The organism is Bartonella sp. AP72JLCBS (assembly GCF_042195705.1).
Lineage (GTDB): Bacteria > Pseudomonadota > Alphaproteobacteria > Rhizobiales > Rhizobiaceae > Bartonella.
This window is the reverse complement of the sequence record NZ_JBHIOU010000009.1, coordinates 1-57,671: the sequence shown is the minus strand read 5'-3', so window position 1 is coordinate 57,671 and position 57,671 is coordinate 1. Positions and strand designations below refer to the sequence as shown.

The window sequence follows — 57,671 nt, the reverse complement described above, 5'->3', positions numbered from 1 at the left end:
GGTTAAAGATGTGCGCAACACTTTTGGGCAGCCCATCATCTACACACGAAAAGACAACGAGCAATCTTTTCGTATCACAGCGATTTACGGCATTAAGCATTCAGAATCGGACGCCGGTGGCAGAATCTCCACCACAATTGCAAGAAAGGAACTTGATCTTTGTATCAATGACATTGGAGGATTACCACCAAAACCTCAAGATAGTATTGTGATCATCTCTCCTGAAAACAACAAAGCCCCCTCTTCTCAAGAGCATTTCATTGTGATAGATGTACAAGCTTCAGAATCCGGTATGTATAAGCTTATCTTGCGGGAGCTAAAACAATGAGTAACCTTTGTCTTGTGTGTTTCAAAATCAATAAGGCTGCCCAAGAACTCGGATTACTGCTGCAAACCTTGGATTTGGAATAGCACTAAATCGGTAATTCCATGGTGCGCCGGTACGGTGACTGATGTGACATCCTTGGTATGTTATAGTTACTGATGCAATTCTTGCCCAAGTAGTCCTTTCATTATCTTCAGGGCTTTCAAATACAATAGCTTGATTTGTTACTAAAAGACGTCCTAAAATCGGAGTCTTTTCGCCAATATCGAAGGTAACGCGTTCTTGAACTCCCAACAGTTTTTCATTTTGTACTAAACGATAATCATATTCACTTGCGTCAAGTTCTTGAAACATTTCACATGCTTCCTCAAAATTAGAGGGAGGAATATCTGATTGCCACAGAGCAACTTCTTGCTCAAAGCTTTTTTCCTTTTTTGTCTCACGATAAGCAATAATAACAAAAATTAAAACAATAAGAATGGGTACTAATAACCATGGCGTAATAGTTACTGTTACCACAATGCCTCCAATCAGTAGAGCACAAAGGAGAACGATCTGTACCCTCTTTTCTAACCGTTTTTTTTCAAGTTCCGGCGACATTTTATTAACAACTGATAAATCAGAAGAAGGATGGATATGCGGGGGAGGCATTAAAACCTGCTCTGAAACTTTTTCTTTAAAACGTTTGTTGCGTTTATCTTGCCAATGAACAAAAATAGACAATGCAATAAATGCAAAGAAAATTAACCTGAACCATCCCCAAAAACCTAGACCATCATTTTCGTCTGACTTTTTATCTTGAACATGGATACTTTGCTTATCAGTATTCTCAGGTAGTGCCTTTGTCACGCTTTCATTTTGAGTAGCAACATCTATTAATAAAGTCGAGGAGGAGGAAAAAATTTCATTATTGTACGCAACTTGATCTGGTTTGATTTTGTGAAAAAAAAACGCACCTAATATTGCAGAGCCGAGAAATAATAAGACTCCAATGCCAAGGGTTTTCAATCCATTTTTGCACCATTTTTTTATACACACTAAAACAAGTCCGACAACCATCACCGGTAACGACAACAAACATACGATCATCGCAATTGTATCAAGTATGTCGAGCATTATTGTCCCCTCCACTATAAATAAAAAACTAAGCTGGAAAATCTAAAGTGAGTCGACAAATAAAGTAAATATGTGCTTATGATTTTTAGAAAAAAGTGATATTATTATAGGAGTATGAATAATCGAAACAGGAACCTAACGAACACCTTAAATACTAAGCAGATAAGCTACCGAGATAGTTTATTTTCGCACATTAAAGGCTTTGACTCATTGTATGTTACTCGCATATAGTGATTTTGTGGGGTGTGGTTATGCTATAACACACCTTCATAGGAAAGCATAATGACGGACTTACTACCGTGTTTTTCAGTGCTCGGCACTTTCTAATTAAAGAGTCAATGAAAAACGTCTAAGTAGTAAGGAGTTCACCATGAATACTCTATAGAAATTAAAGAACAAACTATTGGCCAAGTAAACAGTTCAAACTGTTAACGCACGTGAATTATATTGCGTTTTTGGAAATAAAGTCTGAATTTAGAAAACGGTGGAAAAGAAAAAGAATACCACATTACATTAGACATGGCTAAACATCTTTCGATTATAGAGCGTAATGACAAAGGGCATGAGGCACGTCAATACTTTAACAAATGTGAACGGCTTTTGAAACAAGTAACAACACCACAAGTTGACTACTCTAAACCCGAGGCATTGCTTGGTGTTTTGAATCATCTACAAAGCCAAATCGAGCAAAAGGATAACACCATTGCTGAATTAGCACCAAAAGCAGAGGCTTTGGAAGGTCTAAAACGCTCTGATGGTTTATTCGGTCTTATTGAAGCAGCAAAGATGTTGGAAGTACGACCAAAGGATTTGACCGATTATTTGCGTAAACATGATTGGGTGTATCGACGGGCTCCAGGGGCGCCTTTGTTACCTTATCAGGATAAGATCAAGAAAGGATTCATGGATTGTCCCGCTATTACCATTCAAAGACCGGATGGTACAGAAAAGGTGCTCCCTTCAACGAAAATCACATCTAGAGGATTGGCATGTTTGAGAGAACAAATCTTTGGGGGTGTGCAATGAAAATAGATACCAACTTCTTATGCGATTTGTGGATGGCATTATCTCAATTTTCTAATGATGAAAATGTGAGCGACAAAGATTGTAGTGCTCTGGTTCAAACTATGAATGCAATAGAAAATGTTCTAGTTTTAAAGCTTCAAGATGACGTGCCCAATATTACAAAAATCTTGGCAATTTTGACAGATTTTGGAGCTTCAGAACTTCCACATCGTATGGATTCTTTGTTGCGAACTTATGAACTAAATTTAGACAACCCCATTAAAAAGGTTGCTTAATTAAAAACACAACTCCCCTCCCTATCGTTAAAGGTGGGGAGTGGTTAAACCCTACATTCAAATTTATTGATTTTGGCAAATTCGTCTGCTTTTTCAGTTTGTAATATACTAACGTCATAAGCAGCTTGCATGTTAAGCCAAAATTCAGCAGTAGTATCAAAAAAATAGGCTAATCTGAGAGCTGTATCGGGAGTCACTGGACTATTTTCAGCAACAATACGTTCTATTCTCGTGCGTGGAACATTTAATGCTTTTGCAAGAGCATAAGCAGAGAGAGCATATTCTTTTAAATATTCCTCTCGTAAAATTTCTCCGGGATGAATAGCAATATAATTTTTCATCTCGACCTCCTACAGATCAATGATAATCTACGATTTCAACTTCATAGGCGCCATTAGAGCGCCATTCAAAACAAATACGAAACTGGTCATTAATACGGATAGAATATTGACCTTTACGCTCTCCTTTCAATGCTTCTAGACGATTTCCCGGAGGACTGCGCAAATCTTTGAGATCAACTGCTTTATCGAGCATAAACAATTTTCTTTGGGCTATACGCACTAGAGTGGTGGGAAAGCCTCTGGGCGGATTGCCTTCTAAAAGATCTTTACACCGCTTATCCGCAAAAGATTCAATCACCAAATCACCTTTATTCGTTCTTTTACGTATCATAACACGATACCAATATAAAGAAAAGGATAAATGTTAAATAACAGGAGCTCCCATGCATCCGAGAGAAACGATAAGGGAAAGCTTTGTTGCTTTGATAAAGGCAGCAAAGACGGTAGCTGGTGACAATGTTTTCAATATGCGTGACTTCAATTTATTTATTGAAGCAATGCCAGCTATTAATATCTCAACACAAAGTGAAACAATTGAAGATGGACATGATTTTGGCTTAAGGCGGCGTGTTTTAACGCTAGATGTTGAATGCTATGCGACATGTGAAGATGGCGCACGTTTTGTTGATCAATTAGCATGGGAAGTTGAGGAGGTTTTCTACGCTAATCCCAATCTCAACAACACAGTTGAAACATGCCGCCTGCAAAATATTGCTTTTGCCTTTGGCGATAATGGCGCCCTAGCGCTCCATGGTGCGATTTTAACCTTTGAAGTCATTTATGTGACCAACATCCCCAACATGGATGAAGAAGAAGGCAGTGTAACAGCAAGAATCGTTGAACCTTTCTTAAGCTTTAAACCCGAAACAGGCGTGAGAAATAAAGATAAATACCATAAAATTGAAGGTGGACATGTTAGAGCGGCGCGATAAAGAGATCACAGATCTAAAGAGACGTGTGGCCAATATGGTTGTGGTGGGGAAGATTAGCCATGTCGACCATAAAAACGCACGCTATCGGATAACAAGTGGCAATCTTGTCAGTGACTGGATTCCAGACACACAAGCCCGCGCCGGTAAAACACGCTCGTATGAAGGGCGTGATATCGGAGAGCAAGTGATTGTTATCTCGTCATCAGGGGATTTATCACAAGGGGTGATTGTTGGTTCACTTCATACCGATGCTAATCAAGCAGCCGATAAAGGCAGCATTCACCGAACGATATACCCTGATGGAACCAGCCTTGAATATGATGATGAACAAAACACTTATGGAATTCACATCAAATCAGGGGGAAAATTTATCCTGACAATCGCTGATGGTGTGTCACTAAAAGGTGATGGTGGCAAGCTAGAGCTTACGGCACCGGAAGGCATAAAGATTGTTTCAGAAAGCGATATAAATTTAAACGCAAAAGGCGGCATCTCTTTGAAGGCAGGTGGTGGCGTTTCACTGAATTCGAATGATAGTCTCTCTCTTCATTCTGGAAATAATGTTTCCATTCATTCAAGTGGACTAAAGCATAACGGCACCAATGTAGGAGCAACACATGTTCATGGTGGTGTTTATTCTAGTGGCGCAATGACAGGAGGTCCCAATTGAACAGTGGAATGGACCGTACAACAGGAAAGTCATTGACCGGCATTGATCATTTACGCCAATCAATCCTTGATATTTTGTCAACACGGATTGGTTCGCGTGTAATGCGTCGTGATTATGGTTCACGTGTTGCGGAACTCATTGATGCACCGGTTAATAATGCTTTTGCTGTTGCCCTTTATGCCGCTGTTGCTGAGGCTTTAGACAAGTGGGAACCGCGTTTTAAATTGAAAAAAATTGATTTTAAATGGAGTGAGGCTGGACAAGTTTCTTTGTCCTTTGAAGGCATTTATTTGCCATCCGGCAAGCCCATTACCATGGAAGGATTATTGATAAAATGAATGGATTGCTTGCAAAACCCGAAATCATCACAGAACTTTCTTTTGAGGAAATACGCGCTGCTGCTCTTGCCCATTTAAAAGAGCTTTTGCCGGAATATACCATTCTTGAAAGTGATCCGGCTGTAAAAGTCATTGAGGCTTTTAGCTATCGAGAGTTGCTTTTAAGACAGCGTATTAACGAGGCGGCACGCAACAACATTCTTGATTTTGCAACCGGTGAATCTCTTGACGCTTTGGGAAACTGGCATGGTCTTGCCCGCATGGAGGGTGAAAGTGACGAGAGATATCGTGAACGCATACAGCTTCATGCCCGTGGTGGTAATGGGAGCGGGACAGAACCCTATTACAAGCTTATCGCCTTAACAGCCGATAGCTGTGTGAAGGATGCGATTATTTATCGTAAAGGCAAAGACCCAACCATCTATGTTGCTCTTTTTGGTAATAATGAAGAAGGAACGGCATCTGAAGATCTCATACAAACAGTTTCAGAAGCTCTTCACAAAAAAAATATCATCATGACCAATGATACAATCATTGTTCACGCTGCTGTTAAAAAAGTGCTGGATTTAGAAGCAGATGTTTGGCTGTTACCAGAAACATCTTTGAAAATTCTCACAACAATGAAAACAAATTTAAGAACAGCATGGCAACAAGAACAAGCCATTGGTCGTGAATTAAGCCTCTCGTGGTGGATTTCAAAACTAATGATTTCTGGTGTCCAAAAAGTCATTGCCATTACCCCAACACAAGACAGTATGGTTTGTGATGAAGAAATTTTATCGATTGGAAAAATCACCTTAAACTTCAAAGGGCGTGCGCGCTAATGGTTGCTTCCCTCCTTCCCACAAACGCGACGGAATTTGAAAAGCGCCTTGCCGATGCTTGCGATTTTCATCAAGATATTGATGGTTCTGTTTTGGGGATTTCACGCGCAAAACTGATCACACGCCCTCCCCGTTTCTTGCCGTGGTTGATTGAAGAATACGGGCTTGGAGAGCTTACACCTTATGTTCCAAATCTCTATGATCTGATTGATCAAGGGATTCAATGGCAGCGCTTGCGTGGTTCCCTTGCAGCAATAGAGTTGGGGCTTGAATGGCTTCAGATTACAGCACGCTTTCAACCCGCCTGGACGGGGCGCGCATGGTGGAACTCCTTTCAACTTGATTTTGATCAGTTGCCTGAACGGAAAAGCCTTGAAGCTATTGAAGCGATTACCGACCTTTCCAAAAGTTTGCGCTCTGATTTTCGCCGTGGGACCTATGGTTATGATGTGCAAGCTGTTGAATGCAATATGTCACGCCTTGATGACAGCATGTTGGAGTATGAGAGCGGTGTTCGTTTAACAGCTGGGGACACTTTGTTTTCCTTTGGACGCACAACAGAGATCAATCACACGCTCACAAGAGAAGAAGGCAGGCTTATTGGTAATTGGATAGATGACTTTGACGAGGAGTTAAGCTGGAACCAAATTGATTATCCTTGGGATTTGGCAAATTTTCCGTGGTGTTCGGTCAAAAAACATGAACGCGATATACTCATGGCAGAGTGGTTTAGCAACCGCACGCTTTATCTCGTGTTAAGAGACAGCCAAAATAGCGTGATTGGGTATCGCAGATGCTATGCTGTAGCGCCTGTCGAACAGGCTTTGGATGGTGTGTACAACCATTGTGGCAACAGATTTAACCCTTCCCCAACCGGCACTCTGTTGTTTCTTGCAGCACGCACAGATTTTCACGATGTTGATGGCAAACAAGCAGCATTTGTTTCTATTCTCGTTCACGGCATTCCCAAACAAGATATCCCCCTTGGAAAGCTTTGGTGTGACGTCAATGAACTGAATGGTGGTGTCGAGATACTCAAAACACCCATCAATATTCCTTTGCGCGCCGATGTTCGCGAACAATTCAAGATTTTATTGAGGTTTTAATATGAAGCATGAAAGTGGTTTACCCTTTGCAATTGACAGATCTCGCGGCAAAGAGGAACAACAAAGCGTTGTCTTTTATGGCACGCGTCCCTTTATTCAAAGTGGTGAACTCAATGAGGTTCAAACCATCATCAGGGGGCGGCATGACCGCTTGGGGCGCCTTGTTGCAAAAGAAGGAGACCGCGTTGAACGGGCTGATGCTTTTGTCAACAAAGACACAAGGACCGTCACTTTAACGGATGGCAAGATTTATATTGCCGGTGATATTTTTCCCGTTGCACCAGCTGTACTCAACAATGTTGCCATGATTGGGCGCTTGGAAATTGGTGTGAAGCTGCAAAAAAAATGGATAACACACGAAGATGATCCAGAGCTCTTGGGGCAAGTCCCTGGCACCTTAGCAGAAGGAGAACCTGGTGCCGCACGAGAAACAGCAAAACTTGTTTGGGCACTGAAAGAGGATGCACAGAGAGGCACTTTCTTTCCGGTTTATATTTTGCAAGATGGTGTTCTGATTGACCAAAAATCACCCTCACTGCTTGAACCAGCCATGCAAGCCATTGCTACTTACGACCGTGCGCATGGGCATTATATCGTGAGTGGATGCCGTGTGAGCGCATTGGGAGCAAATAACGGTTGCCAAGTGTTTAGCATTCAAGAAGGAGAAGCCAATATCAATGGCTTTAAACGCAAACGCCTTGCTGCTTTGCGCCATGAAGAGGTGCAAGATTTTTCGACAAGCGTTGTTCCAAGCGAAACGCATATTTTTGCGCCTCCAAAAGGGAAAACAAGTTTCACCTTTAAACCCTATTATTTTCCGATTGCTGATATTCAGTCTCTTTTGTTGACAAAAGAAAAGACCGTTACCGTCACCCGTGGTGCCGTTGCTGCTGGGCGTGATGGTGTTCCTGATAAAAGCATCACCGCGTTTATTAAAGTTGTGCAAGGCAACAAGGAATTTAAAGAAGGCACAGATTTTAAAAAAACAGGAGACACCATTGATTGGGCACCCGTGGGAGACGAACCTTTAGTGGGAAGCAGCTATCAGGTGACTTATCGCTACCGCGCAAAAATCACTGCTGATAAAGTAACAGCGCAGGAAATCACTGTCTCAGGTGGGGCGCAAGGTGGTGATATTATCGTCAGTTACACTTACAAATTACCCCGCATTGACCGTATTGGTCTCAACACGGGGGGCAATGTGGTTTACATCAAAGGTATCTCAGTAGACCAACCCATGGCACCCAGTGTCCCTGATGATGTGTTGTCCCTTGCAACGATCACCAACAACTGGCTTGAAACGCCGGTTGTGGTCAATGATGGCACACGTGTTGCCCCCTATGATGAGATGTGGCGCTATTTTCAACGGGTGCTCTCGCTTGACCGTCTCATGCAATTAGAGCGCATTAAAAGCAATGTTGACTCTAAAGAACCCGTTGCCAAAAAGGGCATGTTTGCTGATCCCTTTCTTGATGATAGTTACAGAGATGAAGGCTTTCAACAAACGGGGGCTGTAGGCAACGGCATTTTGCAGCTTGCCATTGATCCAACCTTTTACACTGCTCCTTTAAAAGCGCCTGTTACGCTTGACTGGACAAATGAAGTGATCATTGCGCAAGAGTTGACAACTGCTTGCGAAAAAATCAATCCTTATCAAAATTTTGCACCCCTGCCTGGTACAGTAACCCTTGAACCCGCGACAGACTTTTGGCATGAACAGCGTACCGATTGGCTCTCAAGCGTGACCAATCAACTGAACATGGGATGGAACCGTGGGAGAAGCGTTCGTAAAACAGAAATCAGTGATGATTTGGTGAGTGCAACCCAAGAGAAAATCAATTTTTTAAGACAAATTACCCTTTCCTTTAAAATTGAAGGTTTTGGCAGTAGCGAAATCTTGGAAAGTCTTACCTTTGATGGTGTGAATGTTTTACCAAAAACAAAGCTTGTTGCTAACACCAAAGGCACCCTTGAAGGCACTTTCACGATTCCACAAAATATTACGGCTGGTACAAAAAATGTTGTGGCACGGGGAAAAGGTGGAACCATTGCTACGGGGCTTTTTACAGGGCAAGGCGTGATTGATGTGAAAGTGATGCGGCGCACCACCACGGTGAAGATCTGGACGCAAGTGGACCCACAAGCGCAAGTCTTTACCCCTGATGCAACACGGCAAATCACCGGAATTGACTTTCATCTTTGTAAAATCGGCAATCAGAACCATGATCTGGTGATTGATTTGGTCACCACAGAAAATGGCTATCCTACCGCTGATATTCAAGCGCAAAGCTTTTATTCTATGAAGGGCGCAAAGCTAGGTTGGGCAGAAGCACGCTATGATGTACCACTCCTTGTGATGGATGACCGCTTAACGGCTTTCGTTATCAAGACAGATGATGCTGATCATTCTGTCTCACTGGCAAAGCTTGGAGATTTTGATGCAGAACACCAGAGATACGTCTCGAGCCACCCTTACGTGACCGGACCACGCTTTTCTTCTGTCAATGCTAGGAGCTGGACCGCTCATCAAGATGAGGCTTTAGCCTTTCGGGTGTTGGCGGCACGCTACACACAAACAGAAAAGATTGTCGATTTAGGCACCTTTGACCTTGTAGACTGCTCTGATTTGCAAATACGCGCAGCCATTGAATTGCCTTCAAGTGAGTGTTCTGTCATCTTTGAAATTGAACGAAACAATGGCACGGTTTATCAACTTCTTCCCTTTCAATTGCTAAGCCTTACTGAATATATCAGTGAAAAGGTAAAGCTTCGCGCTATTCTTAAAGGCACCGAAAAGCTCTCACCCGTCTTGTTTGCGCCTGTTCAATTGATTGCGGGGAAGATCCATAAAGAAGCCACTTATGTCACGCGTGCTTTTGCCTTTGGGGAAAAGGCAAGGTTGACCAGTTATATCAAAACATTTTTACCAGGCGGTGCAACATTTACACTCGAGATGCAACTGGATGATGGTGCTTTTGTTCCTCTCACATTAGAGGAAACAGAGCAGTTATCCGAACCACTTTGGACAGAACGAAAATTTGTAAGCCACGACAAAACAGCCAAACAAGCACGTTTGAAACTCACGCTTACCGGTGGACCGGCGGCACGGTCAATGGTGAGTGATTTTGGTGCCGGTATATTGTGATGGGAGAACAGAGATGACCAAAACCAAAAAACTCGACATGGAATTGCCTAAAGAAGGTCGCTTTATCAGTTCTGAATTCCCAATCTTGCGGGAAAACTTGACCAAAATTGATCAAGCTCTTTTGGCTGTTGAGGAAAAGATAAACGAAAAAGCACCTTTACAACACACGCATACCATAAGCGAAATCACAAATCTAGAAAGCGCTCTCAATGGCAAAATGGCAGCGGATAAAACTTTCTCATTTGCTGATTTAAGCGATATCGAAGGCGCAAAAGATGCTGCCAACAATTATGTTCTCTATAAATCAAGCAATAATAACTTCACTTTTGGCAGTGCTGTCTCTCTATTAGGCGCACACCAACATAAAACCGAAGATATTGTGGGGCTTGACGATTTTAGAGCTAAGATCAACGAAGATCTCACAAGCTATGGACGCTTAGCCAGCCCAAATGAATGGCAGAATTATAATAAATTTACCAGCAAAGTCACTATGAGTGGTGGCTTAGAACTGTTGGGTAATTCGTCGTTTAATCTCACCCACAATAATAAAGTTGTGACAAGTCTAAGTGCAAGTGGAAGCATGCTTAAAGGTCCAGCAACTGTTGATGGTAAGGCACTTTACACAAAAGATGAGGCTACCACTGTTCTTCAAAAAATACGCAATGAGATTGCAAAACTGAAAGAAGTTACCGCGCTTAATCCCCTTGAAATCCTCATGACAGAAAGTGGTACCATTCCATTTCCTGATAGTGTTAATAGCTACACCGATATTGAAATATGGGCGTGGGGTGGCGGTGGAGGCGGCAGTAATATAAAAGGCGGTGGTGGAGGTGGCGGCGGTTGCGTACGTATTAAAATCAAAGGATACCAGCTGGGAAACTCAAAAAATGCTCAAATTGGACGTGGTGGGAAAGGCGGTAATAACGAAAGGGGAGGCATAGGTGGTCAAACAATAATTCAGGGACTTCTTACCGCAGGCGGTGGCGGAGGTGGTGGATATTATGGATACGGAACTAGTGGCAGTGAAGGAAGTGCCAACAGCAGTGGTCGCGGCGGTAGCGGTGGCAGCTACTACTCTAGTAACAGTAATGTTAATGGTAGCAGTTCTACTTTCGGTGGCGGGAGTGGTGGTGGCTACGCATACTATAGAAGTAACGACGGCCCCTTTATTGTCTACAAAACAAACATTGGACATGGTGGAAGCTCTATTTATGGGGGGGCTGGTGGTGGTTGCAGTGATGGTATCGCAAAAGGGGGTTACAGTGGGAAAGGCGGCAATGGTGGTGATGGAAATGGTTTTACCAGCGGCGGTGGCGGTGGCTACTTTCCAGGAAAATCTGGTGGAGATGGCGGCAATGGTGGTGACGGAGCAATCTTGTTGAGATTTTTTATCTAGGAGTTTTTTATGAAATATGCAGTTGTTGAAAATGGTGTGGTAACAAATATTATTGTAGCCTCAGAAGACTATGTCCATGCCTTTGATGGTGAAGCTATCCCCTCAAGCGAAGCGCAGATCGGCTGAACTTATAAGGATGGAGTGTTCTCTCCTCCTATTGTTGATGAAAACACAAAACAGCTCTCATCTACTGAAATGGCAGAAATAGACACACCCGTAGAGCTCATAGAAGAACCACAAGAGAAAGATAATCAAATCTAGGCGATAAGGCTTGTATGATTTTCTTTCTTTAAAGCCCTTTTTTACTGACAGTGTCAGGCTTATGAGAGAGTGTAGATGATTGTTATGGTCTCTTCATTAATTTGGAGAGCAAAATGACAATAGAATTTAAACTTCGTATTCACTTTATTAAGAATGGCAAGGGATCTAAGTTTTTAGCAATATTTGATCAGACAGCCGTCGGTATGGTCGTAAAATCCTTGATGTTAACGTGCAAATTTATCCCCTCCATGCACTTATTCTTCTCTTTACGCATGAGGTGGAGAAAAGAAAAACAAGTCTAGACGATAAGGGTTTCTAATGGGATGTTACTGTTTTTCCCATTTTAGCACTTATAATGTAAGCTATTTGTTGACATTAACAGTATTTTACGCTATATAAAAGAATGATTAAAACGTTTAAAAGCAAAACATTGGCAGAATTATTCAAAACGGGAAATTCATCCAAGATTGATAAGAAACTTGTAAAACGTATCATGGTTCGTCTTGATCGTTTAGATATTTCTGAAAGACCAGAAGATATGAATCTTCCAGGATTCAACTTTCATTCTTTGATTGGATATTCACCCACTCGTTACACTGTCCACGTTAACGGACCATGGTGTATTACCTTTGAATTTGACTCATGTAATGCTTACCGTGTTGATCTTGAACAATATCACTAAGGATACAGTTATGAATGACATTCCTGCACAAAGAGATAAAAACCGTTGTCCTACTCATCCAGGAGAAGTTTTAGCAGAAATTATTCCTGAAACAGGCAAAACAAAATCAGAAATTGCGCAGATGCTTGGTATATCACGCCAACATCTCTACGATATTCTGAACGCAAAAAAACCTGTTTCTCCTGCTATTTCCGCTTGTCTTGGCAAAATGTTTGGTGATGGAGCTGCTATATGGTTACGTATGCAAGCTAATTATGACGCTTGGCATGCTGAACGTGAAACAAATGTTAGCAAAGTTCCAACACTTCACGCTGTTTGATCTCTTCCTCACTCTCAAGGGATAATGTTTTATGGAATACTGGATAAATAATAATATTGAACAACATCCCCTGCTTTAAACATGTTCATCACTATTCAAAATGTCATCTAAACCACGATCTAAATCATCTAATATATTTTGAGGTGCATCTACATAAACAAAAGATTGTGCACCAGAACGCGCTTTTATTAATTCATGATATAAATCAACAGGAAGCATAATGATTTTTTCACGCCCTCGCTTTGTCAAAGCTACAGGTGTAGACATAGCCTCGTCTAAAATATCGCCTGCCCCGCGGTTTACATCTGTAAAACTATATTTTTTCATATGCACATTCTATCTTTAATGTATAATACGTATTATACGTATAATGTGTATTATGTGAAGATATTTTATACTGTTAACCACCTCCCCGCCTAAAAGACGAGGAGATAAAATCATGTTTTTAAAGTTAAGCAGCTTTCTTAACAGAATTTTTCAAACTCGGATCGTAAGCTTTCAACAAAGGCTCCATAATAGAAGGAGGTTTTAAAGATCCAAAATTTGTAATCATTGCCAGAACTCTGAGTGCGTTTGGTGATTCATCTTGAAGTTTTAAAATCAAAGCTTTTTCTATTGCATCCATGGTCTCAATGAGAGCATTAAAAGCTTTATCTTCGACATCATCACGATCAGAAAACTGAAACAATGCCATCCATAAATCGCACAAAAAATCGATACTGCTATTCATTGCACACCTCCATGGATTTGCTCTCTTAAACATGCTAATCCTCTGGAGGTAATTTTTGTTGAAGGGAGTACCTTTTCTGTACCATCCGGTCTTTGAATAGTGATAGCAGGGCAGTCCATGAATCCTTTCTTGATCTTATCCTGATAAGGTAACAGAGGCGCCCCTGGAGCACGCCGATACACCCAATCATGTTTACGCAAATAATCCGTTAAGTCCTTTGGTCGTACCTCTAACATCTTTGCTGCTTCGATAAGACCAAACAGACCATCAGAACGCTTTAAGCCTTCTAAAGCTTCTGCTTTTGGAGTCAATTCAGCAATAGTGTTATCCTTTTGCTCGATTTGACTTTGTAAGTGATTCAAAACACCAAGTAATGCTTCGGGTTTGGAATAATCAACTTGTGGAGCGGCTATCTGTGGTGTCACTACTTGTTTCAAAAGCCGTTCACATTTGATAAAGTATAAACGAGCTTCTCTACCTTTCTTATTATTTTCAAGCATAGAGAGCTCTTTGGCTACGCTTAAGGTAAGGTGATAATCTTTAGAGGGACGACCACCTTGAAGGTTTTCCCCAAAATTGGTGAAAACTAAATAATCCTGATTTTCTAATAAATTATATTTGTTTATGCGATATTTAATCCAAGTAGAGAAATCTTTACCTACTTCTAAAAACGCATGCAAATCACGCGCGTTTACCGTTTGAACAGTTTCCTGATCAATTATTTGTTCCAATATTGGAATAAGAGTGTTCATGAGAACTCCTTATCGTTAAATGTTTTTGATTGACACTCTACGAAGAGTGCCGGGTGCTCAAAAACACGGCGATAAGTCCGTCGTTATGCTTTCCCCCAAAGGGTATTGTATAGCGTAACCACACCCGACAAGCCATTTATATGCTATACGCATATAATGAGTCAAAGCTTTTAATCTGCGGAAAAAAGACTGTTTCGGCAATCCACCCGCTTATCGTCAAGGTGTTTTTGAGGCACCTGATTCGAAAATACACATTGCATAAATAATGTCAAGCTATTTTCGATAATTTTTTATCATTATGCCAGTCTAACAAATACAGCAATCACCCCCTCATTTTTTTCCCATTCATTTCATTAGCCAATATTTCAAAGGAGCATAAAATATGGCAACAGGTTTTTTACACGGTGTTGAAGTTGTCGAGGTTGACGATGGTACACGTCCTCTTCGCGCAGTACAATCCGCTGTTATCGGAGTTATTGGCACAGCACCATATGCCGACGAAAAAGCATTCCCCCTTAACACGCCGGTTTTGGTTACCGGTTCACTTTCACAAGCAGCTAAACTGGATACAACAGGGAGGGGTGAAGGCACATTACCCAATGCCGTTGATCTTATTTTTAAGCAAGTGGGCGCCATCGTTGTTGTTGTGCGAGTAGAAGAAGGTAAAGATGAAAACGAAACATTAACCAATGTTTTGGGCGGTGTAAACGCAGATGGTGCTTATGAAGGGGTTCATGCTTTTATTGGAGCACAATCACTTCTTGGACAAACACCACGCATTCTGATTGCTCCAGGCTTTACACATAAACGTCCTACCGTTGTTAGTCGTATTGATGTAATAAATCAAGGCAGCGATTATACCCAAGCAAGCGTTAAAATTGAAGGTAATGCAAAAGCAGAAGCTTCCATGCATGGTGGGAAAGTAAATTATATTCACATGACTGACAATGGCACTGATTATCACACCGCCCCAAATGTGACGATTGAAGGAGATGGCACTGGTGCGACAGCTAAAGCCGAGATCAGCACAACCTCTAATCCAGTAGCGGCAGAACTCATTGGCATTGCAGAGCGTCTGCGTGCTATTATGGTGCTTGATGCACCCAACACAACAGATGAAGCCGCTCTTAGCACAGCAAAGGATTTTGATTCAAAGCGCGCCATCATAGTTGACCCTTTTGTAAAAGTGAATCGTGATGGAAAGATCATAGAACAGCCAGCAAGTGCAGCGGTTGCTGGTGTCATTGCTAAAACTGATTTTACACACGGTTTTTGGCATTCCCCTTCAAACAAAGTGATCAATGGCATTGTTGGTATTACGCGCCCCATTGATTTTTCCATTGGTGATCGATCAAGCCGCGCTAACCTTCTTAACGAACAAAACATCACAACAATTATCCGCGAAAATGGTTATCGTCTTTGGGGTAATCGCACCCTTTCAAGTGATACAAAATTTGCTTTCTTATCGGTGGTGAGAACCGCAGATATGATCAATGACGCCATTTTGCGCGGACATCTATGGGCTGTCGACCGCAATATCAAAAAGACCTACATGAATGATGTCAGTGAAAGCGTCAATGCCTATTTGCGTGATTTAAAAGCACAAGGCGCCATTCTTGGTGGGCGCTGTACGCCTGATCTAGAGCTTAATACAGCAAGCGCTATTGAAAGTGGAAAAGTCTATTTCAATGTGGAATTTACCCCCACAACACCCGCAGAACACATCACGTTCCGTTCACAAATCATCAATGATTACCTAGAGGAGATCTTTTAATGACCGTACCCGTATTACCAAGAGTTTTGAAGTATTTTAACATTTTTGTCGACGGTATTCCCTATCAAGCAAAATGTGAAAGTGTCACCCTACCGAATTTGAGTTTGGTCGTTGAAAGTTATCGCGGTGGTGGCATGGATAGCTCTATTGAAGTTGACCTTGGTCTTGAAACCCTCACACTTAGCATGACCATTTCTGATTGCTCTCCAGAATTGATGGCACTGTTGGGGCGCACAGATGTCGACATTTCATTACGAAGTTCAATGCAAGCGCAAGGCACACCCGCAGAAGGTGTTGTCATTACCATGAGAGGACTTTGCAAAGGCTTTGAAATGGCAGAATGGCAACCGGGCAGCAAAGCAACTTCTACGGCTACATTCACATTGCAGTATTTCAAATATGTCCAGAAGGACGTTGAAATCGTTGAGATAGACGTCCTCAACTTGGTGAGAAAATTCAATGGCGTCAATCAACTCGCAGACCATAAAAACAATATAGGATTATAAAAATGACCGTCCAAACAAGCATTACACATAAATTATTGATACCCATTGCCTTTGAAGGAAAAGAGCACACCACAATTACCTTACGGCGCCCCAAAACAAAAGATTTGCAAGCAATCGACAAAAAAGAAGGCGTAGAGCAAACAATTGCTATGATCGCACGTCTTTCTGAATGGCCGCATGAAGCGGTTGGAGAACTCGATATTAATGACTTGTCGAGCATTGGAGAGATTTTGGAGTCTTTTATCAAGCGGCGGGATACCTCGACTGGGAAACCGCCGCTAAACTCATAGCCGATATTACCATTGTGTTCCATTGGTCCCTTTCAAAGATGATGGAAATGGAACCGCAAGAACTCATATTCTGGCGAAATCAAGCAGCAGAAAGGTATAAGACAAAATGAGTGAAAAAGTTGCTGATGCAAAGGTAAAATTGTCTCTTGAAGACAAACTCACCGCACCTCTCAAACATCTTCAAAAAAAATTCGATACATTGTCAAAAACACTCTCACATAGTTTGGGTATTCCGCGCTTTTCTGCTGCTGTCAAAAACATGACAAAAAGCCTTCATGGCGTTCAAAGTGCTCTTGGAGTGGCGGCAAGCCGTGCTTCGGTCTTTACTGGTGTCTTGGGGCTTGCTGGTGGTGGTCTTGTGGCAAGTGTAGCCGCCCTCACCATGAAAACCATGCATCTGGGCGATAGTCTTTATCACGCATCACACCATTTAAATATGAGTGTTGCATCACTTCAATTATGGGGTGATGCAGCCGATAATTCAGGCACTTCTGCCGAACTTTTTCAACAATCCTTAGCGGTTTTAAATAGGCGTTCGGCACAAGCCTATGCCGGACAAAAAAGAGGCATGATGGGCTTTGAAGCACTTGGCATTTCTGTCAAAAACACTTCTGGAAAACTCAAATCCACTTCTGTCTTGTTAGAAGAAATTACCGACAAGATGAGTAAGATGAAAAGCCAAGCACAAAGACAGCATATTGCCGCTCTGCTGTTTGGGGGCGATGGTAAAGAAATGGCGACCATGCTTGCGGCATGGCACCCATTAAAGAACTGTTTGCAAAGGCGCGGAAAGGAAAATGGCTGATAGGTGCCGATGTGGCACGCTATGCAGCAGATTTGAGTGACAAGCTTGGTGCCTTTAAGAAAAAAATAGGCGGTATCGCGAGCTTTATTGGCGCGCGTTTCATGCCCGTGATCAATGACATGATTGACGGTTTTTCTCGCCTGATTGATGAAAACCGCGACCTCATTCAAACAACCGTTGCGAGCTGGGCGAAAACCTTAAGAAAAGTCTTTAATGATTTGCTTAATCCTACCTCTGATTTAAGAAAAGGTATCAGTGATCTCACAGAGAGGATTAAAGTATGGTTCCAATGGCTAGAACCTCTAATTGGTGAAATAACCCTCTTTAAGGTAGGACTTGTAGCACTTGGTTCCTTCATTTTTGGTCCACTCATTGCCGCATTAGCCGCAGCGGGAGCAGCGTTTGTCACGCTTGGCTATACTATAATGACCACACCTATCGGTTGGCTAATTGGGGGTATCGCGGTACTTGCCGCACTCTATAAATATTGGGATGAACTCAATGGCTGGGTAGCTGCATCTTTAGCCGCGGTTGGAGCAGTTCTTACCGGAGCATTCATTGCGGCAATGGTACCGGCAGCTTCTGCAGTTGCGGGTCTTGCACTATCTCTTGTAGCTTCACTCATTCCAGCAATAACTGCCGTTAGTTCTGCTTTTATATCGCTTGGTATCGCAATCATGACCACACCTATCGGCTGGATCGCTGGCGGCATTGCAGCCCTTGTTGGAGTTGGATATCTGCTCTACAAAAATTGGGATACGGTAGTAAGCTTCATAAGCAACTTGTGGAATTCTTTTGCGAGCTTATGTAGTAACGTTTTCAATAACCTCTTGACGCTCTTTAAAAACTTTTCACCACTTTCTTGGATTTCGAAAAAAATCAATGAACTCATTGAATGGCTGTTTGGTGTCGATTTAATGGAAATAGGCTCCAATCTTATTAATGGGCTTTGGGAGGGCATCAAAAGCAAATGGGATGATCTGTATAACGGTTTTGGCAATATGATGAAGAAATTAACCAGTTGGATGCCTAATTGGGTGAAAGAAAAGTTAGGGTTTAATGTTTCAATAGACAAGACTTCAACGCAGACCATTAAAACCTTTACCGAAGAAACCAATACACAGGCAAAAAGAATGCTGGATACAGCAGTGGTTACAAATACCCCACCTGAAAAACGCAAGAGTGGTTTTAATACAAGTGTCGTTGAAACAGGACAAATGCAGGCAACAAATAAAGTAGGTGCCTTTAAAGCTCCAAAGCCAATTACGGTTCATAAGCCCGTTGAAGTAGACGCCCGTGTAACCATTACAAATCTAAATATTTCCGTCCCCAATGGTCTCAAGGACGAAATCAGAGACGCTGTCAATCAAGCACTTGAACGCTATGCAAAACAGCAACGTTTAGCCATAGCCTCTAGCCTTTCGGATTAAATACCATGATGTTAGCTTTGGGTGGTTTTATTTTTTCGATTGAAACAGCAGCTTACCAAACACTTGATATGTCTTATGGAGTTCCATGGGTAGAGCAAGGGCGATTGGGGAGAAAGGCTGCTCTTCAATTGCCTGCTGTTGCAAATGCGGAATTTTCTTTAGCAGGCGTAATTTATCCAGATTTCAAAGGTGGTCACAGACAGCTCGAATATTTGCGACAAATAGCGCATATGGGACCTCACATTCTTGTGACCGGTCAAGGCAAAATCTTAGGTAAGTTTGTCATTCTTTCCGTAGAGGAAAAGCAAAGTGTTTTTCATCATAACGGCACCCCAAAAAAACAAGAATTTACAATAAAATTGAGAGAATATGGTGAAGAGCTATGAGTGATCTTTACATGACCAAAGATGGTGATATGGTTGATGCCATTTGCTGGAAATACTATGCCAAAGGTCAACAAGCCCTTGCTGTTGAACGCGTTTATGCAGCAAATTTTGGTCTTGCAGACTATGGACCCATTTTAAAAGCAGGAATCACAATCGTTTTGCCAACCCTCCCCTATCCTAAAGCCACACCGGTAATCAGAATTTGGGGCAGTCAATCATGAAACCTTTTTGCACGGTTCTGGCAAATGGAGAAGACATCACCAAAACTCTTATGGATTATGTTTTGTCGATTGAAATTACCGATGAAGCAGAAAACAAAAGTGATCGTATCACTATAGAGCTTGATGACCGTGCGCGTGACAGTGATAACGGCTTTCTTGATATTCCTCTCATCGGGACAGTTATTTCCATAACACTTGGCTATGAAGGCGGGAAAAACCGCGATATGGGAGCCTATCTGATAGACGAAATTTCTGTAAGCAGCCCACCGCAAAGCTTAAGTGTTACAGGACGCGCCGCATCAATGAACACGTCTTACAGAACCCCAAAAAGCCAATCCTACCACCAGAAAACCCTTGGCAGTATTGTTCAAGAGATAGCAGAGCGTAATGGCTATACACCAAAGGTTGATCCTTCTCTTGCAAAAATCGTTATGCGTCACATTGACCAAACAGCTGAAAGCGATATGGCTTTTGCCGCACGCCTTGCAGAAGAATATGATGCGGTAGCAAAGCCCGTTGATGGCAAACTTGTGCTCGCCAAACGGGGTGAAGGCAAAGCCATCACCGGTGAAACACTCCCTATTGTTGTTATTCATGAGAAACATTGCACCTCTTGGGATTTTAAATACAGCGCACGAGATGAAGCAGGTGCAGCCAATGGCTTAGAAACGGATGTGGGGGACGATCAAAAAGCTGCAGCTGATGCACGAGAACCAGAAGAGATTGATGATGATGAAAACTTTATCCATATGGATGACAATGACAGAGCAACACCATCATCATCTGAATCGGAAAAAGCAGAAACAACACCTGAGAAAGAAGAGGAAGACAAAGAGAAAAAAGGCGGTGTTCTCGCAACCTATCATGATATCCGCAGTGGTGAAAAAAAAGAAGTCAAAGTTGGCAAAGCACCGTTTCATGAACTCAAATATACCTACCATAACCAATCAGAGGCTGTTGCAGCCATTGCTGCTTATCGCAATAAATCATCACGCGGTAAGTCTTCTTTCTCATGTGATATCGGAGGTAATCCGTTTGTACAAGCAGAAGCAAAGCTTGTTCAAGAGCCCCCTTTCCGCCCCTATATTCCAGCAGAATGGCGCATCAAAAGTGTTAAACACAAACTTGATAAAACAGGTGGATATACAACAAAAATAGAATGCGAACTTTTTGATGAAGCCCAAGAAGACACAGCTGGAAACGTTGCAAACACCACACCAGACAAGGATGATACCCTTGATCCAAACGCCCCACCAGACGCATGCGACGAAGGCGAAGGCGTCATCCATATGGATGAAGAGGATACATGATAGGTTATAAACTAGATGTAGAGCCCCTCATTAAAAATGATTGCTTAAATACCTCCCTTCCCCATCTTTAAAGGTGGGGAGTGGAACTAAAGTTACACGTGTGGAACTGGTCGTTCAAGAGGCTGTACAGCCAAACGAAACCCCATGGTACGCAGTAAAGCATTCAAGCTGCGGAACTCTGGATTACCTTTTTCTGAAAGTGTACGGTAAAGTTGTGTTGGGTTCAAGTTGGCTGCTTTAGCTACAGCTTGAACACCACCATAAGCTTTGGCCATTTGGCGTAGAGTTACAAGCAGCTCACCCTGATCACCATCTGCTAGGATTGCATCAAGGGTAGCTGCTGCCAACTCAGGATCATCACGGAATATTTCTGCCATTGCATCATCATGGTTACGGTCTTTCATTTTTGCACTCCTTTAATCTTCACGGTTTTGCCAATCACGCCAGCAAGCACATGCACGAGTGATATCAGTCTCTTGTGTTTTTTTGCTGCCACCGCATAATAGCAACAATACGGTCTTTCCAGATTGGACATAATAAACTCGGTAGCCAGGACCAACATTAATACGCAATTCATGAACACCCTCACGAAGCGGCTTGAAATCGCCAAAGTTTCCCTGCTCTAAACGATTAAGGCGGCGAATAATTGCAGTTTTAGCCTGCATATCACGGAGCTTTCGCAGCCAATCAGCTATCAAGTCTTTGCCATCAGAAGTAAGGTAGTGACGTATTTCAAACATGATGTATATTCGTTTATAAACGAATATTTGTCAAGAAAGAAATTAAAAGTTGAGAAAAAATCTTCTTTTATTCCAATGAAAAAGTGACATGAAGCTTAACCAAGCTATCTTTCCGAATGAAAAAGATGTCAATTTTTTAATCCAGCTCTGCTTTTTGCGGAGCTTTTTTTATGGAGAAGCATATGCGAAAAATATCATCAGAAGGACTAGCACTTATCAAACAATGGGAAGGTTTGCGTTTGAACGCCTATAAAGATGCCATTGGGGTGTGGACAATAGGTTATGGACATACAAACAGTGCTGGAAAACCTTTTATTTACGAAGGCATGACAATCACTGAAAAGCAAGCAGAAGAACTTCTTTGCCAAGACTTAAGACAATTTGAAAACGTCGTTGAACGCGCTGTTACAGTTTCATTAACAGATGAACAATTCGCGGCGTTAGTGTCGTTTTGCTATAATGTAGGAACAGGAGCCTTTTGTAACTCGACACTGTTAAAAAAGCTCAATCAAGGTGAATATGAAGCTGTCCCTGCCGAGCTACAGAAATGGACCAAAGCAGGTGGGAAGCGTCTTGAAGGTCTCGCACACCGGCGTGCGGCAGAAACAGGCTTATGGGCAAAAGGGGCTTATGTTTCTTCTAATTATCAAACAGTAGAAACGCAAGCACCAACGGGGGTTTTCAAAGCAGAAGCACTTGCACCGATTATTGGTTCTTTTTCTGGGCTTGGTGGTTTGTTAGCAGGCAATGGACCAATCCAATGGGCTTTGGCAACCATTATGGTTTTAGCCGCATGTGCTGGTATTTTCTTTGTTGCTAAACGCTTTCAGGAGCATCGTCTATGATCTTATGGATAAAAAAAAATCTGATGCTAACAGGTGCGGCTTTAGCCGCTTTTTTTATTGCATTAGCAAGAGCTTTTACTCTTGGGAAAAAAGCAGAGCAACAAAAGCAAACAGAAAAAGCTTTAAAAGCAGCCACAACACGTCTGGAGGTGGAAAGTGAAGTTAATCAAAAAAGTGATGCTGATGTGCGTGCTGCTCTCTCTGATTGGTTGCGCGACAAATAAATATGCTTCTTCTTGTGTTGGCTGGTTGCCAATTTATTTAAGCCGGAAAGATCTGAACACCATCAGTTCAAACTTAGCAAGAGAGATCTTAAAGCACAATAATCTAGGTGAACGCTTGTGTGGGTGGAAACATGGCTAGAAAAAAAACACAAGACGATATAGAGCTTACAGAAGCAGAAAAAGAAATACTTCAAGAAATCATCATGACCTACAAAAGTGTAAAAGTGATGTCTCGTTATACGAAATGGATTGTACTCATTATACTCTTATTAGCGCTTGATTTTTCACGTATTATGGATGCGTTTGTAAGTATTTTTACACAAAAACCAAATATCCGACTCTAAACATACTCTGAGACGCGCGAAATTCTTTAGAAAATGGATTCTTAAATTTTCTCGTCTCATGGAGACGATAGACAATGTCTTCTTCCATTTAAAACAGTGGATTTCAAAGAATTAATCTTTGAATTAATTGTTTCATGAATTTAAAGCTTCTAATAAACTGTATTTGATATGAACAGCTTCGAAATTTTAATCCTTTAAGGATGAAGAGGAAGTCAAATCTTTGTAAAACGACACAATTGATTGTCTTTTATAGATTAGAGTGGATAATGAGAACAAATTTAAGTGGCCGCGTAAGAAATACATCTTTACCAGAAAATCATGCTCTACTGCCTCTTTTTGAAGCAGTTGTAAATTCTATTCATTCCATTGAAGAAATAGGAAATGATTTTTCCTCACGCTACATTATAGTTTCAGTCATAAGATCGAAGCAAGCTTCACTACCACTTGAAAAAGATACTGAAAAACGAAACAAAACACAAATTATAGGTTTTAAAGTAATCGATAATGGTACAGGCTTTAATGATTATAATTTTCAATCATTTGAAACTTTAGACTCAGATCATAAAATAAAAAAAGGTTGCCATGGTATAGGACGACTTTTATGGCTTAAAGCTTTTGATAATATAAAAATCCGGAGTATTTATGAAACAGATAGAGGATTAAAAGGGCGTGAATTCTTATTCGACGCTGTTCAAGGTATAAAAGCATTACACGAATTTCAAGATAATTGTACAAAGAGAGAAACTGTTGTTGAGTTAACAGGTCTACAACAAAAATATAAAAATCATATTCCTAAAAAGCTACAATCTATTGCAAAAGCACTCTTAGAACATTGTCTCTGGTATTTTGCAAGAACCGGTAGTTGTCCCTCTATAACTATTGAAGATGACTCAGAAAAGATATTATTGAATGATCTATATGAACAATGCATGCATGGAGCCGTTTTTAATGAAAAAATAATAATAGAAAAGTATAACTTTTCTATTATGCATCTTAAATTTAGGTCCTTACCTTTAGAAAACCAGGCTTTATATTTTTGTGCCGCCAACAGAGTTATCACAAAAGAAGGATTATCTCATAACGTTCCTGGTATTCATGCAAAACTGCAAGATGATATAGGTGAATTTATCTACTCTTGCTACGTAAGCTCTCCTTTTTTGGATGAAAGAGTACGTGCTGAAAGAATAGGCTTTGATATTCAAGAAAATACTGAAGGGTTACTAGAGAAGGTAGAGATATCATTTGATAAAATACGGAAAGCTGTAGTCCCTAGTATTCAAAAATACTTAGATAAAGAATTAAAGCAAAACATTCAAAACAGTAAGAAAATAATTGAAAAATTCGTAGCTGAAAAAGCACCACGTTACCGTACAGTTCTAAAACATTTAACTGAAAATGACTACATAGCGTCTCCCTCAAGCTCTGACCAAAGCTTAGAGCTTCTCCTTCATAAACATCTTACTAAATTAGAAGAAAAGGCTTTAAAAGAAGGTCATGATATTTTGCAAGCTGAACAAAACGCAAATTATGAAGAATACTTAAGTAAAGTTAGCGCATATGTAGAAACTGTAAATGATCTTAATCGCTCTGATCTAATAGGTTACTTATGCCACAGAAAAGTTATCTTAGATCTTCTAGAAAAGGCTTTAAAGAAAAGCGATAAAGGCTACGCTAAAGAAAATATTATTCACAAACTCATAATGCCAATGAAGTGTGATTCCAATGACATTTCTATGGATAATTGTAATTTATGGTTAATAGATGAAAAGTTAGTTTTTCATGATTATTTAGCTTCTGACATCTCATTGAAAGCAATGCCTATTACAGGTTCTACAGAAGATAAAAGACCTGATATATGTGCCTTAAATGTATACGACACCCCTATATACGACAATCCTATTTTAATATCAGACGAAGAGCCTATGAAATTGGCATCTCTTTTTATAATAGAAATTAAACGCCCAATGAGAGATGATGCACAATCGGGAGATAAAACAGATCCTATTAAACAAGTGTTTGATTATCTAGACGAAATTAGAAAAGGTAAAGTACAAACATTCGATGGTCGTCCTATAAAAGACTCTCTTGATATACCTGGTTATTGTTATATTATCTGTGATTTAACTGATAGTATAAGGAAATGTTGCAAAAACTCGAATTTAAGAATAACAGGTGATAACATGGGGTATTTTGGATATAACGAGAATTATAAAGCTTATATAGAAGTGATTTCATTTGACAAGCTTATAGATAATGCCAAGAAAAGGCATCGGTTATTTTTCGATAAGATGAATTTGCCAATAAAATGATTTCTCCCTCCCCACTTTTGAAATGGGGAGATGAATCGTGTTTTAAACTAAGCCGCTTTCACAACAGATCTTGCTAGAACGCGCTTGGCTTCTTTTGTAACTGATTTGTAATGATCAAGCTCTTTTTCGATTTCATCTATTTTTAAAAGACAACCAAAGATAATACCCATGATTTTAGGATAATTTGTCAAAACATATTGGCGAAGATAGTTAAAATCATCAAAGCATGTATCATTATCATAATCAACAGCTTGGGTTCTCAGTTTCTTTTCACATTCAATAAAGTAACGGCGTGCTTGACGTCCTTTCTCATTGCGTTCAACCATGGAAAGTTCTTTCGCCATGTCTAAGGTGAGGTGATATTCTATGCTTGGACGACCGCCTTTAGGTTTTACTCTTTTTTGAGTAAAACTCACAAAGTCTTGATTTTCTTGAAAAGAATATTCTTCAATCCGTCGTGAAATCCAATCGTTGAAGCGTATATTAACGTCTAAAAACGTATGTAACTCACGCGCGTTAACGGTTTGAACAGTTTCCTGATCAATGATTTGTTCCGTAATTTCTATAAGAGTGTTCATAGCGAACTCCTAGTTGTTAGATGTTTTTCATTGACACTTTTTATAAAAATGCCGGGTGCTGAAAAACACGGCAACTAGCCCGTCGTTATGCTTTCCCCGTAAAGGGTATTATATGGCATAACCACACCCGACAAAGCTATTATATGCTTCTAGCATACAATGAGTCAAAGCTTTTAAATTGCGGAAGATCAGTTATTTCGGCAACCAATCCGCTAGTTGTTTTAAGGTGTTTTTCAAGCACCTCATTCGACAATAGACACATTGTTATAATCCTGTCAAGCCTCTCCTGATATAAAAGACGCCCACTGCTCTAAAAGAACATGTCGCTGTTCTAAAAAATCCGTTCGCATATAAGCTTTTGTCACTGAACTCCCAACTGAATGGGCAAGAACAGTTTCGGCAATTTCAAACGGTGTTGACGTTGTCTCTGCTATCCAATCCCGTAAGCTTGAACGAAAACCATGGGGACGATAAGTTAAGCCGCAAACTGTCATATATTTTGCCATGCTTGCATCAGAAATTGGCTTGCCGGTAAGACCAGAAAAGAGAAAACCTTTTTTCTCAAAAGGGAGAGATTTTTCAATTACTTTCAAAGCTTCACGACTTAATGGCACGCGAAAATCTGAAACTTTCCCTACAATACCTTTCATGTTTTCTTTTGGTATCGTCCATATATTTTTGTCAATTTGTTCAAGGCGTAAATAGCGCAATGGATATGACCGTGCTCCTGTCAAAATCAATAACTTCAGTGCTAAATTTGAAAGGATCTTATCATCCAAGCTTTGATAAAATGCCGGAACCTCTTGCCATGGCATAGCAGGAATATTTGTTGATGTCGCACGTGGTTTTCCTAAAAGCGCGCGTGCCTTCATACAAGCCTGTAGATCAACATCTAAACCAAGAGCCGCAGCATATTTCAAACAAATATTGATACGGTTAAGTGCTTTTCGCGCTGTGTCTGCTTTTTCATGCCAAAGGGGTGCGAGAACATTGCGAATGATATTGGCTGTTAATTTTTCTATAGGTAAATTACCAATGTGTGGAATCACGTGCAACTCTAGTGGAGAAAACCAGCGGCCGTTTTTACCTTCATTTTTCAACTCTGCTTTTTTGCTTTCAAAAGCCGCTTTTGCAATTTTTTGAAAAATATTGCTTTGCTGTTTTAAAATAGTCTGTTCTCGAAAGACAATAGGATCATTGCCTTCTTTAAGAATATCACTATAATATCTTGTAAGCTCACGCGCTTCTTTTAAAGAGAGTTTCGTAACAGGACCAAGTCCCATTTCACGGCGCTTATTGTGGTGCGTATAGCGAAAAAACCAAGAGCGTGTATTGTCTTTTCGAACATTCAACCACAACCCTGCCCCGTCACAATATTTACCCTGCGGAGACGTCTTTACGAATGATGCTGATAACCGATGAATCGCCCTCACTTAACGTCCCCTCTCGTCCACCTTTTCAAGCATTGCTCGTCCACCTTTTTGGGTCCACCTTTTAGACCACCTTTAATTTCTGATTTGAGATTTTTTCTTTAATACTTACTTTTTTTATTGAATCATAAAAAGCTATAGACATCAATACGCCCTTACACATCTTTATATACTTTGAATCTTGTTGCTAAGCCCCTGCTTGCCGCATGCGGCACCATTTTATTTCTTAAACATATTGAAATATATATTTTTTTAATTATCTGTTTGAAGACCACCTTCTAGGGTTTATACAATTTTATCTAATCTGTTGTTATTTGCTCCGTATTTTTCTCTGGAGTAAATGCTAAAACCTCTTTCTTTCTCCACCTCACTGCTCTCCCTAGCTTATATGGCTCCGGCCCCCCTCTGAAGCACCCAATTGCGAATCGTTGTTGTGGATATACTAAAAAGCTGTGCACACTCACGTATTGTTACATATCTATTGCCATCATCAAATATCATCTCATTGCCTTTTTATTTTTTATGTTATGTGAATGGGCTGGGATGCTAGGAGGAGAGAGCTTCCTATATTGTCAAGCAGCTTTTTGTCAAAATCTTTTGTGTCTCTTGTGCTATTGCCTCTAAAAAGATTTCAATAGCTTGATTGATTTGTTTAAGAGGCTGCTGGAAACGTAGCCAATACAACACCAGACAAAGATGATACCATTGGACCCGAACGCCCTACCAAATGCTTCATATGAAAAAGAAAATATATGAAACCGAACTAATTGTTCAAATTTATTACAGTACAATATTCTTAAAAAAACTATCAAATATCATTGGTCTATATATTGAATATGCTCCACTAATATATTGTTTCAGTTGGAAACAGACTGTAAGAGAGGAGAAATATCCGTTATGTTTTTTATGTAACAGTTTATTTAAAATCCTTCATAAAGGTATTTTTTAATGAAATTAAGCAATTAGGGGAAAAAACAAAGAATAATTAAATTAACTATAGATTTTTTTATTAAATATGTATAACACGTTATGTATATGTTTTATTGATTCTAAGATACTTTTTAGATATATAATGTTAAATTATAATGTTTTTTTGTTTTTATAAAAAAATTCTGTGGTGCAATTTATGACTTTTGAAATTACTTAAAAATCAACACCTAATTATTTCATTAATTATTATGTCTCTTATTTTTTGTTAAAAATGCTTTTTGTTATTGGAATTATTGAAGTTTTTTCAAGTAAAGTTCTTCTAAATCATTCTGGATCAACTGTAAGAATTTATGAGTGAAATCTATCTGATTATAAATGGAATTATTATAAAGTTATTGTCTTTAGATGGAGATCAATTGCTGCAAAATGAATAGTATTTAGCATAATCTTTATTCAAAAAAATGATATAGATCTTAAAATAATCCACTATGGATGTTTTGAATTTATTATGCCCTTTCGCTGTTCTGTTCTTAAAAATGAGTAGATGTAAGTTTTTAATTCATATCCTGCTTTGTGTAGTTTTTTATAGGTAAAAATAATGCGAAAAATATCAAAAGAAGGGCTTGTATTGATTAAGCAATTGGAAGGCTTGCGTTTATCAGCTTATGAAGATTCTGGTGGTGTCTGGACAATTGGTTATGGACATACAAGTGCTGCTGGTGCCCCAAGCGTTCACAAAGATATGCAAATTACGGAAAAAGAAGCTGAAAAAATCCTTTGTCAGGACTTGAGGGAGTATGAAGCTGTTGTTGAAAAAGCCGTTACCGTTCCTTTAAACGATGAACAATTCGCGGCATTAGTATCATTTTGCTATAATGTAGGAATCACAGCATTTCGCAGTTCTACACTTTTAAAAAAGCTTAATAAAGGTGAATATGAAGCGATACCAACCGAATTGCAAAAATGGACAAGAGTGGGAGGAAAACGTATCCAAGGTCTTGTCAATCGCCGAGCAACCGAAGCAGGATTGTGGGCAAAAGGAGCTCATGTTGCCCCCAATTATCATGTAGTAGAACCAGAAGGCGTAACAGGTATTTGCAAAGTAGAAGCTCTTGCACCAATCATAGGTTCTTTTTCAGGGCTTGGAGGTCTTTTTGCAGGAAATGGTCCTGTTCAATGGGTTCTAGCAGGCATTATGGTTTTAGCCGCTTGTACGGCTATGATATACATTGCTAAACGTTTTCAGGAACACCGTCTATGATTTTATGGATAAAAAAATATCTGACAATGACGTCAGCGCTCATAGCAGCTTTTCTTATAGCTTTAGTCAAAGCCTTTTTTCTTGGGAAAAAAGTTGAGAAGCAAAAGCAAACAAAAGAAGATTTCAAGATAGCGACAACACGGCTTGAGGTAGAAAATGAAATTAATAAGAAAAGTGATGCTGATGTGCGCACTAAGCTTTCTAGCTGGTTGCGCGACCAATGAACGAACTTCTTGTATTGGATGGCTGCCAATTTATTTGAATCGACAAGATATCAATGTCATTAGTCCAAATTTGGCGAGAGATATTTTAAAACATAACGAACAAGGTGAACGTTTATGTGGTTGGAGAGATAAACGGAAAATAAAGTGATAAAAATATAATTCCTCTGAAACATCAATCAATGAAAAGATTTGAAAGAGGTGGATACATTCAGATTAAAAGTAAAAGCACTTAAAGGATTAAAACACTCTGGTGGTCGATTAGATTTAATTAGAGTAACTGAGGTGTCTGAATTGAAACTAAAGGATTCAACAGATTATGTTTGTGTAAAATGATTGAGTCTATTGATGTATTCTAAGGGCATCTTTGTTATCCTATCAAAAGAAGATGAGAAAAGATTTTATGGATTGCACTACTATCGTCGTTCAAAGAACTGATCATACACAAAGGCTCTGTTTTCAACAAAAATAACATCTAGGAGCTGGCATGCTTGAAGAAAAGAAATCTACGGAGCTATATAATGAATAATGGTAAGGCTTTTATGTGATTTGTAAATGACGTTGCTTCAGCTTCCTAATTATAATAATGATGTTGACGATAAGGCAAATACTTTCGCACTGTATCTGCTTTTTCATGCTAAAGTGGCGGGAAAACATTGTGAATGATCTTGGCTGTTAATTTTTCTATAGGTAAATTCCCTATGTGGGAAATGACATGCAACTCCAGTCGAGAAAACCAGCAACCATTTTTGCTTTTATTTTTTAACTTAGCTTTTTTACTTTCAAAAGTCGCCTAGCAATTTCTTGAAAAATATTGCTTTACTATTTTAAGATAATTTTTTTCTGAAATAAAATCCTTCTTTTAAAATATTACGGTAATATCTTGCAAACTCATGTACTGCTTTTAGAGAAAGTTTGTAATAAGACCGTGCCTTTCACGGCTTTTATTGTGATGTGTATAACGGAAAAATTAAGAGTGCGTATTATCTTTTCGAACATTCAACTACAATCTTATTTCATCACAATATTTATCTTGAGAAGATACTTTTACAAAGATACTGATAATCTATAAATCGCTCTCCCCTAATTCACCTTCTCGCTCATCCTTCCATGCATTGCCCGTCCACCTTTTAAACCTCCTTAAATTTTTGATATAAAATTTTTTCTTTAATTTTTATTTTTTATTGAATCATAAAAATGATATGTCTCAATCTTACCTCTATGCATCTTTATACGCTTTGATTCTTGTTTCTAAAGCCCAGATTGCCTACATATCGTACTGTTTTTATATTTAATATATATTTTTAGATTTATTCCTAACTTGTTAGAAAAGTTGCTATATTTTGATAGAAATATCTTCTACCAGTTCACTTTTTTCAAAAGATTCTGAAAGGATTCTCAAAAAGTCTGCAAAGTTAAAGACTATTTAATACGTATTGTTTCTTTTTTAGAAATCAAAATTGGTGATGCCCCATTCCTTACCAGCAATTGTGCTATTTGCAGAGCAATCTGTATAAGATGGTGTAACCTCTTTTATAAAGTTAACTAAAGTTTTTTGAATTTCTAGCATATTGTTTAAAGACAAAAAACTCCCTCTTATTATGCAAGCAGCTTAGACATCGGCTGATAATCCTCCCGCTTATAAAAATCCTTTCTTTAATAACCTTCAAAACCACAATTAAAGTGCTGAAAGATAAAACAAGATTTTTAGGCGATCATAACGCACAATAAAATCAGACCAGTCTAAATGTTCAATGCTAACACCTGCTAAACAGTGGAAAATAAGTTTTAGCACGCATTCAAATTGGAAGGGCTTAAGCCCCCCGCGTGCTACGATGGTTTTCTACTCTCATCGTACGATTTACATTCCCTCTAAAACTTAATCGCTGTAAATATAAAAATCTTGAAGCCCGTTCTAAATCCGTGAGAGTTTCTGGATCTTGCTGTATTAAACGTTGAAATTCCTCACAACTGCTCATCTGAAATGCTAAATTTTTCATAAAAGGACGATAGTGGCGTTGTAACATCCCTAAAAAGTTTACGACATAACCTGAGAGATTATTGCTGATTTCAGGAGATAGAATCAATTTCTGTTCAAAGAAAATATCACTCATACCAACAAAAAGGTTTAGTCTACATGCCATGAGGAATGTCCTCAAATAATTTTGATATTTTTTTGATCAAATTTCTTTTGTTACCAATATCAGCAGCAACTGGTGTGGAATTAACAGAATGATAATTTTTTATCTTAAAATGTATCCATCATTTTTTACATTCTTTCATCTATCTTAGCCTTCTTTTCACAGCTTCAAATGATAAAAAGTAACTGCAATGTTAAGTCGTTTTGCATCGAACAAATTTCTCGCAAACTATCCCTATTGGCTAGATGACAATCCATCCTCTATTTAAAGAGAGAAAAACTTTTCTTTTTTATTCAGCGATAAAGTAAATATTATCCAATTACTTACGAGTAGAAATTCGATCAAATGGAAACTGTAATTCTTTCTACTCTGAGTAATCTTGTACCTATTTATATAGGTTTAGGAAAGCGTGCTGTTATGAATATTCATAAAAATGCTTCAAAAATTGATATCAGCAAAACCTCTGTTTAAAAAAGGAAAAGATGTTCTCTTACTTGCTACTGAAGAAACTGTTCAGATTTGTCTTGATGTTGCTAAAGAGATTCAAAAAACATGAAGTTATCCCAACGCTTACAAGTGTGCCAACAATTCAACTTTGAGATAATAGATCAGTGCTAGAGTTATGCCAATCTCACCAATCTGTTGTTGTCTATGAAGAGCATAGTATCAAAGGAGAAGCTTTGAGATGCAATTGTTAAATCTCTTATGGAACAAAACATTCTATGCCAATTTGTATCATTAGGCCCCCCACCATCCCCATCTGCAATAAAAATGAACTGGATATTTTAACAAGTTATAAAATCAATCGAGAACGCATAAATAGTGTTAGAAATGACATACTATACAAAAAATATTCAACTGCTTCCTAATATGCTCGCCAGTTCAAAAACATCATAAATCATTGAGAAAACAAGAAAGAAAAGCACATTAATTCACGCAGTTTTGCTCTCAGTAAACGAGCTTTTTTAAAGATAGTACGGATATTTTTTTTCATTGCTTAAAAATGTACTCCATAAAAACAATATCACATCCATATAATATATTATCCAATGAACTTAATATAAATAATATATAGATTATAGAAATATTATTTATTAGATACATTTTTTATTATAATTATAGATTAAAATAAATACATATTGACATTTTTAATAATTTTATTTATACGCTATAACTAATATTATTTATATTAAAATAAAACTAAATGGATTTTATAAATTTACGTTTTATGCCAATATGGAAAAGAAGTAATTAACATATTATATTTTAATGTTTTTTATATACTAGGAGGGAAAAATGCTCACAGCATTATTTATATCTATTTTTTCTATATCAACAGTTGTTTTACCTTTAATATCAGCGCTTGTTCCTTTTTATCCGTAGAATGAGCTTTTAATAAAGTAAATAAAATATGTATGCAATGTTATTATTGTTTTTTTTCGTGTTTATTATTATTAATACTTAATATTATTGTAGTTACTGAGTATTTTCTGTGATTTTATAGAGGAGCTTATTGATCTTTTCTATTTAACTTTAACTGTCAACATATTTTTAAAATATATAATTATGCTCCTCTATAAAAAGACTTTCTTTTTCTGAAAGAAGTATAACATATTGCTTTCATTGCTTAAAAACATCTATATTTACTAAACTCTTGCGTGTAATATCTTTGATTGTCTGAGTACCAGTCAGTGTCATAGCTACCCGCATTTCATTGGCAAAAAGATCAAGGAGATGCATAACACCTTTCTTACCTGCTGCTGCAAGCGCATAAACAAAAGCACGGCCAATCATAACAGCATCCGCACCTTGTGCTATCATGCGTACAACATCAAGACCAGAACGAACACCTGAGTCCACTAAAATAGTCAAATAATCCTTTACAGCATCCGCAATTGCAGGCAACGCTCGTGTTGTTGATAATACACCATCAAGCTGACGTCCGCCGTGATTAGAAACAACAATACCATCCGCACCAAATTTTACTGCTTCTCGTGCATCTTCTGGATCAAGAATACCTTTCAAAATCATTTTTCCTTTCCAAAAATCGCGAATCCATTGTAAATCATGCCAACCAATTGATGGATCAAAATTTGCACCAAGCCAACCAACGTAATCATCCAATGCAATTTTCTTTTTGAGATAAGCAGAGACATTTCCAAGATCATGAGGGCGCCCCATAACACCAACGTTCCAAGCCCAATATGGATGAGTCAAAGCTTGTAAAAAACGACGTAAACCAGCATAAGGACCAGACATTCCCGAATGCGCATCACGATAACGTGCACCAGGAATTGGCATATCAACTGTAAAAACCAACGTGCGTACACCAGCCAACCAAGCCCGTTCTAGTGCATCACGCATGAAACCGCGATCTTTGAGAACATAAAGTTGAAACCAAAATGCACCTCCAACCGCTTCTTGCACTTCCGCAATAGGACAAACTGAAACAGAGGATAGAGTAAAAGGAATCCCTTTTGCCGCTGCGGCACGCGCTGCTTTTACCTCTCCACGACGTGCATACATGCCCGTTAGCCCAACAGGCGCAAGTACAATCGGTAAATCAAGTGTCTGATCAAAAAGCTTGATTGAAAGATCAACTTCACCAACTTGCCTTAGAATCCTTTGACGCAATGCAAGTGCTTGAAGATCTGTACAATTACGTCGCATCGTTTCTTCAGCATAAGCCCCACCATCAATATAGTGAAAAAGAAAGGGAGGAAGACGACGCTTTGCTGCCTTACGATAATCAAGTGTTGAAGAAATAATCATTGATGGCACCATTGTTCCTAAATGAAAAGAGAAAACATCCTAAAACGCATAAAAGCGAATCCATGTACCTACCTATTCGCTATTCTCCCAAAGCACTCTATTGAATAGATAGAAGCAACAGAGACTGCAACTTTCTAAAAAAACTAATTGATAAAAACAACGTCTTTATTGCTCTTATCCAAATTTAAAATCTCACAGTATGAAGTATCATTAATAACGTATCTACTCATATATTCTTCATGTGCAATTAAAATGTTATACTCTCTTTAAAGCAATCCCTCTTCGAAAGCGATTACTCCGTAGCTTAATTAGTTATAATTTAAAGTCGCTTCTCCCTCCAAAGATCCTTACATTATCAGTTATTAAGAATATAGAGTGTCATTAAGTATAAATCATAATCTCCTCCAAAAGATAAAAAATCCTTTATTAATACTGGAAATAAAGCTGTCGCATACATGCAAAAATCTTCTTATATCAATATTCAAAACTGAGATCTGTTACTTATTCATGAAAGTTTATAAAAATATATAGTGCCTAATTCACATAAAGCATAAAAACTTTTAATGTTCATACCAATAGAAACCTTCATATTTAATTGAATAATTTTCTAGCAATATTATATCTTGAGGCTATAAATGAGTTACTAAAATTAGAACAATGTTTATTGAAAATAATTGTTACTAAACTAGAGTGAAAACTTATTTATTAACTCTTAAGGATAATTTTTATACGGAATAAAATATACTGGTTATTACACTCTAGAAAAATTGAATCAATTGCAGCATCCAATCTCGCATATTTACTTTGAAAAATGAGTAGCTACTGTTATATTGAATTTTATTAACCTATTGATTTATTATAATAAATATGAATAACATATTGAATATAGTAAAATTCTTTCATTGTAAATTTTGTCATGATGAAATAATCAAAACTATTCTTTTGCACATCATAAATGGAGTTCGTATAGATAGAACCTCTTGAAAAAAGAAGTAAAAATGCCTCTCATACCCTCTCAAATGCAAGAGATGAGATAACCTTGGAAATTAAAAATAGAATGCATGACGCCAGTTTTGCGAAGCACAAAATTTTCTTTTATCTAAAATACGCTTTCTGCATACATGTTATCAAAATTCGTGGTTCCCAACTCATTTAAAATGCTTGGACAACTTTAAACCCTGTGCTTGATAATGTGATCCAACATCATGTCCATAAAGGGTTGATGGTCGATTAAGCATATGCTCATAGACCAAACGGCCAATAATTTGACCATGCTCTAAGATAAAAGGAACTTCATGGCTCCGCACTTCTAAAACCGCTCTTGCTCCTTTTCCACCCGCTTCCTTATGCCCAAATCCTGGATCAAAAAAGCCTGCATAATGCACCCTAAACTCGCCAACTAAAGGATCAAAAGGTGTCATTTCTGCGGCATAAAGCGGAGGCACATGAACAGACTCTCGTGAAACTAAAATGTAAAATTCATCAGGATCAAGAACCAACTCCCTTTGACCACGATCAAAAAGAGGTTCCCAAAAATCTAAAACGTGAGCAACGGCACGTTTATCAATATCAATAACACTTGTATGATGTTTACCACGATAACCTATAAGCCCGTTTTCGTTTCCCTTTAAATTAATGGAAAGACCAATACCACCAACACTAATATTAGGAAAATCATCCGATATCAGTGTTTCTTGCCTTTGCAAAGTATGCAACTCTATTTCATTTAAATAACTTTGCCCTTTTCTAAACCGAAGCTGTGATAAATGTGAGCCTGTATGCACCAAAATTGGAAATGTGCGTGGACTAATTTCCAAATAAAGTGGACCATGATAACCAGCACAAATTTTATCAAACTCCTGAGCATTATCCGTAATGACACGTGTAAAAATATCTAATCGTCCTGTAGAACTTTTGGGATTGGCAACAGCAGATAAGAATTCTGGTAAAGCTAAACTTTCTAAAAGAGGAACAATATAAACACACCCCGTTTCCAAAACGGCTCCACCTCGTAAATCAAACTCATGCAACTTTAACCGTTCAAGCTTATCCAAAACTTTTGTATCAGGTCCCGGCATAAAAGAAGCACGTATACGATAAGCTTTCTCCCCTAAACGAAGATCAAGACTTGCTGGTTGTATTTGAGATCTATCAAATGGATACTGAGCCTTGAGAAAGTTATTCTCGATCAAAGCTTGTATATCACTATCTGCTAAAATACCACTTATACGCGCCATATATATTGCCTTTCCTTTTTACATTGTTTCTTTTTTGACCTAGATGATAAACTGGTGCAAGCTATTTTAAAGTGATAAAAACTATTTTTATGTTTTTTCCAACCGACTTGTTAACATAAAATAAAATAGGAGGTATTGTAAAAATAATACCTCTCATGCTCTCTTATTCTTGAATGTCTCGCAAATGATGTTATCATAATTTTCTATAGAACCCTTAAGATTCCTGTTAGAATTTATTATGATTATACGCCATCTTAGCGAAAATATTATTAATCAAATCGCCGCCGGTGAAGTTATTGAACGACCAGCAAATGTTGTCAAAGAACTTGTTGAAAACGCTATTGATGCTGGTGCAACACGCATTGAAATTATTACAGCAAATGGTGGAAAAAATTTTATAAAGGTGAGTGATAATGGTTATGGAATTCCTGCAGATCAATTAACTTTAGCAGTTTCTCGCCATTGTACCTCAAAGATTACCGATGACGTACACAATATCTGCTTCCTTGGATTTAGAGGAGAAGCCCTCCCCTCTATTGGTTCTGTTGCTAAACTTAAACTCATTTCACGAACAAAAGATGCTGAGAGCGCTGCTGAAATTTCCGTTACTGCAGGAAAAATTGTAGGACCCAAACCAGCTGCTGCGAATCTTGGAACAATTGTTGAAGTTCGTGATCTTTTCTTTGTCACGCCAGCACGATTAAAATTTATGAAAACTGATCGGGCTGAAACAAATGCTATTAGCGATATGATTAAGCGAATTGCTATCGCATTTCCATATATCCGCTTTTCTCTTTCAGGACTAGACAGAACATCTATGGAATTGTCTGCTACAGAAAATAATATTCAAGGACAATTACAACGTATTACGCAGATTATGGGAAAAGAATTCGCCCCTAATAGCATTGCGCTGAATGCTGAACGCGAAGCGGTGCGCTTAACAGGTTTTGCCTGTTTGCCATCTTTCAACCGAAATAACAGCCTTCATCAATTTGCTTATGTTAATGGACGTCCCGTGCGTGATAAATTTCTATGGGGCGCTATCCGAGGCGCTTATGCTGATGTCATGACACGAGATCGTTATCCTGTCGCTATTCTTTTTATTGACCTCCCACCTGCTGAGGTAGATGTTAATGTTCACCCAGCCAAAGCTGATGTACGATTCCGTGATCCAGGATTAATTCGTGGTTTGATTGTTGGAGCTATTCGTGAAGCATTGCAGCAATCTGGTATTCGTCCTACTTCAACCCGTTCTGAAGCAATGCTTGCTGCATTTCAAACACAACAATCATTAGCACAACAACCATTAGGCAGTTTTAAGAACACGCACCAGTTCTCTTCTTACAGTTCACAACCTCATCATTTTACCAGTGCTTCAATGGTCCAAAAACCATTGGATAGTACTCACTCTTTTGATTTAAAAGAAGATGCCGCTCCTATTATGGAGGGCTTAAATACACCAAGTGGGGATGCATACATTCCAAGCACGACATCTTCATCAGAAGAGTTATCTTATCCATTAGGAGCGGCCAGAGCACAAATCCATAAAAACTATATTATCGCCCAAACACAAGATAGTTTGATCATTGTCGATCAGCATGCAGCTCACGAACGATTGGTTTATGAAGCACTCAAAAACGCACTTTATTCCAAACCACTTCCTTCACAGTTATTACTTATTCCTGAAATTGTAGAACTCTCTGAAGAGGATGCAACATGCCTTTTAACGCATAAAGATGCTTTGCAAAAATTTGGATTAGGAATAGAACCATTTGGACCAGGAGCAATTGTTGTGCGTGAAACACCTTCCATGTTAGGAGAGATCAATGTTCAAGCCCTTATTAAAGATCTCGCAGATGAGGCTGCTGAGTATGATACAACAAATAATTTAAAAGCAATGCTTGATTATGTTGCAGCAACGATGGCCTGTCACGGCTCAATACGGTCAGGGCGCCTTTTACGCCCCGAAGAAATGAACACACTATTACGACAAATGGAGGCAATACCTAATACAAGTACATGTAATCATGGACGCCCTACTTATATTGAACTCAAATTAGCAGATATAGAACGGCTTTTTGGCAGAAAATAAGCCCTTCTTCATTTTTACAAGAAAAATATTTTAAAATTAACTCTCGACTTTATAATATATTTTATGGCACTTTTCTTGAATCTCTTGTATCAAGTAAAAAGGAGTTGTAATGTTTCCCAATGGTGAACGCGAAGCAAAAATTTATTATTCTAATAACGGATATGACATTATAGAATATGGTACCTATACCATTTGTGCTGTTAGCGGACAAAAAATCCCTATAGATGATTTAAAATATTGGAATCATCACCGCCAAGAAGCATATGCTAGTTGTGAAATCTCCTATCAGCGCGAACTTGAGTGCAACCCATATCTCAAGCAATTGTTAAAAACAAAAGAAAAATAACCCCTCAAAAGCTATAAATTTAGCCTTTGCCTTTTAGACAAGAAAATTCAAGGGAACGTTTTCTAAAGCGGGTTATGACCTCTTCAAGGACCATACGACAGAAGTCTTTTTGAACAAAATCGACATTCACATCAAAGATAATAAGATTTTTCAAATCTTTTTGCATGTGAATTGTCTGTATACGGGTATAATCTTTAGCTGTTGTTGCGAGCCATAAATTGTGCATTTTAGCCTTTTGTATAAGGCTTTTTAAATTTTTATCTGTGAAAAAATAGTGGTCTGGATATATATAAGTTTGCACCACATCACCAGACAATTCTTTAATAGATTTAAAAAATTTATCTGGATTGCCAATACCAGCAAATGCCAAAAATGATTTTCCTGAAACCTCATCAGAGGCACTGGCTTTAAGATGAGCACGATATAAAGGCTTTCCAGTACGCGAAACAAGAAAAGCGACATTATCAGGCGCATTGGAGTAACCAATCAATAAAACACTATCCATAAAAGAAAACTGCGTTTTTAATGGTACGCGCAAAGGTCCTGCTGGAAAGACAGCTCCATTACCAAAACCGCGCATCGCATCAACAACGAGTAACGCATAATCCATATAAAGACGGCGACTTTGAAATCCGTCATCCATTAAAATAAGATTACATCCCTCTTGTTTAAGCCGTTGTGCCGCTGCATAACGATTAGATGATACAGCTACCAAAGCATGCCGTGCAAGTAAAAGTGCCTCATCTCCAACACTATATGGAGTATCATATTTTTCATTTACAAGATGTACCCCTTTAACTGATCCACCATAACCACGAGATATAATACCAGGTACGAAACCAAGTTCTTTAGCCACTTTTGTAAAAGCAATAACAACCGGCGTTTTACCCGCACCACCACATGTAAAATTTCCAATACACAAAACTGGCAGATCAATCACGGGAGGCTGTCTTGTCATAAAACGACTTGAAAAATAACCATACCCCCATGAAACTGGAGCTAACACAAAACGCAAAAAGCTTTTATTTTTCCACCAAAAACGAGGGGCGCTAATATGCATATCTACCCTGACGCTGACGTAACCCTGTTTGTATTACAAGGGGTTGTAAAAATGGATCTAAAATCTTTAATGTGCGCTCAAATGCACCTGCCATATCTGTCGCCACTTCATGAGCCTTATCAACCATTTCTTGCCGCAATGTTTCATTTGTTAAAAGCTTATACACCTGAATAGCAAGCTGTTTTGTATCTTGAACCATATATGCTGCATCATGCGTTAGAAATTGTTTGAACATCTCTTGAAAATTTGAAACATGAGGCCCTGTCAAAATAGCGGAACCAAGCAAAGCCAATTCCAATGGATTGTGTCCACCATTTCCACATAACGATTTACCAACGAAAGAAACTTTCGATAAGCGAAGAAAAAGTCCCATTTCTCCAATGGTATCTCCCCATAAAATATCGGTATTCATGTTTGGAACAGCATCTCTACTTCTACGAATAAAACTTAACCCCTTATTATCGCATTTTCTGATAAGATCTTCTGAACGTTCTGGATGACGAGGCACAATAATTGTTAATAAATCTGGCAAATAATTTTTAACAATTTTATGGACCTCAAAAGCAATCTCCTCTTCCCCTTCATGCGTTGAAACCGCTGCCCAAACTGGGCGATTGCCGATAGCATTACGATAACGTGCAAGCAATTCTTGATTTTCAACCAGAAAAACATCAGCCTTGAGATTACCAGAAAATGTAACAGATTTTACGCCAAGTGTATGGTAATAAGCTACATCTCTTTCATTTTGACCAATCGCCAAATCAATATCCTTAAAAATATGTTTGGCAAGAACACGTCGTTTTTGCCAAGCTTTAAAAGAACGTTCAGACATATGGGCATTAACCAAAATCTGCGGAATACGCATTTTTGCAAGTTCTTTAATACGAAGAGGCCAAATTTCTGATTCACAAATTAAGACGAGATCAGGCTTCCAATGACGAATAAAACGGCGCACTGCAAAATCTAAATCCAAAGGAGCATATTGATGAATCAACCTATTACCAAAATATTTTTTCACAAGAGTAGAAGATGTCACCGTCCCAGTTGTCAATAATACATTGATTTCCAATGATAAAATATAATTTATAAGTGGAACAAGTGCAAGTGTTTCTCCAACACTTGCTGCATGCAACCAAACTAACGAACCTTGGGGGCGTATATGAGAACTTTTACCTAAACGCTCTTTTTTGCGACACCACTCTTCTTTTCCACGAATAGCACGAAAGAACAAATAAAAAGGAATAACAGGACATAAGCAAAAACCAATCATTCGATAGCTTAAAAGAGCCGTATGTGCCTTTAATTCTACCATTTAAAATCACCTCATCCAGCTATTTTAAGATATCTATATACTTATTTTGTTAAAAAATTCATCAACACTATTGGTTGCATCCATATTTTTTAATATCATCCATATCTTAAATAAAAAAAGCTTAATCCATGAGACAATTCAATACATATACACATTATTTAAATCTCTTTTAATTAAATTTTGTAACTTATATCGATTTTATCACTTCATTCTGCACCCTATAAAAAATCTTATTCAAAAATAACAAAACTACATTTCAGTCGATTATAATTTTTAAAATATAAATGATAAACCTATGACATAGATTGTATCAATTTTTTCAACTCACTGAATAAATACTTCTTATGATTTTAATGAGACTTTGAATTTTGCACGTTGGTATTTTAGAGAAAAAGCTTATTTTTACATATGTTAGGTATTATCAATTTTTCAAAAAATAACCCATATAGACATTACAACCGAATATAAATACAACAAATAAAATGTGTTTAAAAGAAAGCTCAATCTCTATTATTTCATTTCAATAAAATGAATATGTCAAACTAACCTTAAAAAACTTTTGAATAGTATAGAGTTCTCATTTTAAATTGTGATATAATCTCTTAAAGGTAATCCAGAAAAATCTAATCTTGTTTAATAGAGAATTTCTTAAAAGTCTTAAAGCAATTTAAATAAGAGTTTTCAAAATTTTAAATCCTCTCTTTTCAGGAGGTCGCAATGATATATTATTCCTTTTAAGATTGTATATAATCAACACAAAATGATTAACTTATAGATTGTAGTTTTAAATGAGTACTCAAGAAATCCTTATGAGGTAAGTTAACTTCATAAATCTATTCAGTTTCTCTAAGTTTCTAATTTTGGTAAAGTTTCTAACGACTTTCATGGTTTCTAAGCTTATAGTAATAACTCGTTGAAAAAATTCCAATAGATAAGTAACGAGTGCTAATGATCTCAACAGAGTAGTAATTGCTATCATTAATAATGCTACTCTTTTTATTAATCTTAACGCATTAGTGTCTCATACCCCATTCAAAAGCAGAGTGACTATTCACAATATAATCATAAACTTCGAGTGATAGCTGTCATGATAATATTGCTGTTGTAAATAGGTTGATAGAAACTGTCTTGCATTTTTATTAAGCGTAAAGATGGTAGTGCAATAATGGATTTTATACCTTGCACGGACACTATTATGAAATGGGCTTGGGTGCTTTGGGAGATGTTTCTTAAAAAAACATATGAATTTTAAACAACAAGCATATTCTTTTTTACGGCATTCTATTTTACCCGAAGAACGTACCTATGAAAAGGACGACTAAACAAAAGCATGAAGCAATCTACAGGTTATAATGACCAAATATTCAAGCTTTATTCTGCATCGCCTAACTCAGCATCAAGAAACTGATGCAAATCTACAATGTAATAACGTTGTAATGCATTATCTACACTGCTTTGTGCTTTTGCCTGCCATGCTTCTTGAGCGGATTGATAATCTGAGAAAATACCAACCACATCTAACTCATCAGGATTCTTAAATTGATTACTGTTAAGATTTTTTAATTCCCCACCAAATACAAGATGTAAATATTGTTTTTTTTCTTTGGTTTCAGTCATATGTGCCTCCATATCATTTAGATTATCTTAGCGCGCTTTTACGTGATTAAACTAACTTTGTTTGACGAACAACATCTATCATATCTTGACAGCAATTATTTTTACCAGCAATTAAAAGTCCATACTGGTAAGGTTCAATTCCATAAGATAGTAAAGGGGCATCAAGCGATAAAAAACACCCTCCACACTCCTGCAAAATAAGATCAGCAGCGGCAATATCCCATTCATGACAATTTGGACGAACTAATACGATATCAATTTCATCTTGAGCAACAAGAACAATACGATAAGCAAGAGAAGGAAGATAATGGTAAAGACTGACTTGATTGAGAAAATCATCTGGTAATTTTTGTGCGAGCGATTTATCAAGTGAAATTTTATATTTTCGATGAACCTCAAAGGCTAAACGAGGAAGTTTTATCCCATTTAATGTTGCCCCTCCACCTGTTACAGCTGTATAAACATCTCCTTGAGCCGGACATTGTAGAACGCCCACAATAGGACGCCCATTCTCAATAATGGCAACCGAAATACACCAATAAGGATTGCCAGAAAGAAAACCACGCGTTCCATCAATAGGATCAACAACAAAAGAGCGCTCATAATAATCTTGTTTTTCTCGATTATCTTTTGTTTCTTCTGAAATCCATCCATAATTTGGACGAGCTCCAAGAAGCCTCTCTTTCAAGAAATGATCAACAGCAAAATCTGCTTCACTAACCGGGGAATTACCTTCTTTAATCCAGACATCCAACGTGCATCCAAAATACCGCATTGCTAAATCTCCTGCCTCTCGACAAACATCACGCAAAAGATTTAAATCAGAAGAATGATGCGTGTTATTTTCCTGCAAGTGTCATCCCTTCAATTAACAATGTTGGAGCAGCTGTACTATAACGCCGATCAATATCATTGGCAGGTGTTAAATGTGCTAACATATGAAGCAAATCAGAACCTAGCGTTACTTCACTTACCGGATAAGCAATTTCACCATTTTCAATCCAAAAACCGGAAGCCCCACGACTATACTGACCAGTAATAAAATCAATGCCATGACCGAATAATTCGGTCACATAAAATCCATTTCGCAAATCTTTTATCATATCGCAAGGTGATACTAAACCCGGTTCAATAGCAAAATTTGTACTGGTCGGCTGCACTAATGATGCCGAACGCATACCGTGTCCATTTGTTTTAAGTCCCAATTCACGTGCTGTAGATGATGAAAGAAGCCAATTTTTTAAAATACCATTTTCAATAATATTGAGTGTTTGCCCCTCTACCCCTTCTCCATCAAAAGGATGAGAAGCATTTCCACGTAATCGCAAAGGTTGATCGGTTACATTAACATTAGGCTTCATCACTTCCTTGCCTAGGAAATTCTGTAAAAGACTCGTTTTTCGAGCCACAGAGGCTCCATTGACCATAGATGCGATATGCCCTGCAATTCCACGAGCCGTACGCGGATTAAAAATAACATCAACGCTCCCAGTCGCCGCACGAACTGCACCCAAACGTCGAACAGCACCAAGCCCTGCATTCTTTCCCACAGTTTCTGCTGCCTCTAAATCAGAAAAATGTAAGGCTGTTGTATAATCATAATCCCGCTCCATCTGTGTTCCTTCACCTGCAAGAGCACTACAAGAACGTGAAAAACAACTTGAGCGATAGGCTCCACAAAAACCATCGCTGGTCACAAGAATAAACCCACTACGGCCATAAGCTGTTGCAGCGCCACCAGAATTGCTTACACCTTTAACATCAAGAGCTGCTGCCTCCGTTTTTAAAGCATCTTCTGTTAAAAAATGACTGCTGGGTACAAAATCATCAAAAAGATCAAGATCTTTAGGATACTTAACCAAACACTCTTTATCTGCCAAACCTTCAAATAAACTATCGGGAGAAGCTTTAGCCATCGCAACAGCACGTTCCGCAAGTTCTTGCGGATAAGATCCTAAATTAGCAGAAACACTTGCTACTTTTTTTCCAACAAAAACCCTTAGAGTAAAATCATTGCTCTCTGCTGCTTCTGTCGATTCGACTTTCCCAAAACGAACTGATACACTGGTAGAATGAGCATGAACAATAACAGCATCAGCAGCATCTGCTCCAGAACGCTTTGCTGCTTCAACCAGCGAAACAGCTTTCTCAATCTGGCTTTTGTCAGTCATTATAGACTCCCTAAAATATTTTATTATTTACATTGATAAGCATTCTGACAAATTTATACAAATCAGAATATAACTCTTGTGTATTGATTCATAAGATTATGCACATTCATGCATTCTTTTTCTTTTAATGCATTAAATCATTTCCCTTTTAGCTTCTTTATGAAAAAACGTAATATGCCGTAAAATCTCTTTAGTTTCAAGATTTCTCATGGGCCCTTATCATTTTAGGAGCCAAATCTCCACTGACAATCAAATCAACAGAACAATTGGCAATTAACAAAAGTCTTAGCTATAACACTTGAATTTAAGCCAAAATCCTCAAAAATTCGAAAAGCATAAAATGATCTAAATCACAGGTCTTCCTTCCTCTGGGTAGTAAAAAACTTATCTCATATCTTTCCTATAGCATTCTTTAATTTCCAAGCAAGAATCAAGAAAATACCTTATATTTGTATACACTTCTTTGCTTCTATAAACTCTCTCATAATGAGACGGCACTCTTGTAAATGAAACAAAACTTAAACAGAGTAAAAAATATTTCCTTCCATTATGGTTTCAACAAAATGAGCAGTCATAAACTTCTTTACCCTAATGGACGTAATATCATAAAGAACTCATTTTTATATTTAAAAGTAATCAAGAAATTATCTTGTAATCTTTCAATAAAATTAACAGTTTGATTTATACTTATAATTTATTGTTTTGTAATTTGTATAAAAAAGCCTAATATCATAAAATTCTCTCTGTTTCGAACCTATTCATGTTGAGTCAATCACAACTATTTGCGAGCAAATCATAAGTAAGGGGCGTATGAATGAAAACTATTTAAGAAGAAATCAAAATGCCTCTTATGAAGATTTTAAATGCAAAAAATATTGCAACATTAGAAACAGGCAAATATTATGACGATATGGACCTACATCATAAGAGAAGTAATGAACTTCTGAACCTTTCTCATTTTCAATGAAGAGAGCATCTTATAAGCTTTTATATATAAAAAAATTCAATGAATTTCATAAGATCTTTGGTGCAAAATTAATTTTCTCAGATGATTTAACTCGATTTCAACAGCTAACTAAAACCAAATCATAGCTCGCTCATCAATTTGCTATATACTCATAACTGATTTCATTCTAACAAGGCTAAGAGTTCTGTACCTTTTTTAAGGTATTAACTTCTTTATAAATGCATCCTCTTACAAAATGCTTTTGTTTTCAGTAAGAGCACGTCTGCTCATTTCAATCATTGCATCGCGAAGATGTAACTTAATTTTTGACCCAATAATCATTCCAAAGAAAGGAGAAAATAAACCAGACATGGTTACAGTATGACGAATTTTGTTATTTGAAGAACCCGATTTTGTTGAACAAATATATTCATGATTAAAACTCATACGTGTAAAAGGAAGTTTAGCATAATCAGAAAAACAAACATTTTTTATAACTTTATCAAGTGTAAAAGTTACTGTAGGTCCCTTTTTAGGTTTCATGCGTCCTATAGCGCCTTCTTTGAAAGGACCAGAAAGTTCTACCCACTCAAGTTCGTGATCCCAAGAAGGCCATTTTGCTACGTCCTCCCATATAGCCCAAATTTGCTCAGCTCTTGCTTCTGTGCTAATCTCTTCACTATATATCCATTTAAACATGATAATCTCCCTCTTTTTTACAAATCACTTATCTTTAGTGATAAAGAGTATTATAAAAAAGTACCCTTAAAGCTGCACAACGATAAGATACTTAATACTCTCAGATTTACTTAATATGTAATGATTAAATCAACAAGGGATACTACTAAACTAAACAGACAAATACTCAGGATAAATGAACAATATTTTCAATACTAAACAAAATATCTTTTTTAAATTTATACAATAACAAAAATAGAAGTTACGCATCATATAAGATATAAATGCAAACTGCACAGCTTAAAGCTTTCAACTGCTGATGAAATGTGATGATTAAGGTATAGCAGAAAAAAATTAAACAAAAAAGATCATAACTATTATCGAGGAATATATATCCTATTGGAGAAAAAACATCCTTCTGTAGTAAAGCTAATAAAAATTCATCAATTCCTTTAACATTAGAATCTTTTATTGATTTTCTACTTGACCTTTTAAAAACCATATAAAATGAAGAAAACTGTGTAAAAGCATTTTTTCATCCTATCGGATAAAAACAAGAACTTTCTCAAGATGTAAGCGATCGTAATTTATAGAGACGTATTGCTGTCTCACCATAAAAACGCTCATCGTCTAGATAAAAGACGTTAGGTAAATAAATCATTGTATCTTTCTTTTCTTCAAGTATGAAGAGTGTATCAGCTTTTGCCCACCCTCCTCGCAAAGCTTCTACAAAAGCACGTTCACCTAAACAACGGCTATAGGGAGGATCAGCGCAGATAACATCAAATGGCAGCATTGTGCCAATATTGCCAAGTTTGGTCGCATCACGACGCAAAATCCGTCCTATCGACTGTAATTCAAAGGCTTCTATATTTTTTTGAAGCAACCCACGCCCCTCAACCGAGTTTTCAACAAAAACAGCCGCCTTTGCTCCACGCGAAAGTGCTTCGATGCCTAAAGCACCAGTACCAGCAAAAAGATCAAGAATGCGTTTATTGGTCCAAAATTCTTCTTCACGGCTAGAAAGAATATTAAAAAGGCTTTCACGTGTACGATCACTCGTTGGGCGAATCGACTGATTAACAGGCGAAAACAAAACACGCCCAGCAAATTTACCGCCTATGATCCGCACGTGGACCTCCAAATCGCTTCGAAGTTTTTGCAGCGTCCCTATGTGGTTTAGATTTTTTCATAGCACCACCAAACGATTTTACCTTTTTCTTTCTCTCAAAAGAATGTTCATCATGATCACCTTTTATCATTTTCTCTTTATCCTTTAAAAAGCGATCTTTCTTACCAAAGGGATGCGTCTCGTCATAAGATATTTTGCCATGTTTTTGAACAAAACTTTCCCTCTTCTCTTTGTATGACGGATTTTCTTTTAGTTTTTCCTTGCCTCGATGAAATGATTTTCTACCATCCAAATCGCTCTTATGACCATGCGATTTCTCCTCACTATAAGAAGGCTTTCTACGTGCACTTTGCGGACGTGCACCAGGAGCCATCCAAACATTAGCTCGGCGAGAACGCGGTAGAAAACGCTCTGCTTTTCCTTCTTCACTTTTCTCCTTCTTTACATTCTCATGAGACTTTGTACTTAATCGTGCGCGACTATGTTCAACAGAACCATCTCTTGGTCGGCGTCGTATCGCCCTTTCACTTGAGAAAACCCAACCATCATTTGCAACAGAAAGATCTTTCTGGCTTTGCTTTTCTGCAACAACTGCAGAATTTGAAAATGGCTTAAGAATAGGAGCATCAAAATCTGCATTGGCTTGCATAATTAAACGCTCCCCCAACTGATCTCGTAACATCCGCCCTTTTAACTCTTGCACGGCTCCTTCTTCTAAATCAGAGAGATGAAATGGACCATAAGATACACGTATTAATCGATTAACTGATAATCCCAATGCCCCTAAAACATTCTTTATTTCACGATTTTTTCCTTCTCGCAAAGCGACAGAAAGCCATACATTCGACCCTTGTTCGCGTTCAATTGATGCTTCAATCGAACCATAAAAAATACCATTAATCGCAATACCATTTTTAAGGTTATCCAACGCGCTCTGCTTGACTCTTCCATGAGCACGGACACGATATTTGCGGACCCACCCCGTTACAGGAAGCTCTAATACACGCGCTAAGCCACCATCATTGGTTAAAAGCAAAAGCCCTTCCGTGTTAATGTCAAGCCTTCCAACAGAAAGAACACGCGGCATTCCTTTTGGTAAATTACTAAAAACTGTAGGTCTGCCTTCAGGATCACGGTTCGTGGTGACAAGACCTGCTGGCTTATGGTAAAGCCATAAACGCGTTCGTTCTATAGGAGGTAAAGGTTTGCCATCAACTTTAATAACATCAGAGCGGCTAACATTAAAAGCAGGCGTTGTCACGACTTTACCATTCACAGAAATACGACCTGCAACAATCATCATTTCTGCATCTCGACGCGAAGCAATACCAGCACGCGCTAACCTTTTAGCAATTCGTTCACTCTCATTATTTTCATTCATTTGCGTTTCAAACCAATCTTTGCAAGTATGTTCAGAAAATTATTCACATGCACCATACCGCTTATCCTGAAAAAGGAAGTAGCATAATCATTTATCATTTTCTATCCTTTAACGACAATAATGTATCTGTCGACTTGCAAGTTTGTTTTAAACTCTTAAAAAAATAGAGGTATTCTTTTCATTATAAAAGCGTAATAAATTATTCATTCCATAGCATTCCTTATCGAGATAACCTTTAGATTTTCTATACCTTCAGTAGAAAGAATATTATGACTTTGACGCCCATGGAAATAGCCCTTTTAGAAGCGCAAGAGGCTGCAAAAAAAGATGAAGTTCCCGTAGGTGCTGTCATTACACGTGGAAAAGCTATCATTGCACGCGCTGGTAACTTTATAAAATCTGCATATGACCCTACAGGACACGCAGAAATACGCGCAATCCGTATGGCTTGCGAAACATTGCAAAACGAAAGGCTTCCTGATTGCGATCTTTATGTAACACTTGAACCTTGTGCTATGTGTGCCGCTGCCATTTCATTTGCACGCATACGACGTCTCTATTATGCAACAAATGATCCCAAAGGAGGTGCTATAGAAAATGGCCCACGTTTTTATCAGCAACCAACCTGCCATCACAAACCTGAAATTTATTCTGGTTTCAAGGAAAAAGAAGCAGCTCAATTACTTAAAGACTTTTTTATACAAAAGCGATACTAAAAATAATTCTTCTTCCATAACTTTCACTCTTTAAAAACTATCCTACTTCTCAAAAAAGACTGTTAATTCTTCTGATATATATATATAGCAAAAGCTATTTCGAAGCATTTTTTCTCTCTTTTAATTCTGCATATTGTTTCTATTAGATGATACATTCATTCAAAAGAATAATTCATTATTTTGTATATAAAATATAAAGTCCAAAATATCGTAGATATGCTCTCATTTCAAATTACATTGAAACAGTAAAAATCACTTTCTTGCACATCATAAGCGGAATTATCGTCTGGATAAAGAACGTTTTAGAAAAGACTAAAAATGTCTCTTATGAAAGCTCTCAAATGCAAGAATTATCGCAACATTGGAGTCTGTAAAATAAAATGATGGTATCCACTTTCTCCTTCCTAAGCATAAAGTATTGGAGCACAATAGATTTTACGTTATACTAGCCACATGAGCAATGTTGTAAAATGAGCTTGAGAAATGTTTCGTGTTAAGGAAACGCATAAGGAATCTCTCGATGCTGTTGTCATATTGCTATTTCATGAGAATACCCCCCTCCTACAGCAGCATTATAACTGCGCGCGAATGAGAGCTTGGTATCATAAGTAATTGGAAAAATACTTTACTTTAAATGTTTTGTCTTTTCCCTATCGATCAATAGGTGCGGTTTTTGCCGGTTGGCGATAACTTAAAGGTGGTTCAGTGAGATAGCGACGGTATTTTGAACTTCCAACTTGTGCTCTCTGACGACGTAAATATTCCTGTCGTTGCTTCGCATTCAACTGTGAAGGATTTTCTGAACCAACGCCATTAACTGACGATCCTTTGTGAGGAAAAGGAGTATTTCCTTGATGCTTCTTCGATGCTGCCATTTCATTGACAGATCTATCTTGTTGTGGTACCGGCAAAAATCTGCGTGAACTAGGGCTTGGTATTACAAGTTTTGGATGAGGTTTCATAACAATCTGGCTGCTGTTATTTGTTGGTGTTAATGAAGTGATATTAGCAACATCTTCAAAAAACTGTATTGAAACTGGTTTATTGGTACCATAGGTAGGAGCGGATAAATTGCATCCCGTTAAAACAAAGCACATCCCTAAAATTCCTATTGGAAATATTTTTATTTCACGTTTTCTCACTGCCTATTCCATTTCCTAGGTGTATGGCTGATTAATATTCCCGTTATTTATGAGAGAACGGTCCATACACAAATTTCCCCCCCTGCAGATAAAACAACGGAATTTTTTTCGTACCACAAAAAACTATATTCATCAATATGAGAAATTTACTTGCATTTCTTTCCTTTGATCTAAAACTTTAAATCTTGCCAAGAATCTGCAATTCCCGCAAAGCAGCTGCATCACGAGCAGATACATCCGGATAAGCTGGATCACTTCCAACATCTTGTGTATAACGCCATGATCGAGCACATTTTTTTCCTAATGCCTTCTCTGGATATACACCAACACCTTCAACATCATTCAAAGTAAAAGCATCAGAAGGTATCGTGTCCTGCGTAATTGTGAGTGCACTGGTAATACAGATCTCCGCCATATCCACATTTTCTAATGCCTCTCGTAAAACCAGATTGGAAATAAAAACAATAGGCGCAGCTTCCAAAGAGGATCCAATACGCTTATTAGCACGTTCAAGCTCTAAAGCACCTGTCACAACTTTACGGACCTGCCGAATTTTTTTCCAACGCTCAGCCAAAGATTGGTTTTGCCATTCTTCTGGTACAGAGCGAAATTGTTCCAAATGCACCGATTGGCTTTCTGGATAACGCTCTAACCAAGCTTCCTCCATAGTAAAAGGCAACATTGGAGCAAGCCATGTGACCATACGCTCAAAAATCTCACGGACAACCTGCAAGGAGGCCTTGCGTTTTTTTGATGAAGGCGCATCACAATAAAGAGAATCCTTGCGGATATCAAAATAAAATGCCGATAACTCAATGATTGAAAAATCCAATAATGCACGCATAATCTTTTTAAAATCAAATTCATCGTAAGCGCGATTAATCAACTGATCAAGTTCAAAAAGCCTATGCAATATAAATTTTTCAAGATCCGGCAGTGCACCATAAGATACTTCTTCTCCATCATCATGTGCTAAAGTTCCTAGCATCCAACGAATTGCATTGCGTAGTTTACGATATGAATCCACATTTGTTTGAAGTATTTTTTTGCCTAAACGCTGATCTTCCCAATAATCGGCTGTCATAACCCAGAGACGAAAAATATCAGCTCCAGATGTTTTAATGATTTCTTGCGGAACAACCGTATTGCCTAAAGATTTAGACATTTTCTTACCATTCTCATCCAAAGTAAAACCGTGTGTGATCACGGACTTATAGGGAGAACAAGCACGCGTACCACAGCTTTCCAAAAGAGAAGATTGGAACCATCCGCGATGTTGATCTGAACCTTCAAAATAAACATCAGCAGGCCATTTCAAATCAGCCCGATCTTCTAACACAAAGCTATGGCTTGCTCCAGAATCAAACCAAACATCCAAAATATCATAAACCTGTACCCAAGGCTCATGTGCACGCTCACCTAAAAAACGTTCACGTGCTCCTTCAGCAAACCATGCATCTGCCCCTTCTGCTTCAAAAGCCCGTAAAATACGCTCGTTCACACCTTCATCTTTTAGAATAACACCATCCTCATTTGCAAAAATACAAATAGGAACACCCCAAGAACGCTGACGAGAAAGAACCCAATCAGGACGATCTTCTATCATAGAAGCTAGGCGGTTTTGTCCAGAAGATGGCACAAAACGCGTTTTTGAAACAGCTTCCAAAGCCCGACTACGTAAAGTTGAACCATCCCCAAAATCTTTATCCATTGAAATAAACCATTGCGGTGTATTGCGAAAAATAACGGGTTTTTTTGAACGCCAACTATGGGGATAGGAATGCTTTAAACGCCCCCGTGCAAACAATCGATCTGCTTTAATTAAAGCATTAATGACCTCTTTATTGGCATCACCCATTTTTCCATTATCATCAATAACACGTGCAGGTCCTCCTTCACGATCTGGTCCTAAACCTGGAACATCTTTCGTATAGAACCCTGCATCATCAACAGGAAACGGTATAGATGAATCAATCCCCGCTTGCTCCAGTAAGGACTTATAATCATTCCAAATTTCAAAGTCCTCACGCCCATGGCTTGGTGCTGTATGGACAAAACCTGTACCAGCACTCTCTGTTACGTGCGAACCATCAAGCAATGGAATTTTATAATTATACCCTCCAGCTAAACCTTTGAGTGGATGAGAAAGAACAAGAGCTTTCAACTCTTCAGAAGAAATAACACGCAAATGCTTCAAAACAAGTTTGGCTTTTTCTCCACAACTCATCGCTAAAGCGTCTGCAAAGAGAAGCTTTTCTCCCACTTGAGGACCAAAATCATTTTCAGCACTTTCAACTTCGTAAATACTATAAGAAATTTGCGAAGAATAACTCACTGCACGATTGCTTGGAATCGTCCACGGTGTTGTTGTCCAAATGACGACATGAGCACCATATAAATCATCAGAATTTGCTTCAAAAACAGGAAACTTAACCCAAAGCACCTCTGATTCATGATCATGATATTCAATCTCAGCCTCTGCCAAAGCCGTACGTTCCACAACAGACCACATCACTGGCTTGGAACCACGATAAATCTGATCTGACATAGCAAATTTTATCAATTCACTGGCAATGCGTGCTTCTGCATGAAAAGCCATTGTAGTATAAGGCGTGTTAAAATCTCCCACAACACCAAGGCGTTTAAATTCTTCACTTTGAATAGTTACCCAATGCTGTGCAAATTCACGGCATTCTTGACGAAACTCGTTAAGAGGTACCTCATCCTTATTTTTTCCTTGTGCTCGATATTTTTCTTCAATTTTCCATTCAATTGGAAGCCCATGGCAATCCCAACCAGGTACATAATTTGCATTAAAACCGCGCATTTGGAATGAACGAACAACCACATCCTTTAGAACTTTGTTTAAAGCATGCCCAATATGAATATGACCATTTGCATAAGGCGGACCATCATGAAGAATATAAAATGGACGATCTTTTGCTTGTTGGCGCAATTGCGCATAAAGCCCCATATCTTCCCAACGCGCCATCAATTCAAGCTCTTTTTGCGGAAGCCCTGCACGCATAGGAAAATTTGTCTGTGGGAGATAAAGAGTTTTTGAATAATCTATTGTTTCATTTTTCACAGTCATTGTGAAATATCCCTGTCCACTTTTACGATTTCATTTTTGCATAACTTCCCTGAACCCTGCAACTCTGGTTTTTATCTATAGGGAAATCCGAGCTTATCATTCGTATTAAGCAGCGATCAAGAAAATATATCATCACAATCTATGGGCTTTATCATGAAATTCACAAGAAAAGAAACCAAAAAGTGATCTTAAAAAAAAATAAAGGCTCCACTGACAGTGGAGCCTTTTAGAAATTTACTCTTTAAAAAATTAGAATTTATAAGCTACACCAACACGGAAATCATTGGTTTTGTAGTTAACTTCAAGTTTTTCCTTTGCAAATTTCTTTTTACCAAAATCAGAGTAACGATATTCAGCACGTACAATCACATTATCTAGAAGCGAGAAATCAACGCCACCACCAAGTGTGTAACCAATCATGGTTTTTGTTTCATCAGCTAAGTTCTTAGAAGAAACGACTCTTCCATCCTCATCCTTAACAGATATTGATACAGTGTCTTGGAATTGCCCATAAGCAATACCACCAGCAAGATAAGGCATAAAGCGATCAGCAGCAAAACCAATACGTACCCGTGTAGCACCACCCCAATTTTGTTTGAAAGTATGACTTAAAGTTTCAACTGCATCCTCTTGATCAAGACCAAGTTCAGAAGCCATCTTTTTTATTTGTTCTATACCATATACACTGGAAGCGTTCTTATCCACCGCTTGTGTACTTTGTGCACCGTGTCCAGACATATTCTGTCCACCATGAGAACGAGAAGCATGTGGATTAGTACCATTCGGATGAGCACCAGAGCTATGCCCACCTGCATGAGGTGCACCATGTGCATTAGCATTTCCACTACTATGGGAAGAACTATGATGACCTCCCTGTTGGGCTCCGCTTATTCCATTAGAAACTTTTGTCTCTGAACCATTGGATGATCCTGATCTCGCGAGTACAAGTGATGAACTCGGTACTGTTCTTTCTACTGCCGATGGTTGTACCGATGTAGGTGCTTTTGCTGCTGGCTGTACTGCTGGTGCGGTTGCAGTAGGTTTTACTGGTGCAGGTTGTACTTGTGCAGGCACTACTAATACAGTATTTACAGGCGCATTAGCTCCATTTGCCCTTACGCCTGATGACTGATCTACTACAGCTGATCGCGATGCTGATGTTCCTACTCCTGTTGTAAGGGATGTCGGTTTAAGTGCAGCTGGCTGTGATCTACCTACTTCACCTAACGATGCCCCTCCTGTATCTGATCTTCCCAATGAGGACGATACCGCTTGCACTGTTTTAGGGGAGACTGGTTGTGTTAGCGACGATTCAGATGGCGTTTTTGATGATGGTGTTGGAACTCCTGATGTTCTTTCCGACGTCACTGTTTTTCCTGCTGTTGCACTAACATCGCTAGACTTTCCAGTTGTTGCTGATTGATTTGATTGTGCTTCTCCTGCTCGTGACGATTGAACTGTAGTTACTGGTTGAGCTGGTGCTTGACTGGATTGCGTTCCAACAGATTTTTCTGAAGCGGATCCTTGTGTTCCTTCTGATGTTACTGCTCGAGGGACTGGAAGCGTTTGTGTTTGTACTGATCTGCGGGATCTTACGACTGCATTTTCTACTGTAGTGTTATCAGCCGCACCTATGGTAATGGTCTTTGTGTGTTTTTTTCCAGATACCATTAAATCCGTATCGATACCAAAAATAAAGTTGTCACCGAGATCAATATTAGAACCTGCATAAAAACCACCTGCAAAACCTGAAAGTTTAGGAGAGAACTCTTTATCCAGTGGTAAACTCTTTTCTTGACCAACAAGAGCCATATCAGCTTTGCTCGAAAAACCACCAGCTTGGACACCTAAATAAAGACCTGTCCATGAAAAAGTAGGTGCAACAATGGTAGAAGCAGTCGATGATGCTGGCTGATGAGGAATCATAACATCAGCAGCTAGTGCTGTAGACGCTGAAATTAAAGAAAAAATAGACGCTGTTATTAAACGTTTTGTATTCATAAAATCTCTCCAAATATCCAAAATGAAATTCATATAGAGCATCTTTTCTGAAATATCTGTAGCAAAAATGACACACTCACAAAAAAATAAAGAATTTTTGAAAATAAGGCTTCTTAAACTTTTAATTTTGCATTCAATGAGAATTTGTAAACTAAATCAGACTAAAATTATGTGTCTTAAAGTTTGATTCATTTTCATTAAAGTTTCGCATAACTGTTAATGATAATATTCTTTATAAATTTCTTTTACCAAAATCTAAATAACAGTATTCTGCATACAATAAACTATTATCTGTTATTGCAAAATCAATACCAGCGCAAACAGTGAAATCAAATTCAATTATTGCCTTTTTTAAAACCAAGCGCCATCAAAGTTCCATCTATTTACCAGCATGATCTACTTTTAGTACTTTAGCAATAGTATTTTTTATCTAAAATTTAGAAAAACAAAGAACTTATTCAAACACTCACAAAAAAACTTTTAAATTCTTTGCATAAGCATCTTCATCACGCCACATCACTTTGATTTATAATGATAACTTAGTTTTTTTCATATTGAATGAAAAAACTAATACTGTAGGATTTTATCATTCCAAACCTGTTTATGTTGTATTAATCAAAACCACTTGCTTGCACATCACAAGCGGGGTTGATGTGTGGGTAAAAATTGTACAAGAAAGGAGTAAAAATGGTTCTTATGAATCATCTTAATGCAAGGGCTGTCGCAACATTGGGAGCTGGTAAATATAATGATGGTGCCGGCTTGCTTCTTCACAAACGTAAAGATGGTGGTGCTCAATGGCTTTATCGTTATACCATTCATGGTCGGCGCCGCGAAATGGGCTTGGGTGCCTTGCGAGATGTTTCTTTAAAACAAGCCCGTGAATTGGCAACTAGGTGGCGGGCTGTTTTACGTGAGGGGCGTGACCCCATTAAAGAACGCGATAAACAAAAGCGTGAAGCAATAAGCAATCTCCATTACTTAAAAGACA

At 38.3% G+C, this 57,671-nt stretch carries 54 protein-coding genes and 5 pseudogenes (1 of these 59 running past the window's edge); 33 read left to right on the top strand and 26 right to left on the bottom strand.

The genetic code is table 11. The features are described from left to right. Positions 1–328: the 3' portion of a hypothetical protein gene (locus tag ACFILO_RS06190; protein WP_375677994.1), read on the top strand. The gene continues 29 nt to the left of window position 1, outside the view; only the last 328 of its 357 coding nucleotides appear in the window; its start codon lies beyond the left edge, outside the window; its stop codon occupies positions 326–328. Between the two features lie 27 nt (positions 329–355). Here the strand turns inward: ACFILO_RS06190 and ACFILO_RS06185 are convergent, their stop codons facing one another. Continuing rightward, positions 356–1,441: a hypothetical protein gene (locus tag ACFILO_RS06185; protein WP_375654031.1), complete on the bottom strand. Its 1,086-nt coding sequence runs from the start codon at positions 1,439–1,441 to the stop codon at positions 356–358. Between the two features lie 381 nt (positions 1,442–1,822). Here ACFILO_RS06185 and ACFILO_RS06180 point away from each other — a divergent pair. Both ACFILO_RS06180 and ACFILO_RS06175 read left to right on the top strand, forming a co-directional pair. Then, a pseudogene (locus ACFILO_RS06180) lies at positions 1,823–2,467 on the top strand (phage antirepressor KilAC domain-containing protein). Continuing rightward, positions 2,464–2,742 (top strand): hypothetical protein, encoded by a 279-nt coding sequence (locus tag ACFILO_RS06175; protein ID WP_375677993.1) that lies wholly within the window; start codon positions 2,464–2,466, stop codon positions 2,740–2,742. The pseudogene ACFILO_RS06180 and the gene ACFILO_RS06175 overlap by 4 nt, the downstream one beginning before the upstream one ends. A 44-nt stretch (positions 2,743–2,786) precedes the next feature. Here the strand turns inward: ACFILO_RS06175 and ACFILO_RS06170 are convergent, their stop codons facing one another. Together ACFILO_RS06170 and ACFILO_RS06165 are read right to left on the bottom strand one after the other, a co-directional pair. Then, positions 2,787–3,083, bottom strand: coding sequence for a HigA family addiction module antitoxin (locus ACFILO_RS06170; RefSeq protein WP_004861504.1), 297 nt, complete (start codon positions 3,081–3,083; stop codon positions 2,787–2,789). Positions 3,084–3,099: 16 nt separating this feature from the next. Continuing rightward, positions 3,100–3,414, bottom strand: coding sequence for a type II toxin-antitoxin system RelE/ParE family toxin (locus ACFILO_RS06165; RefSeq protein WP_273790985.1), 315 nt, complete (start codon positions 3,412–3,414; stop codon positions 3,100–3,102). A gap of 52 nt (positions 3,415–3,466) precedes the next feature. Between ACFILO_RS06165 and ACFILO_RS06160 the strand changes: the two genes are divergently transcribed. From ACFILO_RS06160 to ACFILO_RS06115, 10 genes and pseudogenes are all read left to right on the top strand, one after another. Then, positions 3,467–4,015 carry a hypothetical protein gene (locus ACFILO_RS06160; protein ID WP_375677992.1) on the top strand — a complete coding sequence of 183 codons (549 nt, stop codon included), beginning with the start codon at positions 3,467–3,469 and terminating at the stop codon, positions 4,013–4,015. Beyond that, positions 3,996–4,685 (top strand): phage baseplate assembly protein V, encoded by a 690-nt coding sequence (locus tag ACFILO_RS06155; protein ID WP_375677991.1) that lies wholly within the window; start codon positions 3,996–3,998, stop codon positions 4,683–4,685. The genes ACFILO_RS06160 and ACFILO_RS06155 overlap by 20 nt, the downstream gene beginning before the upstream one ends. Beyond that, positions 4,682–5,023: a GPW/gp25 family protein gene (locus ACFILO_RS06150; RefSeq protein ID WP_208438644.1), complete on the top strand. Its 342-nt coding sequence runs from the start codon at positions 4,682–4,684 to the stop codon at positions 5,021–5,023. The genes ACFILO_RS06155 and ACFILO_RS06150 overlap by 4 nt, the downstream gene beginning before the upstream one ends. Then, entirely contained in the window at positions 5,020–5,847 is an 828-nt protein-coding gene (locus ACFILO_RS06145; RefSeq protein ID WP_375677990.1) for a baseplate J/gp47 family protein, read from the top strand. Before ACFILO_RS06150 ends, ACFILO_RS06145 begins: the two co-directional genes overlap by 4 nt. Continuing rightward, the gene (locus tag ACFILO_RS06140) at positions 5,847–6,953 is read left to right on the top strand and encodes a phage tail protein (RefSeq protein WP_375677989.1); all 1,107 of its coding nucleotides are present in this window, start codon (positions 5,847–5,849) and stop codon (positions 6,951–6,953) included. The genes ACFILO_RS06145 and ACFILO_RS06140 overlap by 1 nt, the downstream gene beginning before the upstream one ends. Before the next feature lies 1 nt (position 6,954). Then, positions 6,955–10,098 carry a DUF4815 domain-containing protein gene (locus ACFILO_RS06135; protein WP_375677988.1) on the top strand — a complete coding sequence of 1,048 codons (3,144 nt, stop codon included), beginning with the start codon at positions 6,955–6,957 and terminating at the stop codon, positions 10,096–10,098. Positions 10,099–10,111: 13 nt separating this feature from the next. Further along, complete coding sequence (locus tag ACFILO_RS06130; RefSeq protein WP_375677987.1) at positions 10,112–11,494, top strand: Bgr_08870 family protein; 1,383 nt, start codon at positions 10,112–10,114, stop codon at positions 11,492–11,494. A gap of 9 nt (positions 11,495–11,503) precedes the next feature. After that, a pseudogene (locus tag ACFILO_RS06125) lies at positions 11,504–11,755 on the top strand (hypothetical protein). A gap of 403 nt (positions 11,756–12,158) precedes the next feature. Further along, on the top strand, positions 12,159–12,437 hold the full coding sequence (locus ACFILO_RS06120) for a type II toxin-antitoxin system RelE/ParE family toxin (RefSeq protein WP_375618870.1): 279 nt from the start codon (positions 12,159–12,161) through the stop codon (positions 12,435–12,437). A 10-nt stretch (positions 12,438–12,447) separates the two neighbouring features. Beyond that, positions 12,448–12,756 carry a HigA family addiction module antitoxin gene (locus tag ACFILO_RS06115; RefSeq protein WP_273721170.1) on the top strand — a complete coding sequence of 103 codons (309 nt, stop codon included), beginning with the start codon at positions 12,448–12,450 and terminating at the stop codon, positions 12,754–12,756. A 75-nt stretch (positions 12,757–12,831) separates the two neighbouring features. On the opposite strand, the gene ACFILO_RS06110 is transcribed toward ACFILO_RS06115, so the two are convergent. The 3 genes from ACFILO_RS06110 to ACFILO_RS06100 form a co-directional block, all read right to left on the bottom strand. Further along, complete coding sequence (locus ACFILO_RS06110) at positions 12,832–13,083, bottom strand: type II toxin-antitoxin system prevent-host-death family antitoxin (RefSeq protein ID WP_375677986.1); 252 nt, start codon at positions 13,081–13,083, stop codon at positions 12,832–12,834. A gap of 124 nt (positions 13,084–13,207) precedes the next feature. After that, on the bottom strand, positions 13,208–13,486 hold the full coding sequence (locus tag ACFILO_RS06105; RefSeq protein WP_375677985.1) for a hypothetical protein: 279 nt from the start codon (positions 13,484–13,486) through the stop codon (positions 13,208–13,210). Further along, positions 13,483–14,238 (bottom strand): antA/AntB antirepressor family protein, encoded by a 756-nt coding sequence (locus ACFILO_RS06100; protein WP_375651430.1) that lies wholly within the window; start codon positions 14,236–14,238, stop codon positions 13,483–13,485. Before ACFILO_RS06100 ends, ACFILO_RS06105 begins: the two co-directional genes overlap by 4 nt. A 382-nt stretch (positions 14,239–14,620) precedes the next feature. On the opposite strand from ACFILO_RS06100, the gene ACFILO_RS06095 reads away from it, so the two are divergent. From ACFILO_RS06095 to ACFILO_RS06060, 8 genes and pseudogenes are all read left to right on the top strand, one after another. Continuing rightward, positions 14,621–16,012, top strand: a complete 1,392-nt coding sequence (locus ACFILO_RS06095; protein WP_375677984.1) for a phage tail sheath subtilisin-like domain-containing protein — start codon at positions 14,621–14,623, stop codon at positions 16,010–16,012. Beyond that, positions 16,012–16,518, top strand: coding sequence for a phage major tail tube protein (locus ACFILO_RS06090; protein ID WP_375641068.1), 507 nt, complete (start codon positions 16,012–16,014; stop codon positions 16,516–16,518). Before ACFILO_RS06095 ends, ACFILO_RS06090 begins: the two co-directional genes overlap by 1 nt. 2 nt (positions 16,519–16,520) lie before the next feature. Continuing rightward, positions 16,521–16,808, top strand: a complete 288-nt coding sequence (locus ACFILO_RS06085) for a phage tail assembly protein (RefSeq protein ID WP_375641067.1) — start codon at positions 16,521–16,523, stop codon at positions 16,806–16,808. Between the two features lie 38 nt (positions 16,809–16,846). After that, positions 16,847–16,918 (top strand): GpE family phage tail protein, encoded by a 72-nt coding sequence (locus tag ACFILO_RS06080; protein ID WP_081486138.1) that lies wholly within the window; start codon positions 16,847–16,849, stop codon positions 16,916–16,918. Beyond that, positions 16,915–19,043, top strand: a pseudogene (locus ACFILO_RS06075) (phage tail tape measure protein). The gene ACFILO_RS06080 and the pseudogene ACFILO_RS06075 overlap by 4 nt, the downstream one beginning before the upstream one ends. Positions 19,044–19,048: 5 nt before the next feature. Further along, positions 19,049–19,429, top strand: a complete 381-nt coding sequence (locus ACFILO_RS06070) for a phage tail protein (protein WP_375637877.1) — start codon at positions 19,049–19,051, stop codon at positions 19,427–19,429. After that, entirely contained in the window at positions 19,426–19,650 is a 225-nt protein-coding gene (locus ACFILO_RS06065) for a tail protein X (RefSeq protein ID WP_375641064.1), read from the top strand. Before ACFILO_RS06070 ends, ACFILO_RS06065 begins: the two co-directional genes overlap by 4 nt. Beyond that, on the top strand, positions 19,647–20,960 hold the full coding sequence (locus ACFILO_RS06060) for a phage late control D family protein (protein ID WP_375677983.1): 1,314 nt from the start codon (positions 19,647–19,649) through the stop codon (positions 20,958–20,960). Before ACFILO_RS06065 ends, ACFILO_RS06060 begins: the two co-directional genes overlap by 4 nt. 92 nt (positions 20,961–21,052) lie before the next feature. On the opposite strand, the gene ACFILO_RS06055 is transcribed toward ACFILO_RS06060, so the two are convergent. Both ACFILO_RS06055 and ACFILO_RS06050 read right to left on the bottom strand, forming a co-directional pair. Next, positions 21,053–21,364: a DNA-binding protein gene (locus ACFILO_RS06055; RefSeq protein WP_208439803.1), complete on the bottom strand. Its 312-nt coding sequence runs from the start codon at positions 21,362–21,364 to the stop codon at positions 21,053–21,055. Positions 21,365–21,376: 12 nt separating this feature from the next. Then, entirely contained in the window at positions 21,377–21,700 is a 324-nt protein-coding gene (locus ACFILO_RS06050; RefSeq protein ID WP_015857128.1) for a type II toxin-antitoxin system RelE/ParE family toxin, read from the bottom strand. A 182-nt stretch (positions 21,701–21,882) separates the two neighbouring features. Here ACFILO_RS06050 and ACFILO_RS06045 point away from each other — a divergent pair, with 182 nt between their 5' ends. The 4 genes from ACFILO_RS06045 to ACFILO_RS06030 all read left to right on the top strand — a co-directional run bounded on the left by ACFILO_RS06045 (position 21,883) and on the right by ACFILO_RS06030 (position 25,422). After that, positions 21,883–22,545: a lysozyme gene (locus ACFILO_RS06045; RefSeq protein ID WP_375677982.1), complete on the top strand. Its 663-nt coding sequence runs from the start codon at positions 21,883–21,885 to the stop codon at positions 22,543–22,545. After that, positions 22,542–22,769: a hypothetical protein gene (locus tag ACFILO_RS06040; RefSeq protein ID WP_375677981.1), complete on the top strand. Its 228-nt coding sequence runs from the start codon at positions 22,542–22,544 to the stop codon at positions 22,767–22,769. The genes ACFILO_RS06045 and ACFILO_RS06040 overlap by 4 nt, the downstream gene beginning before the upstream one ends. 131 nt (positions 22,770–22,900) lie before the next feature. Then, the gene (locus ACFILO_RS06035; protein WP_015856478.1) at positions 22,901–23,113 is read left to right on the top strand and encodes a hypothetical protein; all 213 of its coding nucleotides are present in this window, start codon (positions 22,901–22,903) and stop codon (positions 23,111–23,113) included. A 266-nt stretch (positions 23,114–23,379) separates the two neighbouring features. Further along, positions 23,380–25,422: a hypothetical protein gene (locus tag ACFILO_RS06030; protein WP_375628599.1), complete on the top strand. Its 2,043-nt coding sequence runs from the start codon at positions 23,380–23,382 to the stop codon at positions 25,420–25,422. Between the two features lie 47 nt (positions 25,423–25,469). On the opposite strand, the gene ACFILO_RS06025 is transcribed toward ACFILO_RS06030, so the two are convergent. The 3 genes and pseudogenes from ACFILO_RS06025 to ACFILO_RS06015 form a co-directional block, all read right to left on the bottom strand. Then, positions 25,470–26,000 (bottom strand): antA/AntB antirepressor family protein, encoded by a 531-nt coding sequence (locus ACFILO_RS06025; RefSeq protein WP_375677980.1) that lies wholly within the window; start codon positions 25,998–26,000, stop codon positions 25,470–25,472. Between the two features lie 275 nt (positions 26,001–26,275). Continuing rightward, the gene (locus tag ACFILO_RS06020) at positions 26,276–27,433 is read right to left on the bottom strand and encodes a tyrosine-type recombinase/integrase (RefSeq protein WP_375677979.1); all 1,158 of its coding nucleotides are present in this window, start codon (positions 27,431–27,433) and stop codon (positions 26,276–26,278) included. Positions 27,434–27,729: 296 nt separating this feature from the next. After that, positions 27,730–27,931, bottom strand: a pseudogene (locus tag ACFILO_RS06015) (helix-turn-helix transcriptional regulator). 1,027 nt (positions 27,932–28,958) lie between these two features. Between ACFILO_RS06015 and ACFILO_RS06010 the strand changes: the two are divergent. Both ACFILO_RS06010 and ACFILO_RS06005 read left to right on the top strand, forming a co-directional pair. After that, positions 28,959–29,621 (top strand): lysozyme, encoded by a 663-nt coding sequence (locus tag ACFILO_RS06010; protein ID WP_375612387.1) that lies wholly within the window; start codon positions 28,959–28,961, stop codon positions 29,619–29,621. Further along, positions 29,618–29,845 (top strand): hypothetical protein, encoded by a 228-nt coding sequence (locus ACFILO_RS06005; protein ID WP_375612386.1) that lies wholly within the window; start codon positions 29,618–29,620, stop codon positions 29,843–29,845. Before ACFILO_RS06010 ends, ACFILO_RS06005 begins: the two co-directional genes overlap by 4 nt. Positions 29,846–30,482: 637 nt before the next feature. On the opposite strand, the pseudogene ACFILO_RS06000 reads toward ACFILO_RS06005, so the two are convergent. After that, a pseudogene (locus ACFILO_RS06000) lies at positions 30,483–30,916 on the bottom strand (integrase); the annotation flags it as partial. A 740-nt stretch (positions 30,917–31,656) separates the two neighbouring features. Then, complete coding sequence (locus tag ACFILO_RS05995) at positions 31,657–31,986, bottom strand: hypothetical protein (RefSeq protein ID WP_375632492.1); 330 nt, start codon at positions 31,984–31,986, stop codon at positions 31,657–31,659. A 342-nt stretch (positions 31,987–32,328) separates the two neighbouring features. Between ACFILO_RS05995 and ACFILO_RS05990 the strand changes: the two genes are divergently transcribed. Then, a complete protein-coding gene (locus tag ACFILO_RS05990; RefSeq protein ID WP_375612384.1) occupies positions 32,329–32,454 on the top strand; it encodes a hypothetical protein in 126 nt (41 codons plus the stop codon). 1,149 nt (positions 32,455–33,603) lie between these two features. Here ACFILO_RS05990 and lldD read toward each other — a convergent pair. Beyond that, on the bottom strand, positions 33,604–34,755 hold the full coding sequence (gene lldD, locus ACFILO_RS05985) for an FMN-dependent L-lactate dehydrogenase LldD (protein ID WP_375632491.1): 1,152 nt from the start codon (positions 34,753–34,755) through the stop codon (positions 33,604–33,606). Between the two features lie 1,148 nt (positions 34,756–35,903). Further along, entirely contained in the window at positions 35,904–36,992 is a 1,089-nt protein-coding gene (locus ACFILO_RS05980; protein WP_375677978.1) for a 2'-deoxycytidine 5'-triphosphate deaminase, read from the bottom strand. 238 nt (positions 36,993–37,230) lie between these two features. Between ACFILO_RS05980 and mutL the strand changes: the two genes are divergently transcribed. Together mutL and ACFILO_RS05970 are read left to right on the top strand one after the other, a co-directional pair. After that, positions 37,231–39,084, top strand: coding sequence for a DNA mismatch repair endonuclease MutL (mutL, locus tag ACFILO_RS05975; protein WP_375677977.1), 1,854 nt, complete (start codon positions 37,231–37,233; stop codon positions 39,082–39,084). Positions 39,085–39,193: 109 nt separating this feature from the next. Continuing rightward, the gene (locus ACFILO_RS05970; RefSeq protein WP_375612380.1) at positions 39,194–39,430 is read left to right on the top strand and encodes a DUF2093 domain-containing protein; all 237 of its coding nucleotides are present in this window, start codon (positions 39,194–39,196) and stop codon (positions 39,428–39,430) included. A gap of 19 nt (positions 39,431–39,449) precedes the next feature. On the opposite strand, the gene lpxK is transcribed toward ACFILO_RS05970, so the two are convergent. The 5 genes from lpxK to ACFILO_RS05945 all read right to left on the bottom strand — a co-directional run bounded on the left by lpxK (position 39,450) and on the right by ACFILO_RS05945 (position 45,590). Then, the gene (gene lpxK, locus ACFILO_RS05965) at positions 39,450–40,490 is read right to left on the bottom strand and encodes a tetraacyldisaccharide 4'-kinase (protein ID WP_375653003.1); all 1,041 of its coding nucleotides are present in this window, start codon (positions 40,488–40,490) and stop codon (positions 39,450–39,452) included. After that, complete coding sequence (waaA, locus tag ACFILO_RS05960; protein WP_375632488.1) at positions 40,480–41,802, bottom strand: lipid IV(A) 3-deoxy-D-manno-octulosonic acid transferase; 1,323 nt, start codon at positions 41,800–41,802, stop codon at positions 40,480–40,482. The genes lpxK and waaA overlap by 11 nt, the downstream gene beginning before the upstream one ends. 1,371 nt (positions 41,803–43,173) lie before the next feature. Continuing rightward, positions 43,174–43,419, bottom strand: a complete 246-nt coding sequence (locus tag ACFILO_RS05955; RefSeq protein ID WP_375612377.1) for a DUF4170 domain-containing protein — start codon at positions 43,417–43,419, stop codon at positions 43,174–43,176. A gap of 46 nt (positions 43,420–43,465) precedes the next feature. Continuing rightward, positions 43,466–44,272: a 3'(2'),5'-bisphosphate nucleotidase CysQ gene (locus ACFILO_RS05950; protein WP_375612376.1), complete on the bottom strand. Its 807-nt coding sequence runs from the start codon at positions 44,270–44,272 to the stop codon at positions 43,466–43,468. Beyond that, positions 44,259–45,590 carry a TldD/PmbA family protein gene (locus ACFILO_RS05945; RefSeq protein ID WP_375677976.1) on the bottom strand — a complete coding sequence of 444 codons (1,332 nt, stop codon included), beginning with the start codon at positions 45,588–45,590 and terminating at the stop codon, positions 44,259–44,261. Before ACFILO_RS05945 ends, ACFILO_RS05950 begins: the two co-directional genes overlap by 14 nt. Positions 45,591–46,431: 841 nt before the next feature. On the opposite strand from ACFILO_RS05945, the gene ACFILO_RS05940 reads away from it, so the two are divergent. Further along, on the top strand, positions 46,432–46,557 hold the full coding sequence (locus ACFILO_RS05940) for a hypothetical protein (RefSeq protein ID WP_375677975.1): 126 nt from the start codon (positions 46,432–46,434) through the stop codon (positions 46,555–46,557). Between the two features lie 228 nt (positions 46,558–46,785). Here the strand turns inward: ACFILO_RS05940 and ACFILO_RS05935 are convergent, their stop codons facing one another. The 3 genes from ACFILO_RS05935 to ACFILO_RS05925 all read right to left on the bottom strand — a co-directional run bounded on the left by ACFILO_RS05935 (position 46,786) and on the right by ACFILO_RS05925 (position 49,727). Then, complete coding sequence (locus ACFILO_RS05935) at positions 46,786–47,235, bottom strand: hypothetical protein (RefSeq protein ID WP_375613517.1); 450 nt, start codon at positions 47,233–47,235, stop codon at positions 46,786–46,788. A gap of 544 nt (positions 47,236–47,779) precedes the next feature. After that, a complete protein-coding gene (rsmD, locus tag ACFILO_RS05930; protein WP_375677974.1) occupies positions 47,780–48,346 on the bottom strand; it encodes a 16S rRNA (guanine(966)-N(2))-methyltransferase RsmD in 567 nt (188 codons plus the stop codon). Further along, positions 48,327–49,727 carry a pseudouridine synthase gene (locus ACFILO_RS05925; protein ID WP_375677973.1) on the bottom strand — a complete coding sequence of 467 codons (1,401 nt, stop codon included), beginning with the start codon at positions 49,725–49,727 and terminating at the stop codon, positions 48,327–48,329. Before ACFILO_RS05925 ends, rsmD begins: the two co-directional genes overlap by 20 nt. A gap of 269 nt (positions 49,728–49,996) precedes the next feature. On the opposite strand from ACFILO_RS05925, the gene ACFILO_RS05920 reads away from it, so the two are divergent. Further along, a complete protein-coding gene (locus tag ACFILO_RS05920) occupies positions 49,997–50,443 on the top strand; it encodes a nucleoside deaminase (protein WP_375632591.1) in 447 nt (148 codons plus the stop codon). Positions 50,444–51,093: 650 nt separating this feature from the next. Here ACFILO_RS05920 and ACFILO_RS05915 read toward each other — a convergent pair. The 3 genes from ACFILO_RS05915 to ACFILO_RS05905 all read right to left on the bottom strand — a co-directional run bounded on the left by ACFILO_RS05915 (position 51,094) and on the right by ACFILO_RS05905 (position 56,680). Then, a complete protein-coding gene (locus tag ACFILO_RS05915; protein ID WP_375677972.1) occupies positions 51,094–51,585 on the bottom strand; it encodes a hypothetical protein in 492 nt (163 codons plus the stop codon). Positions 51,586–51,763: 178 nt separating this feature from the next. Beyond that, complete coding sequence (ileS, locus tag ACFILO_RS05910; RefSeq protein ID WP_375653800.1) at positions 51,764–54,679, bottom strand: isoleucine--tRNA ligase; 2,916 nt, start codon at positions 54,677–54,679, stop codon at positions 51,764–51,766. Positions 54,680–54,928: 249 nt separating this feature from the next. Then, positions 54,929–56,680, bottom strand: a complete 1,752-nt coding sequence (locus tag ACFILO_RS05905; RefSeq protein ID WP_375677971.1) for an outer membrane beta-barrel protein — start codon at positions 56,678–56,680, stop codon at positions 54,929–54,931. Positions 56,681–57,367: 687 nt separating this feature from the next. On the opposite strand from ACFILO_RS05905, the gene ACFILO_RS05900 reads away from it, so the two are divergent. Next, on the top strand, positions 57,368–57,671 hold a 304-nt coding region (locus ACFILO_RS05900; protein ID WP_375677970.1), incomplete at its 3' end, for an Arm DNA-binding domain-containing protein.

What these genes read in the sequence shown, in the direction of transcription:
- ACFILO_RS06185 (WP_375654031.1), bottom strand. Translation starts at nt 1,441, where the DNA reads ATGCTCGACATACTTGATACAATTGCGATGATCGTATGTTTGTTGTCG.
- ACFILO_RS06175 (WP_375677993.1), top strand. Translation starts at nt 2,464, where the DNA reads ATGAAAATAGATACCAACTTCTTATGCGATTTGTGGATGGCATTATCT.
- ACFILO_RS06170 (WP_004861504.1), bottom strand. Translation starts at nt 3,083, where the DNA reads ATGAAAAATTATATTGCTATTCATCCCGGAGAAATTTTACGAGAGGAA.
- ACFILO_RS06165 (WP_273790985.1), bottom strand. Translation starts at nt 3,414, where the DNA reads ATGATACGTAAAAGAACGAATAAAGGTGATTTGGTGATTGAATCTTTT.
- ACFILO_RS06160 (WP_375677992.1), top strand. Translation starts at nt 3,467, where the DNA reads ATGCATCCGAGAGAAACGATAAGGGAAAGCTTTGTTGCTTTGATAAAG.
- ACFILO_RS06155 (WP_375677991.1), top strand. Translation starts at nt 3,996, where the DNA reads ATGTTAGAGCGGCGCGATAAAGAGATCACAGATCTAAAGAGACGTGTG.
- ACFILO_RS06145 (WP_375677990.1), top strand. Translation starts at nt 5,020, where the DNA reads ATGAATGGATTGCTTGCAAAACCCGAAATCATCACAGAACTTTCTTTT.
- ACFILO_RS06140 (WP_375677989.1), top strand. Translation starts at nt 5,847, where the DNA reads ATGGTTGCTTCCCTCCTTCCCACAAACGCGACGGAATTTGAAAAGCGC.
- ACFILO_RS06135 (WP_375677988.1), top strand. Translation starts at nt 6,955, where the DNA reads ATGAAGCATGAAAGTGGTTTACCCTTTGCAATTGACAGATCTCGCGGC.
- ACFILO_RS06130 (WP_375677987.1), top strand. Translation starts at nt 10,112, where the DNA reads ATGACCAAAACCAAAAAACTCGACATGGAATTGCCTAAAGAAGGTCGC.
- ACFILO_RS06120 (WP_375618870.1), top strand. Translation starts at nt 12,159, where the DNA reads ATGATTAAAACGTTTAAAAGCAAAACATTGGCAGAATTATTCAAAACG.
- ACFILO_RS06115 (WP_273721170.1), top strand. Translation starts at nt 12,448, where the DNA reads ATGAATGACATTCCTGCACAAAGAGATAAAAACCGTTGTCCTACTCAT.
- ACFILO_RS06110 (WP_375677986.1), bottom strand. Translation starts at nt 13,083, where the DNA reads ATGAAAAAATATAGTTTTACAGATGTAAACCGCGGGGCAGGCGATATT.
- ACFILO_RS06105 (WP_375677985.1), bottom strand. Translation starts at nt 13,486, where the DNA reads ATGAATAGCAGTATCGATTTTTTGTGCGATTTATGGATGGCATTGTTT.
- ACFILO_RS06100 (WP_375651430.1), bottom strand. Translation starts at nt 14,238, where the DNA reads ATGAACACTCTTATTCCAATATTGGAACAAATAATTGATCAGGAAACT.
- ACFILO_RS06095 (WP_375677984.1), top strand. Translation starts at nt 14,621, where the DNA reads ATGGCAACAGGTTTTTTACACGGTGTTGAAGTTGTCGAGGTTGACGAT.
- ACFILO_RS06090 (WP_375641068.1), top strand. Translation starts at nt 16,012, where the DNA reads ATGACCGTACCCGTATTACCAAGAGTTTTGAAGTATTTTAACATTTTT.
- ACFILO_RS06085 (WP_375641067.1), top strand. Translation starts at nt 16,521, where the DNA reads ATGACCGTCCAAACAAGCATTACACATAAATTATTGATACCCATTGCC.
- ACFILO_RS06070 (WP_375637877.1), top strand. Translation starts at nt 19,049, where the DNA reads ATGATGTTAGCTTTGGGTGGTTTTATTTTTTCGATTGAAACAGCAGCT.
- ACFILO_RS06065 (WP_375641064.1), top strand. Translation starts at nt 19,426, where the DNA reads ATGAGTGATCTTTACATGACCAAAGATGGTGATATGGTTGATGCCATT.
- ACFILO_RS06060 (WP_375677983.1), top strand. Translation starts at nt 19,647, where the DNA reads ATGAAACCTTTTTGCACGGTTCTGGCAAATGGAGAAGACATCACCAAA.
- ACFILO_RS06055 (WP_208439803.1), bottom strand. Translation starts at nt 21,364, where the DNA reads ATGAAAGACCGTAACCATGATGATGCAATGGCAGAAATATTCCGTGAT.
- ACFILO_RS06050 (WP_015857128.1), bottom strand. Translation starts at nt 21,700, where the DNA reads ATGTTTGAAATACGTCACTACCTTACTTCTGATGGCAAAGACTTGATA.
- ACFILO_RS06045 (WP_375677982.1), top strand. Translation starts at nt 21,883, where the DNA reads ATGCGAAAAATATCATCAGAAGGACTAGCACTTATCAAACAATGGGAA.
- ACFILO_RS06040 (WP_375677981.1), top strand. Translation starts at nt 22,542, where the DNA reads ATGATCTTATGGATAAAAAAAAATCTGATGCTAACAGGTGCGGCTTTA.
- ACFILO_RS06035 (WP_015856478.1), top strand. Translation starts at nt 22,901, where the DNA reads ATGGCTAGAAAAAAAACACAAGACGATATAGAGCTTACAGAAGCAGAA.
- ACFILO_RS06030 (WP_375628599.1), top strand. Translation starts at nt 23,380, where the DNA reads ATGAGAACAAATTTAAGTGGCCGCGTAAGAAATACATCTTTACCAGAA.
- ACFILO_RS06025 (WP_375677980.1), bottom strand. Translation starts at nt 26,000, where the DNA reads ATGAACACTCTTATAGAAATTACGGAACAAATCATTGATCAGGAAACT.
- ACFILO_RS06010 (WP_375612387.1), top strand. Translation starts at nt 28,959, where the DNA reads ATGCGAAAAATATCAAAAGAAGGGCTTGTATTGATTAAGCAATTGGAA.
- ACFILO_RS06005 (WP_375612386.1), top strand. Translation starts at nt 29,618, where the DNA reads ATGATTTTATGGATAAAAAAATATCTGACAATGACGTCAGCGCTCATA.
- ACFILO_RS05995 (WP_375632492.1), bottom strand. Translation starts at nt 31,986, where the DNA reads ATGGCATGTAGACTAAACCTTTTTGTTGGTATGAGTGATATTTTCTTT.
- ACFILO_RS05990 (WP_375612384.1), top strand. Translation starts at nt 32,329, where the DNA reads ATGGAAACTGTAATTCTTTCTACTCTGAGTAATCTTGTACCTATTTAT.
- lldD (WP_375632491.1), bottom strand. Translation starts at nt 34,755, where the DNA reads ATGATTATTTCTTCAACACTTGATTATCGTAAGGCAGCAAAGCGTCGT.
- ACFILO_RS05980 (WP_375677978.1), bottom strand. Translation starts at nt 36,992, where the DNA reads ATGGCGCGTATAAGTGGTATTTTAGCAGATAGTGATATACAAGCTTTG.
- mutL (WP_375677977.1), top strand. Translation starts at nt 37,231, where the DNA reads ATGATTATACGCCATCTTAGCGAAAATATTATTAATCAAATCGCCGCC.
- ACFILO_RS05970 (WP_375612380.1), top strand. Translation starts at nt 39,194, where the DNA reads ATGTTTCCCAATGGTGAACGCGAAGCAAAAATTTATTATTCTAATAAC.
- lpxK (WP_375653003.1), bottom strand. Translation starts at nt 40,490, where the DNA reads ATGCATATTAGCGCCCCTCGTTTTTGGTGGAAAAATAAAAGCTTTTTG.
- waaA (WP_375632488.1), bottom strand. Translation starts at nt 41,802, where the DNA reads ATGGTAGAATTAAAGGCACATACGGCTCTTTTAAGCTATCGAATGATT.
- ACFILO_RS05955 (WP_375612377.1), bottom strand. Translation starts at nt 43,419, where the DNA reads ATGACTGAAACCAAAGAAAAAAAACAATATTTACATCTTGTATTTGGT.
- ACFILO_RS05945 (WP_375677976.1), bottom strand. Translation starts at nt 45,590, where the DNA reads ATGACTGACAAAAGCCAGATTGAGAAAGCTGTTTCGCTGGTTGAAGCA.
- ACFILO_RS05940 (WP_375677975.1), top strand. Translation starts at nt 46,432, where the DNA reads ATGCCTCTTATGAAGATTTTAAATGCAAAAAATATTGCAACATTAGAA.
- ACFILO_RS05935 (WP_375613517.1), bottom strand. Translation starts at nt 47,235, where the DNA reads ATGTTTAAATGGATATATAGTGAAGAGATTAGCACAGAAGCAAGAGCT.
- ACFILO_RS05925 (WP_375677973.1), bottom strand. Translation starts at nt 49,727, where the DNA reads ATGAATGAAAATAATGAGAGTGAACGAATTGCTAAAAGGTTAGCGCGT.
- ACFILO_RS05920 (WP_375632591.1), top strand. Translation starts at nt 49,997, where the DNA reads ATGACTTTGACGCCCATGGAAATAGCCCTTTTAGAAGCGCAAGAGGCT.
- ileS (WP_375653800.1), bottom strand. Translation starts at nt 54,679, where the DNA reads ATGACTGTGAAAAATGAAACAATAGATTATTCAAAAACTCTTTATCTC.
- ACFILO_RS05905 (WP_375677971.1), bottom strand. Translation starts at nt 56,680, where the DNA reads ATGAATACAAAACGTTTAATAACAGCGTCTATTTTTTCTTTAATTTCA.